The organism is Methylobacterium variabile (assembly GCF_001043975.1).
GTDB lineage: Bacteria > Pseudomonadota > Alphaproteobacteria > Rhizobiales > Beijerinckiaceae > Methylobacterium > Methylobacterium variabile.
The window spans coordinates 1-57671 of the sequence record NZ_LABY01000184.1 but is presented as its reverse complement, the minus strand read 5'-3'; the positions used below and the strand labels follow the sequence as shown (position 1 = coordinate 57671).

The following is a 57671-nucleotide window of genomic DNA, read 5'->3' as shown; positions in this document are numbered from 1 at the left end:
TCACGCAGAGCCCGCAGGTCGAGGCTCATGGCCCCAGCAAAGAGCAGGAAGGCCAGCATGCCGTTCATTACCACATCGGTGAAGTCGACCTGCCGGAGCACCCGCGTGAGGTCCTCGTAGAGGTGCTGGTCCGGGAAGGCGAGGTCGAGGGCGATGAGGGCGAGCGAGGCCGCCAGGCCCATCACGAGCAGACCGATGGTGTGGGGCAACCGCAAAAAGCGATGGTTCAACCAGCCGAACAACGCCGAGAGGGTGAGGAGCAGCGCAGCGAGATCGAAGATCGAGATCACGGGTCACCCTTGTGCTTACGCTGCGAGCGTCGCGACAGTGCCGTCAAGCCCGTCCCGGCCGACGCGACGGCGTCTCCGGCTGCGGAACGCCCATCACACCGGGCGTCCGGTCCGACGAAGCCTTGAGCACGCTGATCGAGCCGTCCGTTTCGAGCACGACAGCCGCGGCCTGTGAGAGGTCGTCCAACCCCTCGGACCGCAAGGCAGAGAGGATGTCGTCCCGGGTGACGCGCTGCCGGCGCATCGCTCCCGTGAGCAGTTCTCCGTCGCGGGCAAGCAAAGTCGGTTCGGCCTTGACCAGCCCTTCGATCAAGGATGATCGCACGCTCGACCACGTGATCAGGTATTGCAGCGCGATCAGCGTCGCGAGGGCGAGCACGCCCTCGAGCAGCGCCACCGACTTCATCAGAACGATGGAGGACAGGGTCGAGCCGAGCGCCACCGTGACGACCAAATCGAAAGCGTTGAGCTTCGTCAGGGTCCGCTTGCCAGAGATCCGGAGGAACAGGACGAGGGCGACATACGCCAGCGGGCCGACGATCACCACCCGCGCCAGGCCGGACCAGGTGTCGAAGAACATGATGAGGCACTCACGAAAACGCTCACCCTGACATGGCCGTCGGCGGACCACGCCTGTCGTGGATGTCCGACCCGGCCGCAGGAACGGTCTCGCCTGCGGTCCATGCCGGTGATGGAGCCGTCGCTCTCGTAAGCTGCCGACATCGACAGGCAAGCCTTTGCCGATCGATGTGGTTCCCGGCCGTGCCGCCGAACCGACGGTCGATCGGCGTCGCGACAGTGCGACATGCGGATCAATCCGGCCTTCATCCCGGCTGTCTCAGCACGCCGGGAACAGTCTATCCGCAGCGGCCGAATTCGAGAGATCCTGAATTTTTGCTGAACATTCCCGCCACGCGCACGTTTGTGACCGAGTCCGGTGTCCGTGGGAAAGACTGCAGACGCGTACCAGACTCGCAAACCAAGCTGGATCAAGGGAGGCCGTCAATGTCTAAAATCACCGTGCTGGCTGCGCTCGCGCTCGGCTGCATTGCGGCCCCGGTCCTTGCCCAGACTCCCACACCATCGGCGACCGCGCCAGCGTCTTCCCCGGACACGGGAATGAAGATGGCTGACACGGCGACGGTCAAGCTGAAATACGTGACCGTCAAGCCGGCCGACGTGATGTCGTCGAAGCTCGTCGGCACCACCGTGTACAACAACAAGAACGAGAATGTCGGCGAGGTCGAGGATCTCGTCATCGAGAACGGCAAGACGATCACCGGCGTCGTCGTCAGCGTCGGCGGCTTCCTCGGCCTCGGCGAGAGCTACGTCGTGCTCGATCCCTCGACCCTGGCCATCGGCAACAAGGACGGCAAGTGGGCGGTCCATGCCAATACCGACAAGGATACGCTGAAGAACGCACCGAAATTCGAATACTCGAAGAAGAAGAGCTGAGACAATCCGAAAACAGGAGACACCATCATGAAGCGTACGATCGTCGCCACCGCATTGCTCGCCGGCCTCGGCTTCTGCTCCCTGGCTGTCCCGTCGCAGGCCATGCCCGCAGCGCCGGCCGGCATGACAAGCGGTGTTGATACCAACCTCGTCCAGGTCCGCATGTCGCATCGCCATATGCGTCGCCACCGGATGCGGCAGGGATCCGCGAGTCGCGGCAATGCCGGAATGCCGTCGCGCGGAGCGAGGGGCCAGCAATACGGTCAGACGACCGGCGGGCCCCGTCGCTGACCGTCAGAGACCATCATTGAGACCCACGTTCGCCGTGGTGGACTAAGGCGCCGCCGGATGCCAGCCACGCGTCCGGCGGCTTCCTCATGATCAAGAGCAGCCATGATATTCTCGGAAGCTCTCGCACGTCTGGAACAGCTCGGCCGTGCGAGCGTCGCCCTTCTGCCGGGGCTCGCCGTCGCTCTTGTCCTGTTCGGCCTCGGCCTGCTGGTGGCCCGGGGCGTCCGGGCCGGCGTGCGCCGGGCTGCCGCACTGCGCGACGCCTCGCCCGGATCCGCCGCGGTGCTCGGGCGCATCGCCGGCGGCGTGACCATCTTGGTGTCGTTCCTGATCGCCGCCTCGGTGGCGTTCCCATCGGTCTCGGCCGCCGACTTGTTCAACCTGCTCGGCATCGGCGGCGTCGCCATCGGCTTCGCCTTCCGCGACGTGCTCCAGAATCTGCTCGCCGGCATCCTGATCCTCCTGACGCGCCCCTTCGTCATCGGCGACCAGATCCGGGCCGGCTCGCACGAGGGCACGGTCGAGGATGTCTGGGTGCGGGCGACAGTGCTGCGCACCTACGACAATCAGCGCGTGCTGATCCCGAACGCCACTCTGTTCGTCGACAAGATCACCGTCATCACCGCGCACGAGAAGCGCCGGCTCGCCTTCCCGCTCACCATCGGCAATGGCGACGACATCCGCCAAGCGCGCCGGGTCATCGTCGAGGCCCTGCGCGCGACGGAAGGCGTGCTCGCCGACCCGCCGCCGGAGGCGCTGGTCACCGGCCTCGGGGCGGCCGGCGTCGATATGACGGCTCGGTTGTGGATCGATCCGCCCCGGCGCCGGGACGCCGTCGACGCTCTCGACCACGCCATCGCCAACGTGAAGGAGGCGTTGACGGAAGCCGGCATCGACCTTCCCTATCCGACGAGCCAGGTGCTCCTGCACGATCAGACCGAGGAGACGGACGGCGACCGCTCCCGCCAGCGCGAGGGCTGGCCCGAGGGGACGAGCCCGCCCCGGCCCCGGTGGCGGGTGCAGCGGGAGGACGAGGCCCGGCGCGAGGAGGAGCGGGTTTGAGGTCGCGGCTCCGCGCCTGGATCGAGGCCCTAGGCGATCAGTTCTGGCTGCGCCCGGCCCTCATCGTCCTCGGCAGCCTGGCGCTGGCGCAACTCGCGGTCTGGCTCGAGACGGCCCACATCGCCGGCTACGACGCTTCCTCGCCCGACGCGAACTGGGGCTATTCGGGGGGCGCCGAGGGCGCGCGGGCGCTCCTCAGTGCCGTCGCCTCCTCGACCATCGGGGTGGCGGGAACGACCTTCTCGATCACCATCGCGGCCCTGACGCTCGCCTCCAACCAGATGGGACCGCGGCTCCTGCGCAACTTCGTGCGCGACGCCCGCAACCAAGTCGTGCTCGGCATCTTCCTCGGTACTTTCGCCTACGCACTGATGGTCCTGCGCACGGTCCGCACGGTGCAGGAGAGTCCCTTCGTTCCGCACCTCGCGATCAGCGGTGCCATCGCGCTCGCGCTCCTCTCGCTCGCCACCCTGGTCTGGTTCGTCCACCACATCGCCACCAGCATCAACGTCGAGACGGTGGTTGACGCCGTCCACCACGACCTCTGCGAGGCCGTGGAGGCACGGACTCGCGAAGCGCCGGACGTGACGGCTCCGTCCGAGACCCCGGGCGGTGCTCCCGTGGCGGCGGCGCAGGGCGGCTACCTTCAGGCCGTCGATGCCGACAGTCTGGCGGATTGGGCACGAGACCGCGGGATCGTCGTCGCCTTGCGGGTGCGACCGGGGGACTACGTGCCGACGGGCTTCCCGGTCGCGTTTCTCTCGGCTCCCGTCGACGAGGCGCCGGAAGCCGTGGCGCGTGCGCTCGTCTTCGGACGACGCCCTGCCGCCCTGCAGGATCTGGAATACTCGGTGCGGCAACTCGTCGAGATCGCCGTGCGGGCGCTCTCGCCGGGAATCAACGACCCGATGACGGCGGGGAGTGTCCTCGATCACCTGGGCGATGCGCTCTGCCGCATCGCGCCGCGCTACCTGCCCACCGGGGCGGTCGACCGGGACGGCCGCATCGTGCTCCTTCACCCGGTGACAGACTACGGCGGGCTGTGCGACGCCATGTTCCACATGATCCGCCAGAACGCCGCCGGCTCGGTGCACGTGCTCGGGCGCCTGCTCGACGTTCTGTGCCGCGTCGCGGAGGTCGAGCGTTCGACCGACCGCGTCGCCGAGCTTCGCAGGCACGCGGATCTGGCCGTGGCCGCGGCACGGCGCAGCATCGACGACCCCCAGGACCTCTCGGACATCGAGAAACGCCATGCCCGCTTCCTGCGTGCGCAGGAAGGCCAGCCCGCGGGGAAGGACAGGCACTTCGGCGTTGAATGCCAAGCCCCGTCCACTCGTCCTGGTCAGAGCCGCGGGAGACCGACCACGTCATCAGCATCTGCGATCGAGTTTGCCGTCGCGCAGGCCCCGCTGCCGGACGAGGCCGGATAAGGGCCCGCCCCAATCTCGATGGTTCAAGCATAAAGGTGGACGGGAAGCCGTCCTGCGGCAGGGCCCCGGGTCCGTCACAGTCCCGTCGCCTCAGCGGCCGGCAGCTCGCGTCCGAGAAGGCTCGCCGCCTGCGCCCGGCGCATCAGCGCCTTGACCCGCTGGTCCCGACCCATGCGTCGAAGCCTGCGTCCCCCTGCTCGATTTCCCAGGTCGGTCAGAACGGACGCTGCCGTGCCAAGGGCATCCGCGACGGCATCGAGCGTCGCGGCTTCACGAACGAGCAGAGCAACGGATTCCTTCATGCGTCTCTCCCGTGTGTTCGGCGCGGCCCGGACGGCAATCGGCCGCTCTCGTCGGCGCGCAGCCGCTATCGCAGCGTGAGCGCGTCGAGCCAGCCGCGGGCCGCGGCATAGCGGATGATCTCGGCGCGCGTCTTCAGTCCGAGCTTCTCGGCGGCGCGCGCCTTGTAGGTCTCGATCGACTTCACGCTGACGTCGATGCGCCGGGCGATCTCCTTGTTGCTCAAGCCTCGTGCGATCAACCGCAGGGTCTCGGCCTCCCGCGGGCTCAGCGCCTCGCCGGTCCTGGCGGCGTCGGGATCACCGGCGGCGCCGGGGCTGTCCGCCAGGGCCTGGCCCGCGACGGACGGGTCGAGATAGATGCCGCCCATGGCGACCGCGCGGACTGCGCGGAGCAGGTCGTCCGCCGCCGAGCGTTTCAGCAGGTAGCCCCGGGCGCCGCACTTGAGCAGCGGCTGGACGTAGGCCGCGTCCTCGTGGACCGTGAGCACGAGCACCCGGGTCGCCGGGCAATCGCGGGCGACGCGCTCCGTCAGTTCGAGGCCGTTGAGCCCGGGCATCGAGACGTCGACGACCGCGACATCGGGCATGGCCTCCTCGATCATCCGCAGGGCGTCACGACCGCATGTCGCCTCGCCGACGAGCTCGATTTCCGGGTCGGCGTTCAGGAGTGCGCGGACGCCCGCCAGAACGACGGGGTGGTCGTCGGCCAGGGCGACGCGGATGCGATTCATGCGGTATCTCCTCGAAGCTCAAGCCGGCCGCGGCACCGGAATGGTAACGAACAGCGTGGTGCCGATATCCGGCGAAGTCTCCAGCGTCAGCGTGCCGGCCAAGAGCGACAGGCGCTCACGGATGCCCGACAGGCCGAGACGCGGCTTGCCGCGCCCGCCCTCCGCCAGTCGCTCGGGCATGGCCTCGGCGTTGAAGCCGACCCCGTCGTCCTCGATGATCACCCGCATCGCCTCGGCGCCGTGCTCGACCGAGACGCTGACGGTCGAGGCCCGGGCGTGCTTGAGGACGTTGGTCAGCGCCTCCTGCACGATCCGGTAGACGGCGGTCTCGATCGCCGCCGGCAGCCGTACCGCCTCACCAAGAAATTCCAAGTCGGCGCGGATGCCGTGACGCTGGCTCCACTCGCGCAGCAGGGCGGCCAGCGCCTCCCGGAGCCCAAGGTCGTCGAGAGCCGTCGGCCGGAGATCGACGGCGGCCCGGTGGATGTCGCGTCCGATCTCGCCGGCCAGCGCCTGCAACCACTGCACGTGGCGTCCCACCTCGTCCGTCGTCGCGTCGCCGATCAGCCGTTCCAGGCTCTTCAGGCCGAGCGACAGGCCGGTCACCGTCTGGCCGACCTGGTCGTGCAGCTCGCGGGCGATCCGGCGCTGCTCGTTCTCCTGCGCCTCGCCGAGGCGACGCAGCATCTCCTTGCGCTCCGCCTCGGCGCGCTTGCGCGGTTCGATGTCCGACACGACGCCGTAGAACAGGCCGGTCGGCGTCTCGTCGTGCAGCCGGGGCGCGCGACCGGTCAAGCGGACCCATCGCGGACCACCGTCTCCGACCACCCGGAACTCGACGTCGAGCGGTCGGCCGTCCGCCAGGCTTCGACGCAGGGCGCCCGTCAGCCGCTCGCGATCGTCGGAATGGACCGCCGACAGGGCCGCGTCGACCTCCGCCTCGATGTCCTGTTCCTCCGGAGCCTTCGTCTTCCATTCGAGCAGGTGTGCGGCCCGCGCCGAGCCGCTCACCCGTTCCTGCACGGTGTCCCAGCGCAAGGTGCCGAGATCCGCGGCTTCCGCGGCCACGGCGCCCTGCTCCTGGCTCGACCGGAGGACGAGGGTGAAGCGCGCCCGCTCTCCCGCACGCCGCTGAGCCATGTCGCGGCCCACCAGTCCGACCAGCGCCAGGGCGAGACCGATGCTGAGCACGCTTCCGCCCGCCAGCACGAGGTAGGAGCGCGAGACCGGGGCGTTGAGGGCGGCCACCGGCATCCCGAAATGCACCGACCAGCCGCCCGTATCTTTGAGCGTGCGGTAGACGACCTCGACGTTCGAGCCCTCCAGGGTCGAGCCTGTGTAGAACCCTTGCGGCGCGCGCCGGATCGCGGCCTGCAGGGCGGCGTTCCCCGGCTGGCCGAGCTCCTCCGCCTCGGCGCGGGTACGGGCGATCGTATTCCCGTCTGCGTCGACGATGGTGCCGACCCAGCCTTCCGGCGCCCCGGCGTCGCGCAGGATCGAGCTGACCGCATTGGTGGCGAGCCGGACCGAGAGGACGTAGCGCAGCTCCCCGTCCCGGAGGACGGGCACGCGCAACGCGACGAGGCGCTTGCCCGAGACCGACCCAACCGGACCGATTCCGCCGATCACGGCACGATGGGTGCGCACGACGGCGTCGAAGCTCTTGCGGTCGGACGTCGGGCCGAGTTCCTCATCGAGGGAGCGGAGCAGGTTGACGACCTGGGTGCCGTCGGGCCCGGCGAGCTCGACGGTCGCCCACAACGGATGGGCCTGTCGCAGCCGCTCGGCCTCGGCGTAGAACGCGGCCAGGTCCGGCCGGTCGAGCGTCGCCGACGCGGCTTCGGTCTCGAGGATGGAGATCTGCGCGGCGATGTCGGAGGCGACGCGCTCGGCGACGCGGGTCGCGCTGGCCTCCGCGGCGCTGCGGCCGAGGTCGCGCTGTTGCTGGGCCAGCAGGGTGGCCACCCAGCCGCTGAGCAGCAGGACCGGGATGGCGGCCGCAAAGGTCAGGGCGACGAAGGTCCGGCCGTTTCCGCGGCTCAGCTGCTGTTCGAGTGCCTGATGGGCATCGCCCGCACGTCGTCCACTCATGCAAGGTGCTCGGTGAAGCTCTCCGGCTAAGCGCCGCCCGCAACCTCGACCCATCGCGGGTCGGCGGTCGGCACGAGCCCGCCGCGGGGCGATGGGCGAACTCTCCCATTTTACGGCCGGAGCGCCGCAGCGGCTAGCTCCGCGCCGGCGCGCAGCGAGGCTTGGGCGCATAGAGGAGCTCGGGCACCGGTTCGGGTGCGGGTTCGGCCAGCGCGCCCGCGTCGCCGAGAAGGCGACGCCCCGAGGTGATGACCTGAATGATCTGCCGGTCGCCCCGCGCCTCCCGCACGGTTCGCTCCAGGCGTCGCAGCCGCTCGATGAGGTCCGGCGGCGCCGCCGAAGAATCGGTCAGGTAGGCTTCGACCAGAACGGTCACGACCTGCTCCAGGCGTCCGTAGGAGTGATCCTTGAGAGATTGCAGAGAGGTCCGTCGCACGGTGTCGTCTCCCTCCATGCGGCTCCGTCCCGGATGGAACGGATGCTCACCCGCGGGTGGCATGCCCCTGGAAGTCGGGTTCATGCCAGGGCGGGGATTGACCCGAGCCGCCATTCGCGGCTGTCCGGACCGGACCTCGTCGCTGCCGACCCACGGTCCGACGCTCACCGGCAGGAACGCCGGAGCATGGCTGCAACTCGCGAACCGGCGTCCGCCCTCAGCCCCGCGTGGAAAGCGGCGGGATCGACGGCGTCGCAATGAGTCCCGCGACGTCGACCGGTGTCGCGGCCTGTCGGGTGAGGGCCGGGTGGGGCGCCCGTTGCACCATGTGCCAGGCGCCTCCATCGTACCCCTCGAACCAGGCCCGGCGCTCGCGCGAGTCCAGGGGATAGGGACACGCATCTCTCCGCCGGCCGCCCGTCCTGGCACGCGCACCTTGCCTGATCACGTCCATGAGCATCTGTGCTTGTCTCTCATTTGTTCCGGATAGATTTCCAGAGACATGAGATTGGCACGCAATCCACATCGAATCACAAGCGAATTCTTCGATCTATGCCGTTCTCTCTGACGCTTGTCAGGACAATCCCGACACGGGACGACTACGGAGAAGCTTGACATGACCGGAACCGGTCCCGCGAAGCGGCACGCATGTGAGCCAATCGGTGGTGGCGAGGGATCGGCCGCACCGATCCCTCGCACTCATGTTTGCCACGAACGTCCTTACCACCGTCGCCGCTAGCCGCAGCCGACAGGGCAGCAGGCAACGCGCGAGGTGCGGTTCGGTTAGGTGCGGGTCATCTTGTTATACTTGAATTCCGGCGCATTCTTGAGCGCGTCCTTGTCGGCGTCGACCATCGCCTTGAGCCCCCCGTCGGTGCGATGCAGGAAGATCGTCGAGGGGTCGATCAGCACGTAGCGTTCGCCCAGGCCGAGGAAGCCGCCGACGCTGACAACGACGCCGGTGATCGTCTTGCCGTTCTCGACGACCAGGTCCTCGATCTCGCCGACCGTCTCGTTCTGCTTGTTGTAGAGATTCTTGCCGACGAGCTTCGAGGTGGTGACCTCGGCCGGCTTCGCAGTGACGAACTTGATCTTGGCCGTCGCCGTGTCGGCCATGGTCATGCCGCCCGCATGGTTCTGGCTCGCCTGTCCCGGCGCTGCCGGCATCGCGGTGGCGGAGGGCTGCGCCGTCATCGGCTTCGGTTGAGCCCCAGGGGCCGGGGTGGAGGACTTGTCCTGCGCGAGCGCGGGCGATGCGAGGACGGCGCTGCCGATCAAGGCGGTGACGATGATGCTCTTCATGTGCAAGACCTAACCTATAGTAAGAGAGTGCGGCACAGGGACTGTCCATGTCCCAATGCCCCGCGGGATTGTCTATTCTTGAGCGACGTCTCGAACCGGCTTAGTGCGGCCGCGACGCGCGTCGAGGCTCGTCTTCAGTAGCCGCAGGTGCAGACGGGTCGGCCCGCACCGTAGCCGTAGCCGTAGCCGACCGGGGCGTATGGGGACCCGTAGCCGTAGTATCCGCCGTAATAGGCGGGCCGGGCGGCGGTCGCGGCCAGTCCGAGGCCGAAGCCGGCCGCGAGCCCGAGCCCGCGATAGCCGCGCCGATAACCATATCGGCCGTAATGACGGCCATATCCGAAGCGCGCCGCACGCAGGCCGGTGCCGCGGTAGCCGCCAAAGCCCCGGTAGTGGCGCCGGGCACCGACAGATCGATACCCTCTGAAGCCGTGGCGCATCCCGTGGAAGCCGCCGTGATGGCCGGCGAAGCCGTGCCCCCTGCCGAAGGGACGCGCTTCGCTCGGTGCCGAGAATAGGACGAGGCTCGATGCCGCCGCGAGGGCGAGAGCAAGATGTTTCATGACGATCGGCTCCATGATGGCCGGGACGGGTCGTGCGAGGCACCAAGGTCCGCTCGCGGTGGCCTGGATGTCGGCCTGCGAGACGGCTTGGCCGGCTCGACGTGACGGCGTCCCATTCGGGGCGATGACGCTCTGGTTGTCCTCGGCGCCGTCTGAAACGGGGAAGGTTGCCTCAAGCCCGGAGGCTCGCCTTCCCGCTCGACCTCTCATCTGTGGCGCGGGGCGTGGCCCGGCAGTCGGAGGAAACCGTAGTCTTGTCGGGATAACCCTGACAGATCCGAGACGCGCCCTGCAGGTGGTCACCTCGCCGGGATTGTCGATTGACGATTGCTTAAGCACGATCCTTCGAGCTTGCGGCCCACCGGCACGACCGTCGTCGAGGTCGTGCGGCACCGGATCGCGACGATGCAGGAGAACGGCATGAGGGTGGCATTCCGACGTGTGGCCGGGCTCGCGCGCGCCTGGCACGGGCCGCGCACAGGGCATTCGATGCCACAGGAGGCGGCTGTGCCCGGACACCAGGTTCGCTCCTCGACCGGAGGACGCTGCGTGGAGCATTGGGCGCGGTTCGGTGGCGGACTTGACGCTTCGGACGCGACCGACCACGACAGCCCGATCGACCTTGCTCCGGGTGGGGCAGTCGCGCGATATTCGGACCATGTCGTGCCGCCGTCAGCCTGACGTCGACCCCGCTGCCTCCTTCGCAGAGGCACCGTCGAGCTGCCGCAAGTGGCGGCGATGCCCGCGCGAACGTCCCGGCTCGGCGAACGACAACGGCGGATGCACATCGGCTTGGGTGCTCGGTCTCGGTGCAACCCTCGGCACGCTCATCGTGTCGGGCCTCTTGCTCACCATCGCGTCCTGATCCGGTGCCTGATCGCCGCTTTGCCCTGGTTGCCATTGGCCGGTCTCACGAACGGGTCGCCTTGCTCGTCGTGGATGCCCGGGGTGCGCGACGACGCTGCCGTCATTCGCGCCGTCGCGGCTCCGAGAGGAGCCGTGCGATCCACTGCGTCGACTGGAAGCCGTCGCAGGTGATAACGATCGCGGCGGTCAGCGGAACGGCGAGCACGGCTCCGGCGATGCCCCACACCCAGCTCCAGAACGATAATGCCACGATGATGGCCAGCGGCGAGAGCGCCAGGCTGCGTCCCTGGAGCATCGGGTAGACGACGTTGCTGATTGCGAGCTGGATCGCAGCCAATCCGAGGAACACGATAGCGGGGGCTGTCTTGGTCTGGAACTGCACGAACGCGAACAGGGTCGGCGGCACGATGCCGACGAGGTTGCCGACCACCGGGATGTAGTTCAGGAGAAAATTGAGAACGCCCCAGACGAGCGCCAGATCGAGGCCGACGGCGAGCGTGTAGAGGCCCGTCGCCACTCCCGTGAGCAGGCTCGTGAAGGTGCTGATGCCGAGATACTGGCGGATCTTCTCGGCGATCGCCTCGATCGAGGCGAGCACCTCCTGCTGCTCGTCGCGCGCGAAGGTCTCACGGAGCTTGAGCCGCAAGGCCGGAACCTCCGGCAGCCCGAAAACGACCAGGAGGGCGGTGAAGCCGAGATAGCCGAGGATCGTGTAGATGTTCTGCAGGAGCCCCCGCGCGACACCGACCAACCTCCGGTATCCCTCCTCTCCGTCGAGGGACCAGCCCCAGGATGCGGTCCAGTCCGACACATGCCGGTACAGAACATCGAGGCGGTCCCAGCTGCGTTCGAAGGCGGAGACCACCTGCGCGGCGGAGAAGTAAACGGCACCGGTGAAGCCCGTGACGACGACCGCGAGCACCAGCATGGTCGCGACGTAGCTGAGGCCCGGAGGCAGAAACCGGTCGAGCCATGGCTTGATCGGCCATATGGCGGCGATCACAACGAAGGCCGCCGCCAACGGCATCGTCACGGGATAGCTGGCTCGCAAAGCACCTATCGCGAGGATCACCGTGATGATGCCGAGCAAGCGGTTGCGGATGGTCTCGTTCCGGGTCAAGGGGCCGATCTCCCGTCAGCCGTTCGCGCGGTGTACCTTGTCGAGGCTGGTCCTGCACCGGGTGCGGCGTGTGCCCGCGAAGACATGCGCATCAGGTTCTATCCGTGCTCGACAAGGCCTGCTCTGCCTCCGGACAGGGGCATGTCCGGGAGCGACCATCATCTCGGCTTGACGATCCGAGATTTTCACGCACGTCCCTGTCATGCGTGAAGGCTTGAAACGTCATCAGGCTCATGCTGTCCTCCCCCTTCGCATGTCGGAGAACTTGAGAATCGCTGAATACTGGAGATCTCCATGTCGATCTCAAATATCATGGTCCCGCTTGATCTGGCGCCTGCGTCGTGGGACCGGCTGACCATCGCGCGGTCGATTGCCGAGCGCCTCTCGGCGCAGCTCGTCGGCGTATCGGCGTGCGAGGCGCTGCCGACCCATCTCTATGGCAAGGGCGCTCTCATCAACGCACGGATCATCGATCACGGATCGGCCCGCGCCTCTGCCGAGCTGGCCCAGGTCGAAGCGGTCTTCCTGGCGCGCACGCAGGGCCTGTCGTCCGTGGAATGGCGCGCCAGACCGGGCGACCTGCGGGTGGTATTGGCGGAGCAGGCGCGCATGGCGGATCTCGTCGTGCTTGGCAGCGTGGATCCCGACGATGGCCAAGGCTGGTGTGCCGCACTCGCGCCCGGCGAACTGATCCTGCAGCTCGGCTGCCCGGTCCTTCTCGTGCCGTCGGGCGTCACATCGCTCGCCGGAACCCGCGTCGTCGTCGGCTGGAAGGATTCCCGGGAAGCCCGGCGCGCTGTGCGGGACAGCCTGCCTCTCCTGCTCCGGGCGGATAGCGTCTGCATCGCGACCGTTGGCGCGGAGACGATGCCGGATGGCGCCGAGGACGTCGCTGCCTACCTGACTCGCTGTGGCGTCGCAGAAACGACGATCGTGCGATCCGCGGCCTCTCGCAGCGTTGCGGCATGCCTTCTCTCTGTCGCCCGTCTGACCGAGGCGGACCTGATCGTGACCGGCGCTTACGGGCACTCGCGCTTTCACGAACGGGTTTTCGGGAGCGTAACCCGCGAGCTTCTCGCCGCGTCGCCCATCTGCTGTCTCATGAGCCATTGACGAGAGCGAGTATGGCGAGGGCTCCTCGTCATGGCTGTTGCCCAGCCGAACCGTTCGAGACGGATGGCGCCCGATGATCGCACCAGACACTGCCGAGCCGGCTCCGGATGAGCCGCCGCCGGCCGGACAATCCGATTGACGACGCGCGCCCTTCGAGCTTGGTGAAGCCTCACTCGCCCGCCGCGGTTGAGCCCTAAGTCCAGCACGCTTGCGGCCGCGAGGAGCTCCTCCATCCGGTGGTCCCGCAGCCGCTTAAGAGGATAACTCGGCGAGTTCGAGTGCGAGCTACGCGGGACTGCAGTCTGTTGACCGCTGATCGCCGCAGCAGCCAAAGCTGGACCTATACAGCCGATACGATGGGCGCGCGGCCCTCTGCCCCGGCACGGTATCGGTTGCGCACTGATTCGGTACGGCTGATGTGGCGTGCGACTTGGTGGCGGGGAACAGCGGGCGCAGGCTGCGGTTGCCCCGCCACAGGAGATCGCGATGGGCACACATATTTCCGGTGACCTCACCAGAGCCAAGCTCGGCGAGGAGACCATCCTGAGAGGCGCGGGTGGCGAGACCCATCAGGTCGCAGAGGGCGAAGTCCCCGTGCTGACCACACAGCAAGGCGTTCCCGTCGCAGACGACCAGAACTCCCTTAAGGTCGGGGCGCGCGGGCCGACCTTGCTAGAGGACTTCCACTTCCGCGAGAAGCTCTTCCACTTCGACCACGAACGCATCCCGGAGCGGGTCGTGCACGCCCGCGGCTTCGGCGCGCACGGCTTCTTCGAGACCTACAAGCCGCTCAGCGACCTGACCGCGGCCGACCTGTTCCAGCGCAAGGGCGAGCGGACGCCGGTCTTCGTGCGATTCTCGACTGTGGCGGGAAACAAGGGCTCGCCCGACGTCGCCCGCGGCTTCGCAGTTAAGTTCTATACCCGCAACGGCAACTGGGACCTTGTCGGAAACAACATTCCGATCTTCTTCATCCAGGACGCCATCAAATTCCCAGACCTGGTCCACGCCGCCAAGCAGGAGCCTGACCGCGGTTTCCCGCAGGCGCAGACGGCCCACGACAATTTCTGGGACTTCATCTCGCTCTCCCCGGAGGCCACGCACATGGCCCTCTGGATCATGTCGGATCGTACCATCCCGCGCTCGTTCCGGTTCATGGAGGGGTTCGGCATCCACACCTTCCGGCTAGTCAACGCCGAAGGCCGCTCGACCTACGTCAAGTTTCACTGGAAGCCGAAGCTCGGCCTTCAGTCGGTGGTGTGGAACGAGGCGGTCAAGATCAACGGCGCCGATCCGGACTACCACCGGCGGGACCTCTGGAACGCGATCGAGGCGGGCGACTTCCCCGAATGGGAGCTCGGCATGCAGCTCTTCGACGACGCCTTTGCCGACCAGTTCCCGTTTGATGTGCTTGACGCGACCAAGATCATTCCTGAGGAGGTGCTGCCGGTGCGGCGTGTTGGCCGCCTCGTCCTCGACCGCAACGTCGATAATTTCTTCGCCGAAACCGAGCAGGTCGCCTTCTGCACTCAGAACATTGTGCCGGGAATCGACTTCACCAACGACCCGCTGCTGCAGGGGCGCAACTTCTCCTACCTGGACACGCAGCTCAAGCGGCTCGGCAGCCCGAACTTCACGCACATTCCGGTCAACGCGGCCAAGGTGGAGGTCAACAACTTCCAGCAGGATGGCCACATGGCGATGCGCAATCCGCGGGGCCGGGCGAACTACGAGCCGAACTCCTGGGGGGCGGCAGGCGGCCCGCGCGAGTCGCGCGAACGCGGCTTCCGCTCCTTCGCTGCCGAGGAGGCTGGGCCGAAGCGGCGGATGCGTGCCGAACTGTTTGCCGATCATTACAGCCAAGCCCGGCAGTTCTACATCAGTCAGACCGAAACGGAGCAGACGCACATCAAGAACGCCTTCGTGTTCGAGCTGAGCAAAGTCGAAACCCCGGCGATCCGGGCGCGGATGGTCTCGCACCTTCGGCATGTGGACGAGGATCTGGCCAATCGCGTGGCCGACGGACTTGGCCTCGCCGACCTGCCGCCTGCCGCCGAGCCGGCCCGACCCGTCGTGAAAGACTTGGCCCCCTCGCCGGCGCTCTCGATCCTGCGCAACCCGCCGAAGGCATTCACCGGGCGCAAGGTCGGCGCCCTGGTGACGGATGGGGTGGATGCCGGGTTGCTCGCCGCGCTGCAGTCCGCCGTCGCGCAGGCTGGCGCGATGCTAGAACTCGTCGCGCCCAAGATCGGCGGCGTCATCGCGAGCGACGGCCGTCATCATCCGGCGCATCAGAAGGTGAACGGCGGTCCGTCCGTGCTCTATGATGCAGTGGCTGTCCTGCCCTCCGCCGATGGCGCCCAGCTCCTGGCAAACGAGGCGACCGCGAAGGACTTCGTCAGCGACGCCTACGCGCACGCCAAGTTCATCGCCTATGCCGACTCGGCCAAACCACTGTTCGAGAAGGCGGGGCTTACGGAGCTGGACGAGGGCTTCGTCGCCCTGCATGGTCCAGAGGACACGGCCACATTCCTGAAGGCGTGTGTCACGTTGCGCCACTGGCCTCGAGAGGCGGCTGTCCAGGCCGTGTGACGGACCTATAGAAGGCTGCCCTGTTATCCGCTGCAGGGTATCAGGCTGCTCCCCCACTTGCGGCTTCACCGGATGCTGCCAAGGCTCGTGCATTGTTGACGCAGGTTCGAACACATCCAATCAGGGTCGGTTGGCGGAGCGACGTCGTCCGGCCCGTCCATGAGTGCTGTCGCGGGTCGGGCGAACCATCGTAACGATCATAGCGACGAGCGGGGTGTGCTAAACTTGGCAATCGGAGCCCTTGCCGCCTGTTCAGGCCTCCACGTGGACGCGGGATACGGAGCTAGACAGCTGACTTGGTTGGTACGCTGCAACGGAGGCGCAGGCCCACCTCCGTTCTTCGATCCCGACGCCGACCAAGCCTCGGATGCCGAACTCGGTCTCGCCCCCGGCGTTGTCCCACACAAGGCTCGCATCGCGCGGGCCACTCTGCCGGAGGCGCGCCGCCATGGGCCTGTTCACCGCCGACATCAAGACCCTGGACGACCTGTTCGTCCACACGCTGCAGGACATCTACTACGCCGAGACCCAGATTACCAAAGCTTTGCCTAAGATGATCGCTAAGGCGACAGATCCACAACTGAAACAAGGCTTCGAGACCCACCTGCGCGAAACGGAAGGCCAGATCAAGCGCTTAGAGCAGGTGTTCCAGATGCACGGGCACTCACCGAAGGCGGTGGACTGCCCCGCCATCGACGGCATTATCAAGGAAGCAAACGAGACGGCTGGCGACATCGGCGACAAGAAGGTCCTCGACGCGGCCCTGCTCGCGTCAGCGCAGGCGGTGGAGCACTACGAGATCACCCGCTACGGCACGCTCATCGCCTGGGCCAAGCAGCTCGGCCGGGCGGACTGCGCCAGTGTGCTCCAGCAGAACCTCGAGGAGGAGAAGGCGACTGACGCCAAGCTGACAGCCATGGCCGACAGCAAGGTCAACCAGAAGGCGGCCTGACGCGGGCAGAACGGGGCCGCCCGGTCGAGAGCTGCCCCGCTCCGCTCCAGTCCTGACATGCTCACGTGAGCGGCCAGGTCGCTGACGGTGGGCTGCAAGCTCGATCCATATTGCCCGCGCTGCGCGATCCTGTCCGCCGAGCTTGCTATCCAACGTACCCGCAAGCGCGAAAGACCCCGACACGAGTTTGTGCTGGGACTCTTCTGTAGCCTCGGGATTTCTAAAGCACACGGGACGGACACCGCTTGACCGCCCTGATGAATGTACCGTGACGCGCCGACTTAATCGGGCGCAATATCTTTCTCGCTCTCCCCCTTTCATGCCCTCCCACGGCCTGCGTGGATGACGACGGGCGACATGACGGCTCGGAGAGTCTGGAGCGTCGTGCGGTCGCCACGAGACGGCGTCGTACCCCGAATTTGACTGCTGAAACTCGCACACCACGGGCGATCTTCCAGGCAGTGTCGTGCGTTCAGATCAAGCCGGCTGTGCTCCGGCGTCGCTGGGCATTTCGCGGAGAGGCGCGTGCATGGCCTACGAGATCGGCGTCGGTCCGGCTCAGATCACCATCAACGTCGGCGAGAGCGTGCTCATCACCGAGATCGATGGCCAGATCCATCAGCCGAGCGAACGCGGCCTGTTCTTCCGCGACACCCGCCTCGTCAGTGCCTGGATGGCGACGGTCGACGACCGGCCCTGGCAAGTGCTGAATTCCGCTGCCACCGACCCCTTCGCCGCTCAGGTCGTGCTGGTGAACCCGGTCCTGCCCAAAGACGACGGCGAGGTGCCCGCCGGCAGCATCAGCCTCACCCTGTCGCGCCTGCTCGAGCAGGGCGGCATGCGCGAGACGCTCACGGTGCGCAACCACAACCGCATCCCCGTGCGCCTCTCCCTCGCCGTGCGCTTCTCCTGCGACTTCGCCGACCTCTTCGACGTGAAGGCTCGCCGGATCGTCACGCGCGGCCAAACCTGCAGCCGCTGGTCCTGCGAGAAGGGCTGCATCACGACGGTCCACACCAACGGCAGCTTCCGTCGCGGGCTTTCGGTCGGTCCGGCGGACGGCGCACATCGGCCAGTCCTGCGCGACGGCGCGCTGTGCTTCCTGCTCGAACTCGATCCCCGGCGGTCTTGGAGCACTGACCTCGACTACTGCTGGATCGATGGTGACCGAACGCTCGACGGACCGGGCCTCAGGTTCGCTGAGCGCGAACGGTCCGGGCCGAGCGTCGGCCTTCAGGCTTGGCGCGATGGGGCCACGCGCCTGCGCACGCCGCACATCGGCCTGCAGCAGCTCTACGACCAGTCCTTCGACGACCTCGCCGCTCTGCGGCTGCCCTTCGAGGGCACGGACTTCAACAACTTCGTGCCGGCTGCCGGCATCCCGTGGTTCGCCGCCCTGTTCGGGCGCGACAGCCTGATCACCGCGATCCAGACCGTGCCGATCTACCCGGACTTCGCTCGCGGTGCGCTTGAGCTGCTGGCCCGTTACCAAGCCACCGAGGCGGACGATTCGCGAGACATGCAGCCGGGCAAGATCCCGCACGAACTGCGCCGCGGCGAGATAGCCAGCCTGCACCTGAACCCGTACTGGCCGTACTACGGCACCGCCGACGCCACGCCGCTCTACCTCATCCTGCTGCATCGCGCGTGGCAGTACACGGGCGACCGCGGCCTGATCGAGCGCCACCTTGTCACTGCCGAGCGCTGCCTTGCCTGAATCGACGCAGACGGGGACTTGGATGGAGACGGGTTCCAGGAGTACCGGCGCCGCGCAACCGACGGAGCCGAGAACCAGGGCTGGAAGGACGCGGACAATGCCGTCCTCGACGAGAACGGCAACGACGTGCCCGCGCCGAAGGCGCTGTGCGAGTTACAGGGCTACGTCTACGACGCGTGGCGCCGGATGGCCGCGATGTACGACGCACTCGGCCGGGCGGATCAGGCCCGCGCGTTGAGGGAGAAGGCGCACGATCTGCATCGCCGTTTCAACGCCACCTTCTGGGACGAGGACGCGCAGTTCTACGCCTTGTGCCTCGACCCCGAGAAGCGGCGGGTGATGAGCGTCAGTTCGAACCCCGGTCACCTGCTGTGGTCGGGGATCGTGCCCCCCGAGCGGGCTGCGGCCGTGGCGCGTCGGTTGATGGCCGAGGACATGTTCAGCGGTTGGGGCGTGCGCACGCTGTCGGCGGATCATCCGGCCTACAATCCACACGACTATCAGATCGGAGCAGTCTGGCCGCACGACAACGGCCTGATCGCGATCGGACTGGCTCAGTACAGCTTTCGCACCGAGGCGGCCCGCATCGCGGCTGGCCTGATCGCAGCGGGCGAGCGCTTCATGCTAAACCGTCTCCCAGAGGTGTTCGCCGGGACGAGCCGGGCCGAGTCACCGTTCCCGGTGCAGTATCGCGGTGCGAACGTCCCGCAGGCGTGGGCGGCGGGCTCGGTGTTCAGCCTGCTGCATGCCCTGATGGGCACCTGGGTGGATGCCAAATCCCACACGATCCTGACCGACCCGTACCTGCCGGACTGGCTGCCGGAACTCACCCTGGCGGATTTCAGCGTCAGGAAACAGAAGGTCGATCTGCGCGTGTTCCGCCACGACCGGGAGACCTGCATCGAGATCCTGGGCGGCGAGGGGGTGAAGCTGGTTCGACAGCCCTTCGCCACCGCGGTCGATTACTGCTGATCGATGTGGGGCTTCATTGCCGCGATCGGCCGTCCGGGTGGCGCGGCTACATCCGCTCCTTGATGCCCGACCGCACCAGCCACCAGTTCACCGGATAGCTCGTGAAAAAGCCGGCGATCATGGCGCCCTGCATGGCGAACCAGAACTCGGCCGTGTTCACCGCGGCGCGGTGCCCGAGCAGGTGCCCGAAGAGGTAGAATTGCGCGAAGACCATGAAGCCGTACATGCCGACCTGCCAGGCGACCAGCGAGGCGGTGTCGGCCTTCAGGGCCGCGACGATCCCCTCGCCCGGCGGGAGACTGCGCATCGGCACGATCGCGAAGTACTGGAACACGATGCCGAGCCCGAAGGCGAACAGGAAGTCGAGGATCCAGACCGCATACATCTTCTCGGAGAAGAGCGACTTCCAGCCGAACCAGACCGCCACCGCCGGCACCAGGAAGGCCAGCCACTCGGCGGCGACGTCGCCCAGCATGCAGCCGCTGCCGCAATGGAGCGCGCCCTTGCCGACCATCACCGGGAAGGGTGCCTCGGTTCTGTGGGTCGACGCCGCGTGATGCGCCGCCCTGCTCGCCATCCGGCCATAGCGGAAGTACGCCCAGACGACCGCCCCAGTGCCGAACAGGGCCGTGACGGGCCAAACCACGTTCATGACCGTCATGTGCTGCGGGCGCCGGATTACGTCGATGGAGACGATCAACGCACAGACTGCGCCGACCAGCAGGGCGGCGAGGGAGAGGGCGTCGAGCCAGGCAGGAAACACGAGGGGCCCCTTCGCTGGAAAGGGGCGCAACGGAAGTGCGCTGGCCTTGTTCCGAGAGGGCGGACAAGCCTATCCGACGCCGCTCGTCACGTCAGGGCGCGCCACTCCCCGTCACACCGGATGCGTCGTGTGCCCCGGCGGCTCGCGCCTGTCCGTGACATCCCCCCGCTCGCCCGATGCCCGGATCCGCACCGGCACCGACTTGGCGGCCGGCGTCTTCGACGGCCCGTCGTGGTGCGAGAGCGGCATCAGCGGGTTCATCTCGGGGTAGTAGGCACCGAGACAGCCATCAGGCAGGGCGAACGGCACCACCTTGAGGCCACACACGGCGCGCTCGACCCCGTCTTCGGCATCGCCGACGAGCGAAACGACCTGACCCTCCTGCAGGTTCGCCCGCCGCATCTCGTCGGGGTTGATGAGGAGCACGTCGCGCGTGCCCTCGATCCCCCGCATGCGGTCGCTGTAACCGTAGATGGTGGTGTTGAACTGGTCATTCGAGCGCATCGTGATCAGCCGGTAGCGGCCGGGCGCGTCCGGCCAGCCGGTCGCCGACAGCGTCTCGGGCGTCGTGAAGTCGGCCTTGCCGCTCTGCGTCTTCCAGATCCGCTCGCGGGCCGAGTTGCCCCGGTAGAACCCGCCGGGCGTCCACATCCGCTCGTTGAAGCCGTGGAACTGCTCGGGGTAGGTCTCGGCGATCAGGTCGCGGATCAGCCCGTAATCGCCGACCCACTCGTCCCATTTTACCTTCGGGTTAGGTGCGAGCGTCGCCTTGGCGAAGCCCGCCACGATGTCGACCTCGGACTTGAGGTGCTCGCTGGCGGGCGTGCGGCGTCCGAGCGAGCCGTAGATGCAGCTGAAGGTGTCCTCCATGCTGACGGCCTGCGGCCCGCTCGCCTGCACGTCCTCCTCGGTGCGGCCGCGGCAGGGCAGCAGGTAGGCGATCTCGCCGTTCACCAGGTGGGAGCGGTTGAGCTTGGTGGCGACCTGCACGGTAAGGCGCATCGTCGTCCAGGCCTTTTCCATGCGGTCGCGATCGGGAATGGCGCGCACGAAATTGCCGCCGAGGCCGAAGAAACTCCGGACCTTGCCGGACAGGATGCCCTCGCAGGCCTCGACCGTATTCATGCCCTTGTCGCGCGGCGGGTCGAAGCCAAACTGAGCCGCGTAGCGGTCGAGCGGCACCAGCTCGGGTTTTTCCGTGATGCCGACCGTGCGCTGTCCCTGGACGTTGGAATGGCCGCGCACCGGCGAGATGCCGGTGCCGTCGCGACCGATATTGCCCTTCAGCAGCAGCATGTTCACGAACAGTGCAACGTTCTCGAAGCCGTGCATGTGCTGCGTCAGGCCCATGCCGTAGATGCCGATGACGCGATCCGCCTCGACGTAGACTTGGGCGGCGGCCTCGATATCCTGCCGGCTCAGCCCCGATTCGCGCTCGATCTGGTCCCAGCCGGTCGCCCGGACCTTCGCCTCGAAGGCCTCGAGACCGCTGGTGTGCTGCGCGATGAAATCGACGTCGAGCACGCGCCTGCCCTGCTTGCGCGCCTCGTCATCGGCCGCGAAGACGTGCTTGCAGATCCCCATGAGCACGGCGATGTCGCCGCCGGGCCGGACCTGGTGGTACTGGATGCTGATGCGGGTCTCCTTGCCCGTCAGCATCTCGACCGGGCTCTGCGGGTTGGTGAAGAACTCCAGGCCTCGCTCGCGCACGGGATTGAAGGTGACGATCTTCACGCCTCGCTTGGCCGCCTCCTGCAGCGGGTGCAGGAAGCGCGGGCTGTTCGACCCCGTGTTCTGGCCGAAGAAGAACATCGCGTCGCAGTTCTGGAGATCGTCGAACACCACCGTGCCGACGCCCGCGCCGATCACCTTCTTGAGCGCCACCGAGGTGGTCTCGTGGCACATGTTGGAGGAGTCGGGCAGGTTGTTGCAGCCGTAGAGCCGGGCGAACAGCGCGTAGAGGTAGGACGTCTCCAGGCTCGCGCGCCCCGACGAGTAGAACACGACCGATTTCGGGTCGAGGAGCCTCAGCTCCGACCCGATCTCCCGGAAGGCCTCGTCCCAGCCGCAGGGCACGTACTTGTCGCTGGCGCGATCGTACCGCATCGGATGGGTCAGGCGGCCCTGCTGTTCGAGGTCGTAGTCCGTCCACTCCCGCAGTTCCGTGACCGTGTGCTTGGCGAAGAACTCGGGCGTGCAGCGCCGCGTGGTCAACTCCCACAGGGTCGCTTTGGCGCCGTTCTCGCAGAACTCGAAGGGATGGTAGTTCGCGGGCTTCGCCCAGGAGCAGGACACGCACATGAAGCCCTTGGGCTTGTTCTGCCGGAACAGGGTCTCGGTGGCGAGCGGCGTCGCCCACTCCTTGCCGAAGATCCGGGAGATGCCCCGCACGGAACCCCAGCCGCCGGAGGGGCCGTCGTAATGGGCGATGTCTTCCTCGCCGTGCATTCGCGTTCCTCCGCCTGTGGCCGACCTGCCGACGATACGCTCGCTCTCGGCGACCGGCCCGGTGCCGGCATCCGCCAGCGTATTCGCGATGTCGGGGACCGTCGGCTCGGGTTGCGCGAGGAGACGTCCCGCGTCATGGCTTGACTGGCCGTCATGGCGCGGCCTTCCTGCCTGTTGCAGCCAACAGCTTATTGAACATCTCGTTCCGCCCCCCCGGCCCGGAAATATCGTGCTCTTAAACCATGTTAATTGCTGAATACTGTCAGCTCATGCGATGCAGGATGCGTGCGGGTCGAATTTTTCAGGCGAGCGGAGATTAGCCAGGACGTCCAAGCGGTCGAGGCCATCCGGGGCGGCGAGGACGGCGGGCTCGCCCCCTTCGCACCCGCCGCGGCGGTTCCCCGGCTCCCGTCGACGGAACCTAAATACATATATTGAGTATAAAGATATGGCACGGCGCGCGAACGCCGTCCGGGATCGGGGAGCGAAAGCGCAGGCGGAATGGCGCAGATCTTTCGTCCCGGTGCCGACACCCTGGCGCGCGTCGTCCTCGCGGGCATCGCCGTCGTTCCGGTCCTCGCGGTCGGGATGGCCACCACCCTGTGGCGCTCGCCCTACGCCACCGCCCAGGACGTGACCCGCGAGCAGCCGGTGCCGTTCAGCCACGAGCATCACGTCGGCGGGCTCGGGATCGATTGCCGCTACTGCCACACCTCGGTCGAGAAGGCCGCCTTCGCGGGCATCCCGCCGACGGAGACCTGCATGAGCTGCCACTCGCAGATCTGGACCAACGCGCCGATGCTGGCCCCCGTTCGCACCAGCCTCGCCGAGGGGCGGCCGCTGGTCTGGCGGCGGGTCCACGCCCTGCCGGACTACGTCTACTTCAATCACTCGGTCCACGTCGCCAAGGGCGTCGGCTGCGCGACCTGCCACGGCGCGGTCCAGACCATGAAGCTGGTGCGCCAGGTGGCGCCCCTGACCATGGGCTGGTGCCTCGACTGCCATCGCAACCCGGCTCCGAACCTGCGTCCGCGCGAGGCGGTGTTCGACATGATCTGGACGCCGCCCGATGACCAGGCGGAGCAGGGCGCGCGGCTTGCCGCCGCCTACCACGTGAAATCGCCGGTGCGCTTGAGCGAGTGCTCGATATGCCACCGCTGACCGGCCTCCATCGCCGCGAGGCCCTGCGGCTGCTGGGCGCCGGCATCGCGCTGGCCGCCGGGGGCTGCTCCCGGCCGGACGAGGAGATCCTTCCCTACGTGCGCCAGCCCGAGCAGCTCCTGCCCGGGGTGCCGGCGCGTTACGCCACGGCGCTGCCCCTCGCCGGCTTCGCCCGGGGCGCCCACGCCGTCGCGGTCGACGGCCGTCCGATCAAGATCGAGGGCAACCCGCTCCATCCCGCGAGCCGCGGCGCCACCGACGTCTTCCTCGAAGCCGCAATCCTCGATCTTTACGACCCCGACCGCTCCCGCGCGCCGAGCGAGCGCGTCGCCGGCATCGCCTCGTGGGAGGCCTTCGGCAAGGCCTATGCCCGGCCGCTCTCCGAGGCGCGGGCGCGCCGCGGGGCGGGCTTCCGCTTACTGACCGGGCGGGTCACCTCGCCGACGCTGCTGCGCCAGATCGCGGCCCTGCGGGAGGCGATGCCGGAGGCCGTCTGGCACGTCCACGAGCCGCTCGACGAGGCGAATGCCCGGGCAGGCGCCGCCCTGGCCTTCGGGCGCCCGTTGCGCGCCCTGCCCCGGCTCGATTGGGCCGAGATCGTGGTCTGCCTGGAGGCCGATCCCCTCGGGCCGGGGCCGGATCAGATCCGGCTGTCCTCCGCCCTGATCGAGCGCCGCCGCGATCCCTCCCGGTTCGGCCGGCTCTTCGTCGCGGAAGGCCTGCCGACGCCGACCGGCATCAAGGCCGACGAGCGCCGCGCCCTGGCACCGCCGGCGGTCGCTGCCCTCCTCGTCCACCTCGCCAACGGCTTCGGCGCCGGCCTGCCCGAACCCGCCCTGGCCGAGGCCGAGCGCAAATTCGCGGACAACATCCTGGCGGATCTGCGCGCGCATCACGGCCGCGCGGTGGTGCTCGTCGGCGAGGCGCTGGAGCCCGGCTTCCACACCCTCGCCCACTGGCTCAACGCCCGGCTCGCGGCGCCGGTGGACTGGATCGCGCCGCCCGACACCCTGCCGGACCATCCGCCGGGCGACCTCGCGGGGCTCTGCGGGGACATCGCGGCGGGTCGCGTCTCCTGCCTCGCCATCCTCGGCACGAACCCGGTCCAGACCGCACCGGCCGGCCTCGGTTTCCCGGAGCTGCTGCGCCGGGTGCCGTTCAGCGTCCAGGTCGGCACCCATGCCGACGAGACCGCGGACGGGACCCACTGGCACCTGCCGCTCGCCCACGACCTCGAATCCTGGTCCGACCTGCGGGCGACTGACGGCACGGCGAGCCTCGTCCAGCCGCTGCTGCGGCCGCTCTACGGCGGCCGCTCGGTGCACGAGATCCTGAACCTCCTCACCGGCGCCGAGGCGCGGCGCGGCTACGACATCGTCCGGGAGACCTGGCAGGGCACCTGGGAGCAGCACCGGCGCCCGGACGACCGGGATTTCGACGGGTGGTGGCGCCGCTGCCTGCACGACGGGACGATCCCGGCCAGCGCTGCCGCCCCGGTCGCTGCCCCCGATCCCGTCCTGCCGGCCCTGCCGCCGGCGCCCCCGCCGTGCGACCTCGCCCTTCTCCTCACCCCCGACCCGGCCCTGTGGGACGGGCGCTTCGCCAATAATGCCTGGCTGCAGGAATGCCCGCACCCGGTGACGAAGCAGGTCTGGGGCAACGCGCTCCTCCTCTCGCACGGCGAGGCGGCGCGGCGCGGCCTCGCGGACGGCCAGGGCTGAGCGTCACCGTGAAAGGCGTCTCGGTGGTCGCCCCGGTGGCGGTGGTGTCGGGTGTCGCCGACGGGGTGGCGGGGCTGAGCCTCGGCCATGGCCGGTCCCGCGCCGGGCCGATCGGCACCGGAATCGGGGTCGACGGCTACCGGTTCATGCGGGAGGGACCGGGGCGGCTGATCCGCCGGTTGAGCCTCACAGCCCTCGACGAACGGCACGCGATCCTGCGCACGCAGAATTACACCCAGATCGAGGGCGAGACCGAGAAGCTCTTCCCGCGCATCGACCTCGCGGCGCTCGCCGCACGTGAGCCGAAGGGCACCGGGTCGGACCAGCCGACGCTGCTCGCCCCCTGGACCGGCGACGCCGACGGCCATGCCTGGGGCATGGTGATCGACACCATGGCGTGCATCGGCTGCAACGCCTGCGTGATCGCCTGCCAGTCCGAGAACAACGTGCCGGTGGTCGGTCCCGAGGAGATCGCCCGCGGCCGGATGATGCACTGGCTGCGCGTCGACATCTACGACGCAGGGACACCGGAGCGGATCGAGGCCGGGTTCCAGCCGGTGCCGTGCATGCATTGCGAGCACGCGCCCTGCGAGCCGGTCTGCCCGGTGGCGGCCTCGGTCCATGACGGCGAGGGGCTGAACCTCCAAGTCTACAACCGCTGCGTCGGCACCCGCTTCTGCGAGGCGAACTGCCCCTACAAGGTCCGCCGCTTCAACTTCTTCGGCTACGCCGACGGGCAAGAATACGCCAATCTCGGCGCCGAGCCGGTGCGGGCGCAGCGCAACCCCAACGTCACGGTGCGGAGCCGGGGCGTGATGGAGAAGTGCACCTACTGCATCCAGCGCATCGCCAATGAGCGCCAGGCGGCCGAGCGCGACGGGCGCCCGATGGGTGAGGTCTCGACCGCCTGCCAGTCCGCCTGCCCGACCCGCGCCATCCGCTTCGGCGACCTGAACGCGACGGACAGCCCGGTGGCGGCGCAGCGGGCGGATCCGCGCCACTACGCCCTGATGGAGGAGCTGAACACCCGGCCGCGCACCACCTACCTCGCCGACCTGCGCAATCCCACCCGGGAGGACCGGACGTGAGCGGGCAGCCCCATCCGCTGATCGACGCCGAGCGCCTCGGCTACGGGGCGATCTCAGCCGCCGTCGCCGACCCGATCCAGCACGAGGGTTTTGGCCGCGCCTGGGCGATCGCGCTCCTCTGCACCCTGCCCTTCGTCGTCCTGACGCTCGGCGCCATCGGGGCGGTGCTCACGGTCGGGATCGGGCTGTCGGGGGTGAACACCACCGTGGTCTGGGGCTTCTCGATCGCCAATTACGTCTGGTGGATCGGCATCGGCAACGCCGGCACGCTGATCTCCTCGATGCTGCTGCTGACGCGCCAGCGCTGGCGCGCCTCGATCAACCGCTTCGCCGAGGCGATGACCCTGTTCGCCGCGGCCATCGCCGGGCTGTTCCCGATCATCCATCTCGGCCGGCCGCTCTACGCCTACTGGCTCGCACCCTACCCGAATACCATGGATCTCTGGCCGCAATGGCGCTCGGCCCTGGTCTGGGACTTCTGGGCGATCCTGAGCTACCTCTTGTTCTCCGCCCTGTTCTGGTTCACCGGCCTGCTGCCGGACCTCGCCACCATGCGCGACCGCGCCAGCACGCGGGCCGGCCGGGTGATCTACGGCGCCCTGGCGCTCGGCTGGCGCAACTCCGCCCGGCACTGGCGCGCCTACGAGACCTATCACCTGACCATGGCGGCGCTCGCCGTGCCGCTGGTCTGCTCGGTCCACTCGATCGTCGGGCTCGACTTCGCCGCGAGCCTGATGCCTGGCTGGCAGGAGAGCATCTTCCCGCCCTACTTCGTCGTGGGCGCGATGTTCTCGGGCTTTGCCATGGTGGTGGTGCTGGCGATCCTGATCCGCTGGGGCCTGAGCTTGCAGGCGATGATCACCCCGGCGCATTTCGACGCCATGGCGAAGGTGATGCTGTTCGCCTCGATCGTGATGGCATTCTCCTACGCCACCGAGTGGTTCACCGCTTGGTATGGCGGCGAGCATGCCGACCGCACGGTGATCGGCTACTTCTTCACCGGCGACTACGCCCCGCTCTACGGCCTGCTGCTGTTCTGCAATTGTCTGGCGCCGCAGGCGCTGTGGTGGCGGCGGGTGCGGCGGAACCTGTGGTGGCTCGCCGGGATCTCGGTGCTGATCAATGTCGGCATGTGGCTCGAGCGGATCCTGATCGTCTGGAACACGCTTTCGCACGGCCACGCCGTCACGCTCTGGCGGACCTACCACACCAGCCTCTACGACCTCGCCATCCTCATCGGCCCGCTCGGGCTGTTCGCCTTCCTGTTCCTGGTGCTGGCGCGCCTGCTGCCGATCGTCTCGATGCACGAGGTGCGGCAGCTGGCGCGGGACGAGGGGGCGGCGTGATGGATCAGCGCCGACATCAACCCTCCCCCCTCTGCGGGGGAGAGTGGCGAGCGAAGCGAGCCGGGAGAGGGGCAGCGCGACGCTTCAAGACGCGGCACCCTTCAGAACGGTTCAGCCTTATCCGGAAGCGGCGTCCCCTCTCCCGCCCCACTCCGTGGGGCACCCTCCCCCGCAGAGGGGGGAGGGTTGGCGGCGGCCGGCGCGACATCCTCCGGGAGGTGCGCCCGTGACCACGCCCCTCCTCGCCGAGTTCGACAGCCCCGACGCCCTCGTCGCCGCCTGGCGCCGCGCCCGCAGCGAAGGCCACCGCGCCATCGACGCCTTCACGCCGTTCCCCCTCGAAGAACTCGCCGAGGCCTTCGATCCCGCCCCCCGCCGGATCCGGCCCGTCATGGCGCTCGCCGGGTTCGGCGCCGCGGCCGCGCTCTACGCCCTGCAATGGTGGAGCGCCGTCCACGATTACCCGCTGAATTCCGGCGGCCGGCCGCTGCATAGCTGGCAGGTCTTCGTGCTGGTGCCGTTCGAGGTCGGGGTGCTGGCCGCAGCCGTCGCGGGATTCGTGGCCCTTCTCGTCACGTGCGGGCTGCCGCGGCTGCATCATCCGCTGTTCGTGATGCCGCAATTCGAGCGGGCGAGCCAGGATCGCTTCCTGCTCCTCGTGGAGCCGAAGGGCGACCCAAAATCCCTGCGCCGGCTCCTTGAGGAGGCCGGGGCCGGACTGGTGGCGGAGACGCATCCGTGACCGGCCGGAGCCTGCTCCCCGTCCTGCTTTTGTCGCTCCTGCTGCTCGGCGCCTGCGACGACCTCTCGATGACGCAGCAGAAGCGCTACGACGTCTATCGCCGCGCCGAACTCTGGGCCGACGGGGCCGAAGCCCGTACCCCTCCGGACGGGACGGTGCAGCAGGGGGCGCTCGCCGACGAGGCCGCTCTGGCCGATCCGCGCCCCATCGATGCCGCCCTGCTCCAGCGCGGGCGCGAGCGCTACGAGGCGATCTGCACCCCCTGCCACGGGCTCACCGGGCACGGCGACGGCATGATCGTCGCCCGCGGCTTCCCCAAGCCGCCCTCCTACCACGACGACCGCCTGCGGGCGGCGCCCGCCCGCTACTTCGTCGACGTCATCACGAACGGGTACGGCACGATGTATCGGTACGCGAACCGGGTCGAGCCGCGGGACCGCTGGGCGATCGCCGCCTATATCCGCGCGCTCCAGCTCTCCCAGGGTGCCCGCGTCGCCGAGGTGCCGGGGCTGGCGGGGAAGATTCCGGAGGCGCGCCCGTGACCGAGGCCCTCGCCCGCGGCTGGCTCCTCGCCTGGATCGCCTTCGGCACCGCCCCCGCCGGCAGCCTGGTGCTGCTGCTCGTCCACCGCATCACCGGCGGGCGTTGGGGCGAGGCGCTGGGGCCATGCTTACGCCCCGTCGCCGCGCTCCTGCCGCTCGTCGCCCTCGGCTTCCTCGGCGTGGCGGTGGCGCTGCCGGCGCTCTATCCGTGGGCGGCAGATCCGGGCGCGGTGAAGCCGGAGGTCGCCGCCCTCTACCTCAGCCCGGCCCTGTTCACGGCCCGCGGCGCGGTCGCGCTCCTCGGCTGGGCGGTGCTGGCCGGGCTGATGCTGTCGGGGCGCGCCTCGCGCCTCGTCGCCGGCCTCGGCCTCGCCGTCTACGGCCTGACCATCAGCCTCGTGCCGGTGGACTGGATCCTGTCGCTGGAGCCGCGTTTCACCTCGTCGGCTTTCGGCGCCGGGTTTGCCCTGCACCAACTCCTTGCCGCACTGGCGCTCGCGACGATCGCGAGCCCGAAGTGACTCGACGAGCAGACCGCGCCCGACCTCGCCAACCTGCTCCTCGCGACGCTGCTCGGCGTCCTCTACATCGGCCTGATGTCCTACGTGGTCGCCTGGTACGGCGACCTGCCGCCGAAGGCCGCCTACTACCTGCGGCGCGAGGCCGGCCCCTACCCGGCCGTGATCGGGATGGCGGTCGCGGCCGGCGGGGTCGTCCCGTTTCTGCTCCTGCTCCTCGGGGCGGTGCGCCGCAGTCCGGGGGCCCTGCGGCTCGTCGGCGTCCTCGTCCTCGTCGGGCTGGCCCTTCGCCTCTGCTGGCTGGTCCTGCCGGCCTGGGGGGCGCAGGCCGGCGGAGCGGTAGTCGCCGCCGGCCTGTGGCTCGCCGGCCTCGTCGCCGTGGCGCTCCTCGGCCTTCGCCTTGCCGGCCGGATCGAGCGGAGGCTCCGGCATGCCTGAAGCCTCCGCTCCTGTGCGCGACGACGCGGCCGGCCATGCCGAGGGGCCGCCGGAGGCGCCGGACATCCGGCTGAAGCCGGTGCTGCTCACCGGTCTGTTCATCGTGGTCTTCGTCGCCGTGACGCTCGCGGGCGTGCGCGTCTACCGCGACACGGTCATCACCAGCCCCAACACCGAGCCGGCCCGCACCTTCGACGGCCCCGCCCTGCAACGCGACCCGCAGGCCGACCTCGCCCGCCTCCTCGCCGACCAGCGCCGGCGCCTGGAGACTTACGCCTGGGTCGACCGGGCCCACGGCATCGCCCGCATGCCGGTGACGGAGGCAATGCGGCTCCTCGCCGGGCGCGGGGCACAGGCCTACGCCGCCCCGCTCCAGCCCGAGCGCGTGCCGCCCCTCGGCAGCCGCGGCGGCGCCGCAAGCCCGCTGCCGCCGCCCGGCACCGTCGCCGCGTCGCCCCAAGAGGCGGCCTCGCAGAAGGAGGGGCGCTGATGTTCGGCCGCCTGATGCCCGAATCGGCCTCCCTCCAGGCGGTGCTGACCGACCGGATCCTCATCGGGCTCACCATCGCCTCGGCCCTGATCCTCGCCCTGGTGGTCGGGCTGCTCCTGTTCTTCTCGATCCGCTTCCGCCGCGGCTCCAAGGCGAACCGTCATCCCCTCCCTGAGAACGTCTCGCGCGAGTTCGAGATCGGCTGGACCGCCGCGACGATCTTTTTGTTCGTGTTCGTCTTCTGGTGGGCCGCCTCGGCGGAGATCGGCGCCTACTCGGTGCCGCCGAACGCCATCGAGATCCACGTCGTCGCCAAGCAGTGGATGTGGAAGACGCAGGCCTCGAACGGGGCCCGCGAGATCAACGAGCTGCACGTGCCGGTGGACCGGCCGGTCAAGCTCATCATGACCTCGCAGGACGTGATCCACTCGTTCTTCGTCCCGGCCTTCCGGCTCAAGCGCGACGTGCTGCCCGACCAGCAGACCGAGGCCTGGTTCCAGGCGACCAAGACCGGCACCTTCCACCTGCTCTGCACCGAGTATTGCGGCACCGACCACGCCCGGATGCTCGGCCGGGTGATCGTGATGGAGCCCGAGGCCTACGCTCGATGGCTGTCGGTCCAGCCCGAGGGCGACGACCTCGCCCACCAGGGCGAGCGGCTGTTCTCGGAGCGCGGCTGCGCCGGCTGCCACGCGCCGGGCTCGGCCGTGCACGCGCCGAGCCTCGCAGGCATCTGGGAGCGCCCGGTGCCGCTCGAAGGCGGCCGCTTCGCCACCGCCGACGCCGCCTATATCCGCGACTCGATCCTCCAGCCCGGCCGCGACGTGGTGGCGGGCTACGCACCCGTCATGCCGAGCTATGCCGGCCTCCTCGACGACGGCGAGATCCAGGCGATCACCGCCTATATCCGCGCGCTCGGCTCCGAGCCCGGCGTGGTGCGAAGCCTCGGCACGCCGGAGGTGCGCTCGAACGTGCCCGGCGGGGTGCGCGAGCGCAGCACCGCGATGGTGCCGGGGGCGCCGGTTCTCGATCAGCCCGCCCCGGCGGGACCGGCGGTGCGGCCGTGAGCGCCACGGCCCTCTCCCCTTCCCCTCAGCGGGGGGAGGGACAAGAAGGAAGCTCCTCATGAGCACCACAGCCAGCCCCACCGGCCTCGCCGACCCGGACGAGCTCGACCTGCGGCTGCCGGTCAGCTACCTCGCCGACGGGCACAGCGTCCGCTCCTGGCTCCTCACCACCGACCACAAGCGGATCGCGATCCTCTACGCGGTCACCATCACGCTGTTCTTCTTCATCGGCGGCGCAGCGGCCACGCTGGTGCGGCTCGAACTCGCGACCCCCGAGGCGGATGTGCTGCGGGCCGACACCTACAACAAGCTGTTCACGCTGCACGGCGTGGTGATGGTGTGGTTCTTCCTGATCCCGAGCATCCCCAACACGCTGGGCAACTTCCTCGTCCCGCTGATGATCGGGGCCCGGGACGTCGCCTACCCGAAGCTGAACCTGATCAGCTGGTACCTCAACGTCGGCGGGGGATCGCTCGCCGTCGCGGCGCTGCTGCTCGGCGGGGTCGATACCGGCTGGACCTTCTACGTCCCCTATTCCACGGTGTTCTCCAACACCTGGGTCTCGCTCACCGTACTCGGCGTGTTCACCACCGGCTTCTCGTCGATCGCGACGGGCGTGAACTTCATCGCCACCATCCACCTGCTGCGGGCGCCGGGAATGACCTGGTTCCGGCTGCCGCTCTTCGTCTGGGCGATGTACACGACGAGCCTGATGTTCGTGCTGGCCACCCCCGTGCTCGCCGTGACCCTGCTCTTGGTCGTCGCCGAGCGCACCTTCGGGCTGCCGATCTTCGATCCGGCCCGCGGCGGCGACCCGGTGCTGTTCCAGCACCTGTTCTGGTTCTACTCGCACCCGGCAGTCTACATCATGGTCCTGCCGGCGATGGGGGTCGTCTCGGAGCTGATCACCTGCTTCTCGCGCCGGAAGGTCTTCGGCTACACCTTCATGGTCTACGCCCTGGTGGCGATCGCAGTGATCGGCTTCTTCACCTGGGGCCACCACATGTTCACCTCGGGGATGTCGCCCTACGCCGCCCTGGTGTTCTCGTTCCTGTCTTTCGTCGTGGCGGTGCCGTCGGCGATCAAGGTGTTCAACTGGACCGGCACGCTCTATCGCGGCCAGGTTGGTTTCGAATCGCCGATACTCTACGCGCTCGGGTTCGTCGGGCTGTTCACTCTCGGCGGCCTCACCGGCCTGTTCCTCGCCTCGATCCCGATCGACGTCCACGTCCAGGACACCTACTTCGTCGTCGCGCATTTCCACTACATAATGGTCGGCGCCTCGGTCTCGGCCTATTTCGGCGGCCTGCACTTCTGGTGGCCGAAGATCACCGGCCGGACCTATCCCGAGACCTGGGCGCGCTTCGCCGCGATCCTGATGTTCTTCGGCTTCAACCTAACCTTCTTCCCGCAATTCATCGCCGGCTACCTCGGGATGCCGCGGCGCTACCACGTCTACCCGCCGGAATTCCAGATCTGGAACGTGCTGTCCTCGGCCGGCGCCGCGGTGCTGGCGGTGGCCTACCTGATGCCGCTCGGCTACCTGACCTGGTCGCTGCTGTTCGGGGAGCGCGCGACCAACAACCCCTGGGACGCGACCGGCCTTGAGTGGCGCACATCCTCGCCGCCGCCGCGGCAAAACTTTTTCGGCTCGCCGCGGGTCCAGGGCGGGCCCTACAACTACCACCCGGAAGGCGTCGCCCCGATCCACGACCAGCCGCGGCTTCCCTCGCAGGGGTCGCTGACATGAGCAGCGCGGACGTCGAGGCCCGCCCCCGGGAAGGGCACCCCGACATTGAGGCTCGCTTGCGCGAGCCCTGGAGCGACCTGGAGACCGATCACGCGACCGCCTTCGCGCGCCAGCGCGCCGGCGCCACCTTCGGGATCTGGATCTTCCTGGCGAGCGAGGTGCTGTTCTTCGGCGCCCTATTCCTGACCTACACGGCGGCCCGGCTCGCGAACCAGGAGGCCTTCGCGGCAGCGGGCCGCGAGACCAACATCGTCTACGGCACGCTCAACACCGCGATCCTACTCACCAGCAGCCTCACCATGGCGGTCGCGTCGCAAGCCGCCGAGAAGGGGCTGTTCCGCCGCCTCACCCTGGGATGCCTCGCCGCCACAGCGGCCCTCGGCCTCGCCTTCCTGGTGGTGAAGGGCTTCGAGTACCGCGAGGACATCGAGAAGCACCTGGTGCCGGGCGCGCATTTCGCGCTCGCCCAGGCGCCGGCCCAGATCTTCTTCGCCTTCTACTGGCTCGTCACGGTGGTGCACGCGATCCACCTCAGCATCGGCATAGGCCTGGTGACGCGGCTGATCGCGAAGGGCCGGCGCGACCCGGACTTCCTGAAGGAGAATCCGCAGGTCGAGGTCACGGCGCTGTACTGGCACCTCGTCGATCTGGTCTGGGTCTTCCTCTACCCGATGCTCTACCTGCCGGGACGGTCCGGATGAGTACTGGTCACGAGACTCCCAGCGACCTGTGGCGCCGCAACCTGCCGGTCTGGGTCGCCCTGATGGCGCTCCTGGCGCTCAGCGCCTGGGCCGCCTACTGGCCGTTCGGGCGCATCGACACGGCGGTGGGCTTTGCCGTCGCCGGGGTCAAGGCGGCGCTCGTCGCCCTGGTGTTCATGCAGCTCAGGCACGCCAGCGGCCTCGTCCGCGTCGTCGCCGCCTGCGGCCTGTTCTGGGCCGCGATCCTGTTCACCCTGACGCTCGCCGACGTGCTGAGCCGGATGGTGAACCGGTGAGAGGCACCGGGAGCGCATCGCCGGAGGCGAACAAGCCTGGTCGGCTCCGGTTGTCGCGTAAGGGGGCCGGGCACGGTGCGCTTCGCCGAGAGAGACCTGATCGCCGAGAGACCTGATCGCGAGGGCGCAATGACCGCCGAACCCGCCTCGACCCTGCTGCGCCGACCCGGTCCGCCGGATCCCGTTCCGGATGTCGATCCGCCGAAGGCCTTCGACCCGCGTTTCGCCGGAGCGGTCCTACCCGATGCCCGCCTCGTCTCGCTTTACGATCAAGCGGTCTTCGGCGAGGGGCCGGTATGGTGGCCGGCACGGGGCATCCTGGTATGGTCGGACATCGAGGGCCGGCGCGTGCTCGGCTGGCGTCCGGACGGCTGCGTGCGGGTCGTGATCGACGCGAGCCCCTTCATCAACGGCAACACGGTCGATCGCAACGGCGACCTGATCCACTGCGAGCACGGCAACCGCCGCCTGTCGCGCACGACGCCGGACGGACGCTACTCCGCGATAGTCGAGACCTACGAAGGCCGTCGCTTCAACGCTCCCAACGACGTGGTCTGCGCCGCCGACGGCGCCCTGTGGTTCACCGACCCGGCCTACGGCCTGCGCCAGCCCCGGCAGGGCGCGCTGGCCACCTCGGATCTCGGCCATCACAGCGTCTACCGGGTCGATCCGGACACGGCCCGAGCGCACCGCATGGCCGATCTCGGCCAGCCGAACGGCCTCGCCTTCGCGCCGGACGGGCGCACGCTCTACGTCAGCGACACCTCCCGCACCGAGGGCGGCGACGGGCACACCATCCACGCCTTCGCGGTCTACGACGATGCCAGCCTCGGCCCGCCGCGCGTCTTCGCCGAGATTGAGCCGGGCGTGCCCGACGGCTTCCGCGTCGACCGCCGCGGCTGGATCTGGACCAGTTCGGGATCGGGGGTGCAGGTCTTCTCCGCGGACGGCGAGCGTCTCGGGCTGATTCCGACGCCGCAGACCTGCTCGAATTGCTGCTTTAGCCCAGGGGAGCGGCGGCTGTTCATCACCGCGCAAGCACACCTCTACGCCCTCGACCTCGCGGATGGATGAGTCGGGCCCGGCAAGCCCCACCGAGCATGCGGTGCCGGGCCGTCCATGTCGGACGGAAACCATCCGGTACGATCCGGAAACATCTGGATCAGGAACATCCCCAGAGTATGCCGGTTAGCCCCGCAACAGAGGCAGTGCCCCTGGGGCACGTGGAAGAGCCGGTCGCCGCATCCGCCGCCATGCCCCAGCGGGACTGCGGCGCTGCCCGGCCCCGAGGAGCAGCCATGGCCGACGCCGTCGCGGATTTCTTCTGGAAGCGTCTCGCCGAGTGGGGGGTGAAGACGATCTTCGGCTACCCGGGCGACGGCATCAATGGGCTGCTCGGCGCGCTCCAGCGCAACGACCTGCCGTTCGAGTTCATTCAGGTCCGCCACGAGGAGATGGCGGCCTTCATGGCGACCGCCTACGCCAAGTTCACCGGCGAGGTCGGCGTCTGCCTCGCGACCTCTGGCCCTGGGGCGACGCACCTGCTCACCGGCATGTACGACGCCTATTCCGACCACGTGCCGCTGCTCGCCATCGCCGGCCAGCAGGCGCGCAACGTCAACGGCGCCCACTACCAGCAGGAACTCGACCTCACCAGTGTCTACAAGGATGTAGCCGCCTACGTGCAGCAGGCCGCCTCCCCGGCCTCGGTGCGCCACATCGTCGACCGGGCGATGCGCATCGCCAAGGCCGAGCGCAAGGTCGCGGCGATCATCCTGCCGAACGACCTCCAGGACGTCCCCTACGAGGCGCCGGTGCGCAAGCACGGCAATACCTTCTCCGGCGTCGGCTGGACCGCCCCGAAGGTCGTGCCGTTCGAGGCAGATCTTCGTCGGGCGGCCGACGTGCTGAACGCCGGCGAGAAGGTCGCGATCCTGGTCGGCGCCGGTGCGCTCCATGCCACCGACGAGGTGATCGCGGTGGCCAACCGCCTCCAGGCCGGTGTCGCCAAGGCGCTGCTCGGCAAGGCGGCGCTTCCCGACGACCTGCCCTTCGTGACCGGCACGATCGGGCTTCTCGGCTCCAAGCCCTCCTCCGACATGATGGCGGAGTGCGACACGCTGCTGATGATAGGCTCCGGCTTTCCCTGGGCCGAGTTCCTGCCGCAGGAGGGCCAGGCCCGCGGCGTGCAGATCGACCTCGCGCCCGAGATGCTGTCGCTACGCTACCCGATGGAGGTGCCGCTCCAGGGCGAGTCGGCCGAAACCCTGCGCGCGCTGCTGCCGCTCCTCGAACAGAAGAAGGAGGGCGGCTCCTGGCGCGAGGGCATCGAGAACGGCGTCGTCTCCTGGTGGAAGGAGGCCGAGGACCGCGCGATGGCCAAGGCCAACCCGGTCAACCCGCAGCGGGTGACCTGGGAACTCTCGCCGCGGATGCCCGACCGGGTGATCGTCACCTCGGATTCCGGCTCCTGCGCCAACTGGTACGCCCGGGACCTGAAGATGCGCCGCGGCCAGATGTGCTCGCTGTCGGGCGGGCTCGCCTCGATGGGGGCGGCGGTGCCCTACGCCATCGCCGCCAAGGTAGCGCATCCGGACCGGCCGGTGATCGCGCTCGTCGGCGACGGCGCTATGCAGATGAACAACATGGCCGAGCTGATCACGGTGGCGAAGTACATGCACCGCTGGCCCAACAAGACCTGGATCTGCTGTGTCTTCAACAACGAGGACCTGAACCAGGTGACCTGGGAGCAGCGGGTGATGGAGGGCAACCCAAAATTCGAGGCGAGCCAGACGATCCCGAACGTGCCCTACCACAAGTTCGCTGAGCTGATCGGGCTGCGCGGCATCTACGTCGACGATCCCGCCAGGATGGGCGCGGCATGGGACGAGGCGCTGGCGAGCTCGGTGCCGGTGGTGCTGGAGGTCAAGACCGACCCGGAGGTGCCGCCGCTGCCGCCGTTCTTCACCTTCGAGCAGGTGAAAAATTACATGTCGATGCTGGGCAAAGGCGACCCGAAGGAGCGCCACCTCTTGGTCGACACCGCCCGGCAGGTGCTGAGTTCGGTCCTGCCCGGCAGCAAGAGCTGAGACCCGGCGCGACGACGATGCGGGGCCCCCCCACGATCCGGGCAGTGCGAGCACGGGCTTACACCGTTCCCACTGACGCGCCGGAGGCCGACGGGACCTATGCCTGGGACAGGACGACGCTCGTCGTCGTCCATGTCGAGGCTGGGCCTGAGACCGGCCTCGGCTACAGCTACACCGAGGCGAGCGTCGCCCGGCTGATCGAGACGATGCTGGCTCCGCGGCTCACCGGCCTCTCCGCCCTCGATATCCCGCAAGCCGGCGAGGTTCTGTGGGGGGCGGTGCGCAATGTCGGCCGCTCCGGGCTCGCGGCGAGCGCGATCTCGGCCCTCGACACCGCCCTATGGGACCTGAAGGCGCGCCTCCTCGGCCTGCCTCTCGCGACCCTTTTCGGCCGGGCGCGGGAGCGCGCCGTGATCTACGGCAGCGGCGGCTTCACGGCTTACGACGACCGGCAGCTCTGCGCGCAACTCGGGGCCTTCGTCGCGCGCGACGGCTGCCGAGCTGTGAAGATGAAGATCGGCAGCGAGCCCGAGCGCGATCCCGCCCGGATGGCGGCGGCGAAGGGGGCGATCGGCGACGCGACGCTGTTCATCGACGCCAACGGCGCCTTCACTCCGAAGCGGGCCCTCGCGATGGCGCGGGAGGCCGAGCCGTTCGGCGTCGCCTGGTTCGAGGAGCCGGTGACGAGCGACGATCCCGACGGGATGGCGTTCGTCCGCGCGGCGGCACCCGCCGGCATGGAGATCGCCGCGGGCGAGTACGCCTACACCCTCGACGACCTGCACTGCCTGATCCGCGCCGGCGCGGTCGACGTGGCGCAGGCGGATGTGACCCGCTGTGGCGGCTATAGTGGCTTCCTCAAGATGGCGGCGCTCTGCGAGGCGGCGCATCTCGACCTGTCGGGTCACTGCGCCCCCGCCCTGCACCTGCCCGTCGCGGTGGCGGTCGCTCGCTTCCGGCACCTTGAATGGTTCCACGACCACGTCCGCATCGAGCGGATGCTGTTCGAGGGGGCACCGGTGCCTCACGAGGGCGCCATTACCCCCGACCTGTCCCGGCCGGGCCACGGCCTCACCCTGAAGAACCGGGACGCCGATGCCTACGCCGTCTGATCGCGGTCCCGGCTCCGGCTCGGTCCTCAAGCGCCGCGTCGCCCCGGTGCGGGTCGAGGCGGCGATCCATCCGGTGGTCGTGCTCGCGGCGGTCGCGGCCGCGGCCGGCCTGCTGACCTGGTTCGCCGCCGGGCGCTCGAAGCGTCTCGGTCCAGCTCCGTCGGAGGGGCGCCGCTACGCCCCGCGCGGGAGCGCCGTGACCGCGAGCGCGGCGCAACGCCTCAACCACGCTTCCTCGATGCTCGCCGCCTCGGTGCTGTTCGATTCCGGCCTCGAGCATTACCGCGGCCAGTTCTTCAATAGGGTGATGTACACGCCGATCATCGTGTCGAGCATCACCTTCGCCTCGTCCCTGCACGGAGCCGGAGACACCGATCCCGGCTCGTCACGGGTTCGGCACGCGGCGCAGGCGCTCGCCGGCCTCACCGGGCTGATCGGTTTCGGTTACCACGCCTACAATGTCGGCAAGCGCGAGGGCGGGTACTCGTTCCAGAACCTGTTCTACTCAGCCCCGATCGGCGCCCCGATGGCGCTGACGCTCGCCGGCCTCCTCGGCGTCGTCGCCGAGCGGGTGCGCGACGCCAATCCCCAGGCCCCCCGCCTCGGCGGCCTGCCGGCCGGGCGGGTGCTGGCGCTCGCCACCGCCGGGATGCTCGCCGGCACGACCCTGGAGGCCGGGCTTCTGCATTTCCGCGGCGCCTTCCAGAACCCGGCGATGTTCGTGCCCGTCACCCTGCCGCCGCTGGCGGCCGCCCTTCTCGTCCGCGCTGCCGGCAAGCCCGAGGGCGCGAGCCAGGTCGGCGCAACCTGGGGGATGTGGGCGGTCTCGGCGATGGGCATCGGCGGCGTCGCCTTCCACGCTTACGGCGTCGCCCGGATGATGGGCGGCTTCGACAACTGGCGCCAGAATTTGATCGACGGGCCGCCGCTGCCGGCCCCGCCCTCCTTCTCCGGTGTGGCGCTCGGCGGCCTCGCCGCCCTCGAACTCCTCGAGCATCGCCCGTTCTAGCCCTCGACGAGGCCCGCATGCTGCCGCGAAAAGACCTGTATCCGGGCTACGACGTGCTGGCGAAGCGCGATGGTCCGTCCTGGAACGCCAAGACCCGCGCCGTCCTCGATGAGCGGTTGGGTCTCGGCCCGCAGACGCGCCGCTTCTTCGACGAGGCCGAGTGGTCGACCCTGACGGCGCTCGCGGAGCGCATCGTGCCGCAGCCGGCCGACCGGTCGGACCCGGTGCCGGTCGCCGCGCTCGTCGACGACAAGCTCGCGAGCGGCCGGCAGGACGGCTACCGCGATGCCGGGATGCCCGACGAGCGTGAGGCGTGGCGGCGGGGCCTGCGGGCGCTCGACGCGGAGGCGCGGGCGCGGTTCGGCGCGTGCTTCCACGACCTCAATGCCTGGGCTCAGGACGAGCTCCTGAAACTTGCCGAGGCCGGCGCGCTGACCGACCCGGCCTGGGACGGCATGCCTTCGACGCTGTTCTTCAAGCACCGCGTCCTCGGCGACGTGACGAAGGCCTACTACGCCCATCCGACCGCCTGGAACGAGATCGGCTGGGGCGGCCCGGCGAGCCCGCGCGGCTACGTGCGGATGGGTTTCGATCGCCGCGACCCATGGGAGGCCGCCGAGGCGAAGCCCGACCGCGAGGCCGAGGCCTTCGCAGAGAACCTCCGGGTCGGTGATTGAGGATGGATTGACGGACATGCGCATCCCCGGCCTCGGCAACGCCGCCGACAACCCGCAGCACGGCACGCCCGGCGACGATCCCGAGCACCATCCCCGCGCCCGCGACGGCCGCGCGCCCAACGTGATGCGGATCGGCGAGTGGGTGCCGATGCGCCAGCACCGCGACGAGGACGAGGTCGATTTCGCCATCGTCGGCACCGGCGCGGGCGGTGGCACACTGGCCTGCCGGCTCGCCGAATACGGCTTCTCGGTCGTCGCCTTCGATGCCGGCCCGTATTTCCGGCCGCTGGAGGATTTCGCCTCCGACGAGAGCCACCAGTCGAAACTGTACTGGACCGACGAGCGTATCGTCGATGGCGAGAACCCGCTGCAGATGGGCTCGAACAATTCTGGCAAGGCGGTCGGCGGCTCAACCGTGCATTACGCCATGGTGGCCCTGCGCTTCCGGCCGGAATGGTTCAAGGCGCGCACGCTGATGGGCTACGGCGCCGACTGGCCGATCGACTGGCGCGAGATGTGGCACTACTACGACCAGGTTGAGGACGACCTGAAGATCTCAGGCCCCGTCTCCTATCCGTGGGGGCCGCATCGCCGCCGCTACCACCGCCGCGCACACGAGGTCAACGCGGCCGCCAAGGTGCTCGCCCGCGGCGCCGAAGCGATGGGCATCGACTGGACGCCGACGCCGCTCGCCACGATCTCGGCCCCCCGCGGGGACGCGCCACCTTGCGTCTATCGCGGCTTCTGCACGCTGGGCTGCTCGACCAACGCCAAGCAGAGCGTGCTCGTCACCTACCTGCCCCGAGCCCTGAAAGCTGGTGCCGAGATTCGCGACCTCGCGATGGTCGGGCGGATCGAGACCCGGAACGGGCGCGCCACCGGCGTGCACTATCACCGCGAGGGCCGCTGGCGGTTCCAGCGGGCGAAGAACGTCGTGGTGGCGGGCTACGCCATCGAGACGCCGCGGCTGCTCCTGATGTCGGCCAATCAGGAGTTCCCGGACGGGCTCGCCAATTCCTCCGGTCTCGTCGGCAAGAACCTGATGGTTCAGGGCAACCAGGCGGTCTGGGGCGTCTTCGACGAGGAGATCCGCAGCTACAAGGGCCCGCCCTCGCTCGCGATCTCCGAGCACTGGAACTACGACGACGAAGGCCGCGGTGCCTTCGCAAAAGACTTCTTCGGCGGCTATTCCTACATGAGCCAGGGTCCACTGCCGCAGCTCTGGGCCAACACCCAGGCTTCCGCGCGCGGCCTGTGGGGCGAGGCATTGGTCGCCGAGATGCAGCGATACAATCACGTCGCCGGCCTGAAAGTCGTTTCCGAGTACATGCCGCAGGAGCGCAACCGGGTTACGCTCTCGGATGTCGAGGACCAATACGGCCTGCCGGTAGCTCGGATCACCTATTCGTGGTGCGACAACGACAAGGCCCTGAACCGGCACGCGCTCAAGTTCCTGCGCCAGGCCCTGGAAGCTGCCGGCGGCCGCGAGGTCTGGGATCAGAGCGACGACACCTGCCACCTCAACGGCACCGCCCGGATGGGCCACGACCCACGCACTTCGGTCGTCGACGCCGATTGCCGCTCCTGGGACATCCCCAACTTGTGGATTTGCGATGGCTCGGTCTTCCCAACAGTAGGCGGAGTCAATCCATCGCTCACTGTCCAAGCGGTCGCTTTGCGTACGGCAGACCGAATCTTTGCGACCCGGGCAACATGACGGCGGCATTCGTACCAGACAAGGTTTTGCGTGGACGCGTTCGACGGCCTGGAAGCGCGGCCAGCATCGCGTATTTAGGGGACACAATCTCCCGTGCACGCTCTTCTCAGACCATTGAGAGAGGCCGCCGAGGAGCGCGCCCACCTCGAAGAGTAGTTGCAGCAGGCCTAGAAGATGGAGACCGTCGGCCAGCTGACCGGAGGCCTGGCGCACGATTTCGACAACCTGCTCGCCGGCATCTCGGGCTCGCTGGAGCTGATGCAGACCCGGATAACTCAGGGAAGGCTGACCGACATCGACCGCTACATGACCGCGGCGCAAGGTGCCTCGAAGCGTGCCGCGGTGCTCACCCACCGCCTTCTCGCGCCGCCAGACGTTCGACCCATGGGATTTGGTAGGGTTGTTAGCCTCCGGGGCTTCCTTCTGGTCACGGCGGAGGGACCGGTTCTCGATCCTCGTCCGCGGTTGTCCCGGAACCTACGGTACTGCCGGGGACTTGCCAGGGCCCGGGACGGCATCCTCCTCTCGACGCGTCGCGAGCCAACCCGGTGCAAGCCGGCGCCAAAGGACAGCCTCATGACCGATGCCGTGGACCAGCGCCTGACGATGCAGGACCCCCGTACCCAGTACCCGCAGCCGCCGTTCAAGCGACAGCCGCAGGAGGCGCCGGGCCTCGCTCAGGCCATGCACCCGAAGCCCGACCACGGCGAGACCAGCTATAGGGGCCACGGGCGTCTGACCGGCCGCAAGGCACTGGTGACGGGTGCCGATTCCGGGATCGGGCGCGCAGCCGCCATCGCCTTCGCGCGCGAGGGCGCCGACGTGGCGCTCAGCTTCGTCGAGGAGGAGATGCCGGACGCGCAGGAGGTCGCCAAGCTGATCGAGGCCGAAGGCCGCAAGGCGGTGCTCCTGCCCGGCGACATCACCGACAAGGCGTTCTGCGAGACGCTCGTCCGGAAGGCAGTGGCCGATCTCGGCGGCCTCGATATCTTGGTCAACAACGCCGGCAAGCAGACCAACCAGAAGGACATCGGCGATATCACCGACGAGCAGTTCGACCGGACGCTGAAGACCAACCTCTACGCCATGTTCTGGATCACCAAGGCGGCGCTCCCGCACATGCCGGCGGGCGCGTCCATTATCAACACCGCCTCGGTCGTGGCCTACCATCCGCCCCAGATCCTGGTCGACTACGCAACCACGAAGGCCGGCATCGTGGCGTTCTCGAAGGCGCTGGCCAAGCAACAAGTCGCCAAGGGCATCCGTGTGAACGCCGTGGCGCCGGGCCCGTTCTGGACGGCCCTGCAACCCTCGGGCGGCCAGCCGCAGGAGAACGTCGAGAAGTTCGGCTCCGAGGTGCCGCTCGGGCGGCCTGGCCAACCGGTGGAGCTTGCTCCGGTCTACGTGTTCCTGGCAAGCCAGGAGGCGAGCTATGTCACCGGCGAGGTCTACGGCGCCACCGGCGGCAACGGAACGGCGTAGCGCGCTCCCGCTGACGTGGCAGGGCGCCGGCGCGCCTTTACGCCCGTCCGATCCATCCGCGCCACGTGAAGGCGGCGAAGAAGAGTTCGACATCTCGGAAGCCGCCCGCCCGTAGCACGGCGGCATCTGTTTCGGGCGCGAGGGTGTGCAGGTGGGCCTGCACGGCGCTCCGAGCTTTCGCTGCCTGCTCGCCGTCGACGCCGGACGCGACCGCATAGGCCTCGTACCGCGCGATCCAGCGCGAGCGGCTGTCGTCCTGCGGGAAGCTACCGTGCGCCGCCACGAACGGCGCGCCCGGCTTCAGGCGCCGGTGTATGGCCCGGACGGTGTCCTCGCGCGCTTCCGGGGCGAGGAAGTGGAGGGTGAGCAAGCAGGTCGCCGCGTCGAAGGGACCGTCGGGCGCGTCGTCGATGTAGCCCTCGACGAGGGTCACCCGGTCCATCAGCGGCCCAAGCGTGCGTTCGGCCTGGCGGAGCATTTCCCCCGCCGGGTCGACGCCGACGAACGTCCAGCCGGGATGCGCCTCGGCCAATGCCCGCAGTTCCATTCCCCCTCCGGCTCCGAGCACCAGCACCCGCGCATCGGCCGGCGCGTGCTCGGCCAGCAGGATGCCGGTCATCCTGTGCAGGGCCTCGAAGCCGGGTACGAAGCGGGGTGGCCCGTCGGCATACCGTGCGGCGGCCTCCGGGTCCGAGAAGGCAGCCACGAAGTTCATCGGTTCAGGCTGCGCGCTATGCGTCATCAGATGGGGCCTCCCGCCCGCACGGTCCGCGCTTGGCCAAGCGCGCATGGAAATCGGCGCTGAGACGCGCCAGCGTGACGTCACCCAGACGCGAGAGCAGCAGGGCCTCGGCATCCCGGAAAGCGCCCGCCAGGGCGGCGTTGACCGCCTGCTCGACAAGGCAGATCGGCTCCTCGCTCCGGTGCCCCATCGCGAACACCTCCGGCGAGCCCAAGGCGACGTAGACGTCGTGCAGGGTCACCCGGTCGAGATCGCAGGCGATGGCCCAGCCGCCGCCGTGCCCCTTCCCGGACGTGACGAGCCCCAGGTCGCGCAGGCCTGCCATCGTCCGGCGAACCACGACCGGGTTGGTCCCCATCATCAGCGCCAGCCGCTCGGACGTCACCGGTCCGTCGGCCTCCGCCATGTGGAGGAGGACGTGCAGCACGCCCGACAATCTGCCATCTCGCCTCATGAAACTTATGATGTTTCATGAGATGGGACTCTGTCAACTGGAGCCGGACCGGGATGCTCGGTCCGGCGCCGCCCGCCCTAGTTCAGGCCTCAGGGAGCAACCCAATCCACCCTGACCGAGGCACCCGCCATGATCACGCTCTACACCTGGTCGACCCCGAACGGCCGCAAGATCCCGATCATGCTGGAGGAGTGCGGTCTGCCGTACTCGGTCGTGCCGGTGAACATCGGCAAGGACGAACAGTTCGCCCCCGAGTTCCTGAGAGTCTCGCCGAACAACAAGATCCCGGCCATCGTCGACGACGGCGCGGAGGGCGGTCCGCTCTCGGTGTTCGAGAGCGGCGCGATCCTCACCTACCTCGCAGAGAAGACCGGACGCTTTCTCGCGCCGTCGGGTCCAGCCCGGTACAAGGCCCTGGAGTGGCTTCACTGGCAGGTCGGCGGACTCGGTCCGATGCTGGGCCAGCTCGGATTCTTCGCGGTACGCTCGGACGAGAAGGCGCCGCTGGCCATCAAGCGGTTCACTGATGAGGCCGACCGCCTGCTGCGCGTGATGGACAAGCGCCTCGGTGAAGGACCCTACTTGGCGGGCGCGGACTACTCCATAGCCGACATCGCCTGCTACGCCTGGACGCTGGCGACCACGACGTTCCTTCAGGAGCCGCTCGAGGACACGTTGGGCGCGGTGCCGAAAGTGCATGCTTGGCTGGAGCTGGTCGGCGAGCGTCCGGCGGTCAAGCGTGGCATGCAAGTACCCAGAACCTAACGGTGGCCCTGGACCGGGGCGACTTCTTGTGCCTGCTGCCGCGCTGGTACGCCGATGCCGGTGTGATCTCCCTCTGCTTCGCCTCGCGCGTCTATCTGGTGGTGAAGGTGCGAGCCTTCGGTGACTGGGTGAGCGAGGCGTCCAAGGCGGGACGTGTAGCAGAGCGGTTCGCCGGCAGCCTGAGATAGGTCGAATCGCTCGTATGGCTCCCCGGCATAACGGGCCACGACATGCTGATGTCGTGGCCACCGTTTTCAGGTCCGCTTCCCTCTACTGAGCGGACTTCTGGGCTGGGACGGTTGAGAGTCTGCAAAGGGCCGATTGTGTTGAAAAACTCCAGCGCCGGCAGAAGCAGCACCCTACACAAAGCGCACGTAGAAGAAATTTCTATGTGAGGCAGCTTTGCTGTGTGCAAGCGGACACTCTCAGCGCCAACAGAAGATGGATTTCCTCCTAGTTGGAGCATGAGACGAGGCCGCAGGCGCCGTATCCGAGTTTTTCAACAAAATCGGCCACTGCCGGACCCTCCCCTGCCCCGGCAGATATCCTGCCGTAGCACGCAGGGCCGTGACGATGTCGCGGTGAAGCAGGAGCATCCATCCCACACAAACCTTCGAAGGCGCCGACCGAACCGCCCGCATAGTGTCGAAGTCGCACCTCGGTTCGTTCGGCTTTGCGCATTGCCGGACGCCCTTGTCGTCATCGGCCCCCCCTCCCCTGCCCCCGCAGGAAACCTGCCGCCGCACGCAGGGCCGACGCAAAGCAGCGGAAGCCGAACATAGTGACGCTTTGGAGACGCAAGGCGTGAGCCTTAGATGGCGTTGATTAGGCGGTTGGGAGCGGATCGGTGCCTTCGCTAAGGATGGCGAGGTAGCGGCGATAACCGAAGACTCGGCCGCGCCGGCGGCCGGTCACCTCTTCGACGATGCCGAGCCGCTGGAGGTCAGCGAGCGCCGCGTTGACCGTCGGCGAGGACAGCCCCGTCTTTTCGACGAGCTGATTGCTCGTCACATACGGGTTCTGCTGCATGAGGTCGTGAATCCGAAGCGCCGAGCCAGCTCGCTCGCTCTGGGCTGTGATGAGCTCGCGGTCCTGCTTGAACAGATCAACGATGCGCCTCGCTGCGTCGAAGGCTTGATTGGCCGTCTCGGCGACACCGTCGAGGAAGAACTCGAGCCAAGCCTCCCAGGAGCCGTGCTCGCGTACCTCCTGCAACAGGCGATAGTAGTCGGTGCGCCGAGTCTTGAGATAAAGGCTCAGGTAGAGAAGTGGCTTCTGCAGCACGCCGTGTACGCAGAGGTAAAGCGTTACGAGGAGGCGGCCGATACGGCCGTTGCCATCAAGGAACGGGTGTATCGTCTCGAACTGAACGTGGAGGAGTCCAGCTTTTATCAAGGCGGGAAGCCTCGACTGTTTCTCGTGCATGAAGGCTTCCAGTGCGCCGAGCGTCGCGTCGAGTTCCGTGACGGGTGGCGGAACGAAGAGGGCATTGCCCGGTCGACTGCCGCCGATCCAGTTCTGCGAGCGCCGAAACTCGCCTGGGCTCTTGGTGCCGCCGCGCCCGCTTTGGAGGAGGCGGGCGTGCATCTCACGGATGAGCCGGAGCGAAAGTGGCAGTTCCTCAAGACGCTCAAGCCCAAACATCATCGCGTCGACGTAGTTAGAGACTTCGCGGATGTCATCGATCGGCTCGCCGGCCTGCGCTTCAGTTTCGAACCGGAGCAGGTCCGAGAGCGTCGACTGCGTACCCTCGATCTGCGACGAAAGAACCGCCTCCTTCCGGACGTACATGTAAAGGAACAGTTCTTGGCGGGGCAGGAGCATGGTGATCCCGTCGAGCCGTCCCAGTGCTCGTTCGGCGACGCTCAGGCGCTCGAGGAGGGAGAGTACGTCGATTGGCGGCTCGGGCGGTAGTGGCGGCGGCACGAAAGCACGGACAACCTCGCCGGCGACAGACGTGTCAAGGAACCGGCCGAACCGACGGTTGGTGGGAGAGATGTCAATCATGCCGCCAACCATGGCCGATAAGCGTTATTAAAGCAACCAGGCCTTTTTTTAAATAAGACCGGCGCTAAGGTAGGCAGCCTTAAATAAGGGACACGCAGCTTTTCCGTTATCACCCAGCGAGGCAGAGGTCGCACTCTGTGGCGGTCGATTGCCGGCATGCTCCCTGCTGCTCCCGCGGAGTGGCTCGTCACCGGGAACAGGTCGAATAACGAAGTGCCGCTTGGAGCCTGCGAGTTCTATGGGTGGCAGGGGGGATTGGCGCAGCTTCTTAGATCAGTCAGACGGCCTTAGCGGAGCACGGAGGCCTGGGCCGCAAGTGACGCCAACCGAGCGGCCAACGGACGGCAATCTGGTATCTGCTAGAGCATTTGCCGTTCAGGTAGAAACGGCTTCGCTTGGCTGAGAACAGCGACGCTTCTACGTATGTGTCATCTGTTGGTGATCAAGCCTGTGGCGTTGGAGGAGCCGTGCCGGCCGCCCTGTCCGTTGATCTTCGTCGTCGCGTTGTCGCTGCGCTGGAGGAGGGCCTGTCCTGCTCGCAAGTCGCCGAGCGGTTCGGCGTCAGCCCGGCGAGCGCCAGCCGCTGGCGGGCCCGGCTGAGCCGCCAGGGCTCGCTGGCGGCCGACCCGATGGGAGGAGACCGTCGCTCGGCCGATCTCGAGGAGCACGCTTCGGTTCTCCTCGATCAAGTCACGCGGACGCCCGACCTGACCCTAGCCGAGATGAAGGGGCGTCTGTCGCGGCGTGGGATCAATACCTCTCTCAGTGCGATCACCCGCCTGCTGACGCGTCACGGCCTGACATATAAAAAAAGACGGCGCATGCTGCGGAGCAGCAGCTTCCGGATGTGAAGGAAGTCCGCGAGGCGTGGTTTGAGGACCAACTTGATCTGGACCCGGAGCGGTTGGTGTTCGTGGATGAAACCGGGGTCACGACCAAGATGGCGCGCCTGCGCGGGCGGGCTCCCCACGATCAACGCTGCCGGATGGCGGTGCCGCACGGGTCCCGGGTGAGCACCACCCTGGTGCTGGGCTTGCGCAGTGACGGGCTGGTGGCGCCGCTCATCCGTCGCGGTGCCATGACGGGAGCCGCCTTCCTAGCCTACGTGCAGCAGGACTTGGCGCCGACCTTGCGCCCGGGCGACACGCTGATCCTCGACAACCTGCAGGCCCACAAGGTGGCGGGTGCACGCGAGGCGGTCGCGGCGGTGGGAGCGCGGATCCTGTACGTTCCCGCCTACTCGCCGGACTTCAATCCGATCGAGCAGGTCTTTGCCAAGATCAAGGCGCTGCTGCGCAAGGCGGCAGCCCGCAGCGAGGAGGCGCTGCATCGGGCGGTCCAGCGCATCCTGCGCTGCTTCAAGCCGCGCGAGTGCCGCCGCATCATCGCCGCAGCCGGCTATGATGCCGACTGAGCCATAAGCGAGACTATTTCTATCTGAACGGAAAATGCTCTAGGCGTAAGAACGTCTGCGCCTGTGGCCCATGCTGAGAAGGAATTGTAGTCTGCGCGAGCAGCCAGCAATCGACAGGCAAGCCTTTGCCAGCCGATGTAGTTCCCATCTGCACCATCGAACCGGCGGGCGACAGGTGCCGCGACGGCAGCAGTCCACCAGCGGTGGTCCAGATCGAGAAATCCTGAATTTTTGCTGAACAATCTCGCCAGGCGCACGATTGTGACCGAGTTCCGTGTCCGCGAGGTAGGTAGCGGACAGTTGCCGGGCTTGCCGACCAAGCTGGATTAAGGGAGGTCGTCCATGTCCAAATCCCCATCCTGAGTGCGTTCGTGCTCAGTTACATCGCGGCTCCCGTCCGTGCCTAGAACCCGACATCACCGGTGACCACGATGGCTTCATCTTCGGACATGAGAATGAAGATGATCAACACGGCGATGGTCAAACTAAAATACGCAACCCTCTAAACTGCCAATTTGGTGGCGTTGAAGCTCGCCGGAGTCACGGTTTATAATAACAAGAACGAAATTGTCGACGAGATAAAGGATTTTGTCAGCGACAGACATAAACGATCAGCGTTGATGTCGGTGTGGATAGTTTAATTAGCTTGTGCAAGAGCTGCGTTGTGCTTGATACATTAACTCTAGCCATCAGCAACAAGGACGACAAATGAGCTGTTCACGCTGACACAGACAAAGACACACTCAAGAACGCACCGAAGTTTGAGTGCTCGAAGAAGAAAAGCTGAGACATCCCGAAGACAGGAGACGCCTTTATGAAACGCACGATTGTCGCCACCGCATTGCTCGCCGGCCTCGGCTTCTGCTCGCTGGCCGTGCCATCGCAGGCCATGCCCGCCGCGCCTGCCAGCATGACGAGCGGGGCCAATGTCAACCTCGTCCAGGTCCGCTCGTCCCGTCGTCACATGCGTCGCCACCGGATGCAGCAGGGATCTGCAAGCCGCGGCAATGCCGGGATGCCGTCGCGCGGAGCGAGGGCCCAGCAATACGGTCAGACCACCGGCGGTCCTCGCCGCTGACTGTCAGGAACAGTCGTTGAGAACGATGTTCGCCGTATTGGATTAAAGCGCCGCCGGATGCCAGCCATGCGTCCGGCGGTTCTCTCATGATCATGAGTAGCCATGATATTCTCGGAAGCTCTCGAGCGGCTGGAGCAGCTCGGTCGTGCAAGCGTCGCCCTTTTGCCGGGTCTCGCCGTCGCCCTCGTCCTGTTCGGCTTCGGCTTGCTCGTTGCCCGTGGAGTCAGGGCTGGCGTGCGCCGAGCCGCCGCTTTGCGCGACGCCTCGCCCGGATCCGCCGCGGTGCTCGGGCGCATCGCCGGCGGGGTGACCATCCTGGTGTCGTTCCTCGTCGCCGCCTCAGTAGCATTCCCATCGGTCTCGGCCGCCGACCTGTTCAACCTGCTCGGCATCGGCGGCGTGGCGATCGGCTTTGCCTTCCGCGACGTGCTCCAGAACCTGCTCGCCGGCATCCTGATCCTGCTGACGCGTCCCTTCGTCATCGGCGACCAGATCCGGGCCGGCTCGCACGAGGGGACGGTCGAAGATGTCTGGGTCCGCGCCACGGTGCTGCGCACCTACGACAATCAGCGCGTGCTGATCCCGAACGCCACCCTGTTCGTCGACAAGATCACGGTCATCACCGCGCACGAGAAGCGCCGGCTCGCCTTCCCGTTGACGATCGGCAACGGCGACGACATCCGCGAAGCGCGCCGTGTCATCGTTGAGGCTTTGCGCGCCACCGACGGGGTGCTCGCCAACCCTCCACCGGAGGCGCTGGTCACGGGCCTCGGAGCAGCCGGCGTCGACATGACGGCCCGGCTGTGGATTGATCCGCCCCGGCGCCGGGACGCCGTCGATGCGCTCGACCACGCCATCGCCAACGTGAAGGAGGCGCTGACGGCCGCCGGCATCGACCTGCCCTACCCGACGAGCCAGGTGCTCCTGCACGACCAGACGGAGGAGACGGACGGCGACCGCGCCCGCCAGCGCGAGGGCTGGCCCGCGGGGACGAGCCCGCCGCGCCCCCGGTGGCGGGTGCAGCGGGAGGACGAGGCCGCCCGACCTGAGGAGGAGCGGGTTTGAGGTCGCGCCTGCGGGCGTGGGTTGAGGCCCTGGGTGACCAGTTCTGGCTGCGCCCGGCCTTCGTCGTCCTCGGCTGCCTGGGGCTGGCGCAGCTCGCGGTCTGGCTCGAGACAGCCCGCATCTCCGGCTACGACGCTTCCTCGCCGGACGCGAATTGGGGCTATTCGGGCGGCGCCGAGGGCGCGCGGGCGCTCCTCAGCGCGGTTGCCTCCTCCACCATTGGCGTGGCGGGCACGACCTTCTCCATCACCATCGCGGCGCTGACGCTCGCCTCCAACCAGATGGGACCGCGGCTGCTGCGCAACTTCGTGCGCGACGCCCGCAACCAGCTCGTGCTCGGCATCTTCCTCGGTACATTCGCCTATTCGCTGATGGTCCTGCGCACAGTCCGCACAGTGCAGGAGAGTCCCTTCGTTCCGCACCTCGCGATCAGTGGGGCCATCGCGCTCGCGCTGGTCTCGCTCGCCACCCTGGTCTGGTTTGTCCACCACATCGCCACCAGCATCAACGTCGAGACGGTGGTCGACGCCGTCCACCACGACCTCTGCGAGGCCGTGGAGGCACGGACCCTTGAAGCGCCGGATATGACGGCTCCGCGCGAGACCCCGGGTGGTGCTCCCGTGGCGGCGGCGCAGGGCGGCTACCTTCAGGCGGTCGATGCCGACAGTCTGGCCGATTGGGCGCGGGACCGCGGGACCGTCGTCGCCTTACGGGTGCGACCGGGGGACTACGTGCCGACGGGCTTCCCGGTCGCGTTCCTGTCCGCTCCCGTCGACGAGGCGGCGGAGGCAGTCGGGCGTGCGCTCATCTTCGGGCGACGTCCGGCCGCCTTGCAAGACCTGGAATACTCGGTGCGGCAGCTGGTTGAGATCGCCGTGCGGGCGCTCTCGCCGGGGATCAACGACCCGATGACGGCGGGAAGCGTCCTCGACCACCTGGGCGATGCGCTCTGCCGTATCGCTCCGCGCTACCTGCCCACCGGAGCGGTCGACCGGGACGGCCGCATCGTGCTCCTCCACCCGGTGACGAACTACGACGGCCTGTGCGATGCCATGTTCCACATGATCCGCCAGAACGCCGCCGGCTCGGTGCACGTGCTCGGTCGCCTGCTCGACGTTCTCTCCCGTGTCGCGGAGGTCGAGCGTTCGACCGATCGCGTCGCGGAGCTACGCCGACACGCGGACTTGGCCGTGGCCGCGGCACGGCGCACCGTCGACGACCCCCAGGACCTCGCGGATCTCGAGGAACGCCATGCCCGCTTCCTGCGTGCTCAGGAAGGCCGGCCCGCGCGAACGGACCGGCGCCTCGGCCGTTGAATGCCCGGCCCGTCCATCCGTCCTGGGCAGGGCCGCGGGGGGCCGACGATGTCATTAGGATCCGCGACCGAGTTTTCAGCCGCACAGGATCCGCTGCCGGACGAGACCGGGCATGGATCCGGAACCGGCTTCTGGGCACTGACCCTCGGCTCGGTCGGGGTGGTCTACGGCGATATCGGCACGAGTCCGCTCTACGCGCTCAAGGAGTCGCTGCACGCCGCGGCCGGCGGCAGCCACGCGCCCACCCGCGAGATGGTGTTCGGCGTCGTGTCCCTCATCCTCTGGGCTCTCATCCTCATCGTCACGATCAAATACGTGCTGATCGTCATGCGGGCCGACAACGATGGCGAGGGCGGCACGCCCTCGCTCGTGGCCCTGGCGCAGCGGGCGCTCGGCCGGTCTGGCGGCGCTGTGGTCGGACTTGGCATGGTCGGTATTGCCTTGTTCTACGGGGATGCGATCATCACCCCGGCGATCTCCGTGCTCTCGGCCGTCGAGGGGCTGAAGCTCGCCACGCCCGCCTTCGAGCCCTACGTCCTGCCCCTCAGCCTCGCCATCCTGATCGGCCTGTTCGCGGTCCAGAGCCACGGCACGGCGCGCGTGGCGATCGTCTTCGGGCCGCTCACCGCGTTCTGGTTCCTGGTGATGGCCCTCGGCGGGCTGAGCCACATCGCCGACGAGCCCGGCATCGTCGCGGCCTTCAACCCTGCCCACGGGATCGATTTCCTGCTCGGTCACGGCACCGCCGGCCTCCTGGCGCTCGGCGCCGTGTTCCTCGCGGTGACCGGTGCAGAGGCGCTCTACGCCGATATGGGCCATTTCGGGCGCACGCCCATTCGCACGGCCTGGTTCGGCCTTGTGCTGCCCGCCCTCGTCCTCAACTATCTCGGGCAAGGCGCGATGCTGCTCGCCCACCCTGAGCGGATCGAGAACCCGTTCTTCCTGCTCTATCCGTCCTGGGCGCTGCTCCCGATGGTTCTCCTGGCGACGGTCGCGACCATCATCGCCAGCCAGGCGGTGATCACCGGCACCTTCTCGATCACCCAGCAGGCCATGCAGCTCGGCCTCCTGCCGCGCATGCGGGTGCAGCGCACCTCGGAGACCGAGAAGGGACAGATCTACATCCCGCGGGTGAACTGGTGGCTGCTGATCGCCGTCGTGCTCTTGGCGATCCTGTTCAAGTCCTCGAGCGCGCTCGCGGCCGCCTACGGCATCGCGGTGACCGGCGACATGGTCATCACGGCAAGCCTCGTCTTCGTGGTCGCGTGGCGGTACTGGCGCTGGCCCGCCGCCGTCGTGGGCCTCGTGATCGCGCCCTTCCTGCTCATCGAGCTGGTCTTCCTCTCGGCCAATGCCCTCAAGCTGCTCCATGGGGGCTGGGTCCCGCTGACCATCGGCGCCGGGCTGGTGGTGGCAATGTGGACCTGGCGGCGCGGCTCCGCCCTGATCGTCGCGGAGATCCACCGGCGGCGCGTGCCGCTCTCCAACTTCACGCGCATGGCGGAGAGCGGCTCGGTCCTGCGGGCGCCGGGAACGGCCGTGTTCCTGACCGGCACGCCCGGCGACACGCCCGGCGCCTTAATGCACAACGTCAAGCACAACCACGTGCTGCACGCCCGCAACTTCATCCTGCACGTGGTCACCGACGACCTGCCGCGGGTGCAGAGTGCCGGGCGCGTCACGGTCAAGCCGCTCTCGAACGTCTTCTCGTGCGTGACCGTGCGCTTCGGCTTTATGGAGCTGCCCGACCTGCCGCGAGCCCTCGCCGGGGCGGGCTTTGACCCCGACACCCTGTCCTACTTCCTGACTCGGCGGGTGCTCGTTGCCTCGCCGGAGACCGGCATGTCGGTGTGGCAGGACCGCCTCTACATCGCCATGGCGCGGGCGGCGACGGACGCCTCGCGCTACTTTTGCATCCCGGCGGACCGTGCCGTCGAGATTGGGGCGCGGTTCGACATCTGATCCCGTATGCGTTCCCTCGCCTACCCGCCCTAGTGCACTGACACGGACAAACGCGCCATGCGCTCCTCAGCCAACTGCTTGCGATCATAGAGGAATTCGACGCGTGCTGTGTACCTTTTGAAGGCGTCAGTGCACTAGCGGCATACGGTATGAGGCGAGTGACTCCAGTCCGATTGAGCCCATAGAGAACGCCGACGCATGCCTCGCTCCTCGTCTGGAGCGAGCACTACATCAGCTCTGCCGCGCCGCGTGAACCCCAACCATCCGACTCAGCCCAAACCGAAAATGCTCTAGCGCGGCGCTGGCGATCAACACCACGGAGCATGTCACGAAAAGCAGAAAGAGGCGGGCAGCGTGGTATCGGATCGTGGAGGTGCATACTCCTACTTCGTCAGTATGCTGGATAAAACATGATAAATCATTTGTTGTTTCAGGCTCGACTGAATCATTTCACGGCTAGAAACGGAAACCGCGTCATGATGCATAGGCCGAGGGCGGCGCAACGGCAAGATCGTCGGATACGCCAGCCAATCGGCTCAGCAGCGTTAGGCAGAGCAGGCCAAGCAGGGCAACCACCATCACGCCGAGCACTAGGTCAGACGTGCGGACGTCCGATGGCGCCCGTCGGCTCATGTTTGGCCGGCGCAACTTCCGGACTTGCGTGGAACGACGCATAGGCACGGGTCTCCGCCCCTGGCGGCCCGACCATGGGGGGAACCTGCAAGCCCCGCCAAGGGGCCGCACACCTTGACTCTCCTATCTCATCATCGAGCGTGGGGCGCAACGGGCGCTGATGACGCTCGAGCGAAAGTGAGACGGAACACAGTTTCATCCGGGCCTGCTTGCAATGTGGCAAAGGCTGACGTTGAGCGTAGGGCGACTCGTGGCCTTGCCGTGCGAGATGTACAGAGTGGCAGCATGAAAACCGGGATCGATCGCTTCGCAGGCAAGGGGCGCGAGACAAGCATCCGCGTGCGTCAGGAGCGGGCCAAACGACGCGCTGCCGAACTCACTCCTGTCATCGCCGCGTTGCAGGCAGGTGGCGCAGCGACGTTGCAGGCCATTGCCGATGCATTGAACGAGCGCGGAATTCCTACGCCACGAGGATGCCGATGGACCCCCACGCAGGTCAGCCGCCTCCGTGCGCAGGCAGATCAATGGTAGCGGGCCGGGCACAGCCTCCAGACGGAACCCCAGCCCGCCTGTGACGACAGCCGAGCGGCCGAGAGGCGGCAGGCTGGCGTGACCCACCGCGATTTAGGGCTGGAGAGCGCACAATCGAGAGAAGCAGATCCCGCGCTTGAGAAGTGAGTCGTTCGACGAGTGCGGCCATGGTATCAGAGGGGTGGATGAACCGCGGCTCGCTTGTCAGCGACTGTCGGAACGCGTTACTTCCAGCCAGTGACGCGTTCGCGCGCTGGTGCAGACGCTTTTGTCGCTGATTCATCATTGCAACGCCTGGCTCCTATCGCGGCCCGAAACCAGCACCAGAGATCGGCGACGTTCCAGCTGCAGTGCTACGGGTTCTCAAAGTTGGCAATTTTTGACGGTCGGGCCAGGGCGTGGCAGGGTTCGAGCATGTCCAGTACGCCAACCCGTAACGTCGCTCTCACCCCTGTCCTCGAGAACTACATCCAGGCGCAGGTCGCCTCCGGGCACTACTCGAACGCCAGCGAGGTTGTTCGCGCCGGACTGCGCCTGCTGATGGAGCGCGACCACGCTGCGCCGCGCACCCGCCCCACCTCCGCAAAACCGTCATCCGCTCGATGAGCCCTTTGGAAAACGGACCATCCGCCCCGCACGACTTCGAGGCGGATATCCTCGCCATCGAGAGCATCGCGGCCGTACCAACGATCCTGGATGTTGTCTGCCGCACCTCTGGCATGGGCTTTGCCGCCGTTGCGCGCGTCACCGAGGATCGCTGGGTGGCCTGCCAGGTGAAGGACAATATCGCCTTCGGCCTCCAACCCGGTGGCGAGCTGAACGTCGCGACTACCATCTGCAATGAGATCCGCCAAAGCGGCAAGGCTGTGATCATCAGTCACGTCGCCGAGGACCAAGCCTACTGCGGTCATCCGACGCCAGCGATGTACGGCTTCCAAAGTTACATCTCGATGCCGATCGTGCTGCCGGATGGCACCTTCTTCGGGACGCTCTGTGCCATTGATCCGAAGCCGGCACTGCTCGACCGGCCCGAGATCGTCGGTACATTCAAAATGTTTGCCGACCTAATCGCCTTTCATCTCGATGCCCACATCCGGCTGGCGGCCAGCGAGGCGCGCGCGCGTAGCCGTGATGCCAGCACCACCGCGTTGGAGGCCCTGAACAGTGCCCTGACCGAACGGGCCGAGGCACGCACGCAGGAGCGGGACCGGATCTGGCAGGTCAGCCATGACATGCTCGGTGTCGCCGACACCAACGGGGTCTGGCTCAGCATCAACCCGGCCTGGACCACGATCCTCGGCTGGCATGAGGAGGAGGTCGTCGGACGTACCTCCGCATGGCTGGAGCATCCCGACGATCACGAGAAGACCCGCGCCGAGGTGGCCCGGCTGGCTGCCGGATACAACACCCTCGCATTCGAGAACCGCTTCCGCACGCGTGACGGCAGTTACCGGACCCTGTCATGGCGGGCGGTGCCAGCGGAAGGCCGTCTTTACTGCGTGGCCCGCGATGTGACCGAGCAGCGCGAGCGGGCCGTGCTGCTGGAAAAGGCCGAAGAGGCGCTGCGCCAGTCACAAAAACTGGAGGCAGTCGGTCAGCTCACCGGCGGCGTGGCGCACGACTTCAACAACCTCCTGACGATTATCCGCTCGTCCGTCGACTTCCTGCGCCGTCCAAACCTGTCGGAGGAGCGCCGCGCCCGCTACATGGAGGCGGTCTCGGACACGGTCGATCGTGCCGCGAGGCTGACAAGCCAGCTCCTGGCGTTTGCTCGTCGGCAGACGCTCAAACCCGAGGTGTTCGAGGTCCGGCTCGTGCTGCGCGAAATGGCCGACATGCTCGACACAGTCACTGGCTCCCGCATCCGCATCGTCACAGCGCTGCCGGACGAGCCCTGCTTCGTCCGAGCGGACCTCAGCCAGTTCGAGACCGCACTGGTGAACATGGCGGTCAACGCCCGCGACGCCATGAACGGTGAGGGCACGCTCACCCTGCAGCTAATCTGTTCCAGTGTCCTGCCGCCGATCCGCGGCCATGCGGGGGCATCCAGTCCCTTCGCGGCGGTTTCGCTCACCGACACCGGCTCGGGTATCCCGCCCGAGCTTATCGCCCGTGTATTCGAGCCGTTCTTCACCACCAAGGAGGTCGGCAGGGGCACGGGGCTCGGGCTGAGCCAGGTGTTTGGCTTCGCCAAGCAGTCAGGCGGTGACGTCGATGTCGAGAGCAGGCTCGGGCAGGGCACTGAACCGCTCCGGGATTTT

At 67.9% G+C, this 57671-nt stretch carries 52 protein-coding genes and 1 pseudogene (1 of these 53 running past the window's edge); 38 read left to right on the top strand and 15 right to left on the bottom strand.

All coding sequences use genetic code 11. The features are described from left to right. Both VQ02_RS24945 and VQ02_RS24940 read right to left on the bottom strand, forming a co-directional pair. Positions 1-290: the 5' portion of a cation:proton antiporter gene (locus VQ02_RS24945; RefSeq protein ID WP_048446930.1), read on the bottom strand. It extends 988 nt beyond the left edge of the window; only the first 290 of its 1278 coding nucleotides appear in the window; its start codon is at positions 288-290; its stop codon lies beyond the left edge, outside the window. Positions 291-333: 43 nt separating this feature from the next. Next, positions 334-870 (bottom strand): DUF421 domain-containing protein, encoded by a 537-nt coding sequence (locus VQ02_RS24940; protein ID WP_048446929.1) that lies wholly within the window; start codon positions 868-870, stop codon positions 334-336. 539 nt (positions 871-1409) lie between these two features. Here VQ02_RS24940 and VQ02_RS24935 point away from each other — a divergent pair. The 4 genes from VQ02_RS24935 (at position 1410) to VQ02_RS24920 (ending at position 4528) form a co-directional block, all read left to right on the top strand. Beyond that, entirely contained in the window at positions 1410-1745 is a 336-nt protein-coding gene (locus VQ02_RS24935) for a PRC-barrel domain-containing protein (RefSeq protein ID WP_245239839.1), read from the top strand. A gap of 27 nt (positions 1746-1772) precedes the next feature. Then, entirely contained in the window at positions 1773-2036 is a 264-nt protein-coding gene (locus VQ02_RS24930) for a hypothetical protein (RefSeq protein ID WP_048446927.1), read from the top strand. Positions 2037-2138: 102 nt separating this feature from the next. After that, positions 2139-3098, top strand: coding sequence for a mechanosensitive ion channel family protein (locus VQ02_RS24925; protein WP_048446926.1), 960 nt, complete (start codon positions 2139-2141; stop codon positions 3096-3098). Further along, a complete protein-coding gene (locus VQ02_RS24920; protein ID WP_083469429.1) occupies positions 3095-4528 on the top strand; it encodes a DUF2254 domain-containing protein in 1434 nt (477 codons plus the stop codon). The genes VQ02_RS24925 and VQ02_RS24920 overlap by 4 nt, the downstream gene beginning before the upstream one ends. 74 nt (positions 4529-4602) lie before the next feature. Here VQ02_RS24920 and VQ02_RS37540 read toward each other — a convergent pair whose 3' ends face one another. From VQ02_RS37540 to VQ02_RS24885, 8 genes are all read right to left on the bottom strand, one after another. Continuing rightward, complete coding sequence (locus VQ02_RS37540; protein WP_157080798.1) at positions 4603-4830, bottom strand: hypothetical protein; 228 nt, start codon at positions 4828-4830, stop codon at positions 4603-4605. A 65-nt stretch (positions 4831-4895) separates the two neighbouring features. Beyond that, positions 4896-5561 carry a response regulator transcription factor gene (locus VQ02_RS24915; protein ID WP_048446925.1) on the bottom strand — a complete coding sequence of 222 codons (666 nt, stop codon included), beginning with the start codon at positions 5559-5561 and terminating at the stop codon, positions 4896-4898. Positions 5562-5579: 18 nt separating this feature from the next. Further along, entirely contained in the window at positions 5580-7652 is a 2073-nt protein-coding gene (locus tag VQ02_RS24910) for a sensor histidine kinase (RefSeq protein ID WP_048446924.1), read from the bottom strand. Positions 7653-7785: 133 nt separating this feature from the next. After that, on the bottom strand, positions 7786-8106 hold the full coding sequence (locus VQ02_RS24905; RefSeq protein WP_053080534.1) for a hypothetical protein: 321 nt from the start codon (positions 8104-8106) through the stop codon (positions 7786-7788). A 199-nt stretch (positions 8107-8305) separates the two neighbouring features. Further along, positions 8306-8542, bottom strand: a complete 237-nt coding sequence (locus VQ02_RS39935) for a ribosome modulation factor (protein WP_342447850.1) — start codon at positions 8540-8542, stop codon at positions 8306-8308. Between the two features lie 329 nt (positions 8543-8871). Continuing rightward, on the bottom strand, positions 8872-9390 hold the full coding sequence (locus VQ02_RS24895; RefSeq protein WP_048446922.1) for a PRC-barrel domain-containing protein: 519 nt from the start codon (positions 9388-9390) through the stop codon (positions 8872-8874). Between the two features lie 134 nt (positions 9391-9524). Then, positions 9525-9953: a hypothetical protein gene (locus VQ02_RS24890; RefSeq protein ID WP_048446946.1), complete on the bottom strand. Its 429-nt coding sequence runs from the start codon at positions 9951-9953 to the stop codon at positions 9525-9527. Between the two features lie 967 nt (positions 9954-10920). Beyond that, positions 10921-11910: an AI-2E family transporter gene (locus tag VQ02_RS24885; RefSeq protein ID WP_167350789.1), complete on the bottom strand. Its 990-nt coding sequence runs from the start codon at positions 11908-11910 to the stop codon at positions 10921-10923. A 324-nt stretch (positions 11911-12234) separates the two neighbouring features. On the opposite strand from VQ02_RS24885, the gene VQ02_RS24880 reads away from it, so the two are divergent. From VQ02_RS24880 to VQ02_RS38785, 5 genes are all read left to right on the top strand, one after another. Beyond that, the gene (locus VQ02_RS24880) at positions 12235-13053 is read left to right on the top strand and encodes a universal stress protein (protein ID WP_048446920.1); all 819 of its coding nucleotides are present in this window, start codon (positions 12235-12237) and stop codon (positions 13051-13053) included. Between the two features lie 486 nt (positions 13054-13539). Continuing rightward, positions 13540-15645, top strand: a complete 2106-nt coding sequence (locus VQ02_RS24875; protein WP_048446919.1) for a catalase — start codon at positions 13540-13542, stop codon at positions 15643-15645. 448 nt (positions 15646-16093) lie between these two features. Further along, a complete protein-coding gene (locus VQ02_RS24865) occupies positions 16094-16597 on the top strand; it encodes a YciE/YciF ferroxidase family protein (protein WP_048446917.1) in 504 nt (167 codons plus the stop codon). A gap of 529 nt (positions 16598-17126) precedes the next feature. Beyond that, the gene (locus VQ02_RS38790) at positions 17127-18314 is read left to right on the top strand and encodes an amylo-alpha-1,6-glucosidase (RefSeq protein ID WP_209437062.1); all 1188 of its coding nucleotides are present in this window, start codon (positions 17127-17129) and stop codon (positions 18312-18314) included. Positions 18315-18332: 18 nt separating this feature from the next. Beyond that, a complete protein-coding gene (locus tag VQ02_RS38785) occupies positions 18333-19286 on the top strand; it encodes an amylo-alpha-1,6-glucosidase (RefSeq protein ID WP_209437061.1) in 954 nt (317 codons plus the stop codon). 46 nt (positions 19287-19332) lie between these two features. On the opposite strand, the gene VQ02_RS24855 is transcribed toward VQ02_RS38785, so the two are convergent. Together VQ02_RS24855 and VQ02_RS24850 are read right to left on the bottom strand one after the other, a co-directional pair. Further along, positions 19333-20049 carry a DUF4396 domain-containing protein gene (locus tag VQ02_RS24855; RefSeq protein ID WP_048446916.1) on the bottom strand — a complete coding sequence of 239 codons (717 nt, stop codon included), beginning with the start codon at positions 20047-20049 and terminating at the stop codon, positions 19333-19335. Between the two features lie 111 nt (positions 20050-20160). Continuing rightward, a complete protein-coding gene (locus tag VQ02_RS24850) occupies positions 20161-22497 on the bottom strand; it encodes an FdhF/YdeP family oxidoreductase (RefSeq protein ID WP_048446915.1) in 2337 nt (778 codons plus the stop codon). Between the two features lie 501 nt (positions 22498-22998). Here VQ02_RS24850 and VQ02_RS24845 point away from each other — a divergent pair. From VQ02_RS24845 to VQ02_RS24760, 19 genes and pseudogenes are all read left to right on the top strand, one after another. Then, positions 22999-23658, top strand: coding sequence for a cytochrome c3 family protein (locus VQ02_RS24845; protein WP_048446914.1), 660 nt, complete (start codon positions 22999-23001; stop codon positions 23656-23658). Then, a pseudogene (locus VQ02_RS24840) lies at positions 23646-26467 on the top strand (4Fe-4S dicluster domain-containing protein). The gene VQ02_RS24845 and the pseudogene VQ02_RS24840 overlap by 13 nt, the downstream one beginning before the upstream one ends. Next, the gene (nrfD, locus tag VQ02_RS24835; protein ID WP_048446913.1) at positions 26464-27813 is read left to right on the top strand and encodes an NrfD/PsrC family molybdoenzyme membrane anchor subunit; all 1350 of its coding nucleotides are present in this window, start codon (positions 26464-26466) and stop codon (positions 27811-27813) included. Before VQ02_RS24840 ends, nrfD begins: the two are co-directional and overlap by 4 nt. Positions 27814-28039: 226 nt before the next feature. After that, positions 28040-28555: a DUF3341 domain-containing protein gene (locus VQ02_RS24830; protein ID WP_048446912.1), complete on the top strand. Its 516-nt coding sequence runs from the start codon at positions 28040-28042 to the stop codon at positions 28553-28555. Beyond that, positions 28552-29097, top strand: a complete 546-nt coding sequence (locus VQ02_RS24825; protein WP_048446911.1) for a c-type cytochrome — start codon at positions 28552-28554, stop codon at positions 29095-29097. The genes VQ02_RS24830 and VQ02_RS24825 overlap by 4 nt, the downstream gene beginning before the upstream one ends. Beyond that, complete coding sequence (locus VQ02_RS39930; RefSeq protein WP_342447849.1) at positions 29094-29618, top strand: hypothetical protein; 525 nt, start codon at positions 29094-29096, stop codon at positions 29616-29618. Before VQ02_RS24825 ends, VQ02_RS39930 begins: the two co-directional genes overlap by 4 nt. Before the next feature lie 75 nt (positions 29619-29693). Further along, positions 29694-30053 carry a hypothetical protein gene (locus VQ02_RS39925; RefSeq protein WP_342447848.1) on the top strand — a complete coding sequence of 120 codons (360 nt, stop codon included), beginning with the start codon at positions 29694-29696 and terminating at the stop codon, positions 30051-30053. Next, positions 30046-30543, top strand: coding sequence for a hypothetical protein (locus tag VQ02_RS24815; protein WP_048446910.1), 498 nt, complete (start codon positions 30046-30048; stop codon positions 30541-30543). Before VQ02_RS39925 ends, VQ02_RS24815 begins: the two co-directional genes overlap by 8 nt. Further along, positions 30543-31610: a cytochrome c oxidase subunit II gene (gene coxB, locus VQ02_RS24810; RefSeq protein ID WP_048446909.1), complete on the top strand. Its 1068-nt coding sequence runs from the start codon at positions 30543-30545 to the stop codon at positions 31608-31610. The genes VQ02_RS24815 and coxB overlap by 1 nt, the downstream gene beginning before the upstream one ends. A gap of 58 nt (positions 31611-31668) precedes the next feature. Next, a complete protein-coding gene (ctaD, locus tag VQ02_RS24805) occupies positions 31669-33360 on the top strand; it encodes a cytochrome c oxidase subunit I (protein ID WP_048446908.1) in 1692 nt (563 codons plus the stop codon). Further along, positions 33357-34061, top strand: a complete 705-nt coding sequence (locus tag VQ02_RS24800) for a cytochrome c oxidase subunit 3 (protein WP_048446907.1) — start codon at positions 33357-33359, stop codon at positions 34059-34061. The genes ctaD and VQ02_RS24800 overlap by 4 nt, the downstream gene beginning before the upstream one ends. Further along, entirely contained in the window at positions 34058-34357 is a 300-nt protein-coding gene (locus VQ02_RS24795) for a cytochrome C oxidase subunit IV family protein (protein WP_048446906.1), read from the top strand. Before VQ02_RS24800 ends, VQ02_RS24795 begins: the two co-directional genes overlap by 4 nt. Before the next feature lie 129 nt (positions 34358-34486). Next, a complete protein-coding gene (locus VQ02_RS24790) occupies positions 34487-35431 on the top strand; it encodes an SMP-30/gluconolactonase/LRE family protein (RefSeq protein ID WP_048446905.1) in 945 nt (314 codons plus the stop codon). Positions 35432-35655: 224 nt separating this feature from the next. Next, a complete protein-coding gene (locus VQ02_RS24785; protein WP_048446904.1) occupies positions 35656-37446 on the top strand; it encodes a thiamine pyrophosphate-requiring protein in 1791 nt (596 codons plus the stop codon). Positions 37447-37463: 17 nt separating this feature from the next. Continuing rightward, on the top strand, positions 37464-38558 hold the full coding sequence (locus VQ02_RS24780) for an enolase C-terminal domain-like protein (protein ID WP_209437060.1): 1095 nt from the start codon (positions 37464-37466) through the stop codon (positions 38556-38558). Beyond that, positions 38542-39567, top strand: coding sequence for a hypothetical protein (locus VQ02_RS24775; protein WP_083469426.1), 1026 nt, complete (start codon positions 38542-38544; stop codon positions 39565-39567). Before VQ02_RS24780 ends, VQ02_RS24775 begins: the two co-directional genes overlap by 17 nt. 17 nt (positions 39568-39584) lie before the next feature. After that, positions 39585-40244 carry a gluconate 2-dehydrogenase subunit 3 family protein gene (locus VQ02_RS24770; protein WP_048446903.1) on the top strand — a complete coding sequence of 220 codons (660 nt, stop codon included), beginning with the start codon at positions 39585-39587 and terminating at the stop codon, positions 40242-40244. A gap of 16 nt (positions 40245-40260) precedes the next feature. Then, the gene (locus VQ02_RS24765; RefSeq protein WP_048446902.1) at positions 40261-41961 is read left to right on the top strand and encodes a GMC family oxidoreductase; all 1701 of its coding nucleotides are present in this window, start codon (positions 40261-40263) and stop codon (positions 41959-41961) included. A gap of 588 nt (positions 41962-42549) precedes the next feature. After that, positions 42550-43443: an SDR family oxidoreductase gene (locus VQ02_RS24760; RefSeq protein ID WP_048446943.1), complete on the top strand. Its 894-nt coding sequence runs from the start codon at positions 42550-42552 to the stop codon at positions 43441-43443. Between the two features lie 37 nt (positions 43444-43480). Here the strand turns inward: VQ02_RS24760 and VQ02_RS24755 are convergent, their stop codons facing one another. Beyond that, on the bottom strand, positions 43481-44185 hold the full coding sequence (locus VQ02_RS24755; RefSeq protein ID WP_048446901.1) for a class I SAM-dependent methyltransferase: 705 nt from the start codon (positions 44183-44185) through the stop codon (positions 43481-43483). Beyond that, positions 44175-44639: an Rrf2 family transcriptional regulator gene (locus VQ02_RS24750; protein WP_048446900.1), complete on the bottom strand. Its 465-nt coding sequence runs from the start codon at positions 44637-44639 to the stop codon at positions 44175-44177. The genes VQ02_RS24755 and VQ02_RS24750 overlap by 11 nt, the downstream gene beginning before the upstream one ends. A gap of 129 nt (positions 44640-44768) precedes the next feature. Here VQ02_RS24750 and VQ02_RS24745 point away from each other — a divergent pair, with 129 nt between their 5' ends. Both VQ02_RS24745 and VQ02_RS24740 read left to right on the top strand, forming a co-directional pair. After that, positions 44769-45404 carry a glutathione S-transferase family protein gene (locus tag VQ02_RS24745; RefSeq protein WP_048446899.1) on the top strand — a complete coding sequence of 212 codons (636 nt, stop codon included), beginning with the start codon at positions 44769-44771 and terminating at the stop codon, positions 45402-45404. Positions 45405-45406: 2 nt separating this feature from the next. Further along, the gene (locus VQ02_RS24740; protein ID WP_048446898.1) at positions 45407-45592 is read left to right on the top strand and encodes a type 2 periplasmic-binding domain-containing protein; all 186 of its coding nucleotides are present in this window, start codon (positions 45407-45409) and stop codon (positions 45590-45592) included. 637 nt (positions 45593-46229) lie between these two features. Here the strand turns inward: VQ02_RS24740 and VQ02_RS24735 are convergent. Further along, positions 46230-47411, bottom strand: coding sequence for a Fic family protein (locus tag VQ02_RS24735; RefSeq protein WP_083469433.1), 1182 nt, complete (start codon positions 47409-47411; stop codon positions 46230-46232). Between the two features lie 467 nt (positions 47412-47878). Here VQ02_RS24735 and VQ02_RS36020 point away from each other — a divergent pair. The 8 genes from VQ02_RS36020 to VQ02_RS24700 all read left to right on the top strand — a co-directional run. After that, positions 47879-48825, top strand: a protein-coding gene (locus tag VQ02_RS36020; protein WP_425339925.1) for an IS630 family transposase whose coding sequence is annotated in 2 segments (ribosomal slippage) — positions 47879-48218 and positions 48218-48825 — 948 coding nt in all. Because the reading frame shifts where the segments join, the coding sequence is not laid out codon by codon here. Between the two features lie 814 nt (positions 48826-49639). Next, entirely contained in the window at positions 49640-49903 is a 264-nt protein-coding gene (locus VQ02_RS37535; protein ID WP_157080796.1) for a hypothetical protein, read from the top strand. A 102-nt stretch (positions 49904-50005) separates the two neighbouring features. Then, positions 50006-50968, top strand: coding sequence for a mechanosensitive ion channel family protein (locus tag VQ02_RS24715; RefSeq protein ID WP_048446894.1), 963 nt, complete (start codon positions 50006-50008; stop codon positions 50966-50968). Continuing rightward, a complete protein-coding gene (locus tag VQ02_RS24710; protein ID WP_048446893.1) occupies positions 50965-52284 on the top strand; it encodes a DUF2254 domain-containing protein in 1320 nt (439 codons plus the stop codon). The genes VQ02_RS24715 and VQ02_RS24710 overlap by 4 nt, the downstream gene beginning before the upstream one ends. Positions 52285-52332: 48 nt before the next feature. Then, positions 52333-54246, top strand: a complete 1914-nt coding sequence (locus VQ02_RS24705; RefSeq protein WP_048446892.1) for a potassium transporter Kup — start codon at positions 52333-52335, stop codon at positions 54244-54246. Positions 54247-55164: 918 nt separating this feature from the next. Further along, entirely contained in the window at positions 55165-55410 is a 246-nt protein-coding gene (locus tag VQ02_RS37530) for a recombinase family protein (protein WP_157080795.1), read from the top strand. Between the two features lie 414 nt (positions 55411-55824). Then, complete coding sequence (locus VQ02_RS36015) at positions 55825-56016, top strand: type II toxin-antitoxin system ParD family antitoxin (protein ID WP_083469432.1); 192 nt, start codon at positions 55825-55827, stop codon at positions 56014-56016. After that, the coding region (locus tag VQ02_RS24700) for a PAS domain S-box protein (RefSeq protein ID WP_048446941.1) at positions 56013-57671 on the top strand (1659 nt) is incomplete at its 3' end. The genes VQ02_RS36015 and VQ02_RS24700, both read left to right, overlap by 4 nt.

Coding starts and splice junctions, on each gene's coding strand:
- VQ02_RS24940 (WP_048446929.1), bottom strand. CDS start 870: ATGTTCTTCGACACCTGGTCCGGCCTGGCGCGGGTGGTGATCGTCGGC.
- VQ02_RS24935 (WP_245239839.1), top strand. CDS start 1,410: ATGAAGATGGCTGACACGGCGACGGTCAAGCTGAAATACGTGACCGTC.
- VQ02_RS24930 (WP_048446927.1), top strand. CDS start 1,773: ATGAAGCGTACGATCGTCGCCACCGCATTGCTCGCCGGCCTCGGCTTC.
- VQ02_RS24925 (WP_048446926.1), top strand. CDS start 2,139: ATGATATTCTCGGAAGCTCTCGCACGTCTGGAACAGCTCGGCCGTGCG.
- VQ02_RS37540 (WP_157080798.1), bottom strand. CDS start 4,830: ATGAAGGAATCCGTTGCTCTGCTCGTTCGTGAAGCCGCGACGCTCGAT.
- VQ02_RS24915 (WP_048446925.1), bottom strand. CDS start 5,561: ATGAATCGCATCCGCGTCGCCCTGGCCGACGACCACCCCGTCGTTCTG.
- VQ02_RS24910 (WP_048446924.1), bottom strand. CDS start 7,652: ATGAGTGGACGACGTGCGGGCGATGCCCATCAGGCACTCGAACAGCAG.
- VQ02_RS24905 (WP_053080534.1), bottom strand. CDS start 8,106: ATGGAGGGAGACGACACCGTGCGACGGACCTCTCTGCAATCTCTCAAG.
- VQ02_RS39935 (WP_342447850.1), bottom strand. CDS start 8,542: ATGGACGTGATCAGGCAAGGTGCGCGTGCCAGGACGGGCGGCCGGCGG.
- VQ02_RS24895 (WP_048446922.1), bottom strand. CDS start 9,390: ATGAAGAGCATCATCGTCACCGCCTTGATCGGCAGCGCCGTCCTCGCA.
- VQ02_RS24890 (WP_048446946.1), bottom strand. CDS start 9,953: ATGAAACATCTTGCTCTCGCCCTCGCGGCGGCATCGAGCCTCGTCCTA.
- VQ02_RS24880 (WP_048446920.1), top strand. CDS start 12,235: ATGTCGATCTCAAATATCATGGTCCCGCTTGATCTGGCGCCTGCGTCG.
- VQ02_RS24875 (WP_048446919.1), top strand. CDS start 13,540: ATGGGCACACATATTTCCGGTGACCTCACCAGAGCCAAGCTCGGCGAG.
- VQ02_RS24865 (WP_048446917.1), top strand. CDS start 16,094: ATGGGCCTGTTCACCGCCGACATCAAGACCCTGGACGACCTGTTCGTC.
- VQ02_RS38790 (WP_209437062.1), top strand. CDS start 17,127: ATGGCCTACGAGATCGGCGTCGGTCCGGCTCAGATCACCATCAACGTC.
- VQ02_RS24850 (WP_048446915.1), bottom strand. CDS start 22,497: ATGCACGGCGAGGAAGACATCGCCCATTACGACGGCCCCTCCGGCGGC.
- VQ02_RS24845 (WP_048446914.1), top strand. CDS start 22,999: ATGGCGCAGATCTTTCGTCCCGGTGCCGACACCCTGGCGCGCGTCGTC.
- VQ02_RS39925 (WP_342447848.1), top strand. CDS start 29,694: ATGTCCTACGTGGTCGCCTGGTACGGCGACCTGCCGCCGAAGGCCGCC.
- VQ02_RS24815 (WP_048446910.1), top strand. CDS start 30,046: ATGCCTGAAGCCTCCGCTCCTGTGCGCGACGACGCGGCCGGCCATGCC.
- coxB (WP_048446909.1), top strand. CDS start 30,543: ATGTTCGGCCGCCTGATGCCCGAATCGGCCTCCCTCCAGGCGGTGCTG.
- ctaD (WP_048446908.1), top strand. CDS start 31,669: ATGAGCACCACAGCCAGCCCCACCGGCCTCGCCGACCCGGACGAGCTC.
- VQ02_RS24800 (WP_048446907.1), top strand. CDS start 33,357: ATGAGCAGCGCGGACGTCGAGGCCCGCCCCCGGGAAGGGCACCCCGAC.
- VQ02_RS24795 (WP_048446906.1), top strand. CDS start 34,058: ATGAGTACTGGTCACGAGACTCCCAGCGACCTGTGGCGCCGCAACCTG.
- VQ02_RS24790 (WP_048446905.1), top strand. CDS start 34,487: ATGACCGCCGAACCCGCCTCGACCCTGCTGCGCCGACCCGGTCCGCCG.
- VQ02_RS24785 (WP_048446904.1), top strand. CDS start 35,656: ATGGCCGACGCCGTCGCGGATTTCTTCTGGAAGCGTCTCGCCGAGTGG.
- VQ02_RS24780 (WP_209437060.1), top strand. CDS start 37,464: ATGCGGGGCCCCCCCACGATCCGGGCAGTGCGAGCACGGGCTTACACC.
- VQ02_RS24775 (WP_083469426.1), top strand. CDS start 38,542: ATGCCTACGCCGTCTGATCGCGGTCCCGGCTCCGGCTCGGTCCTCAAG.
- VQ02_RS24770 (WP_048446903.1), top strand. CDS start 39,585: ATGCTGCCGCGAAAAGACCTGTATCCGGGCTACGACGTGCTGGCGAAG.
- VQ02_RS24765 (WP_048446902.1), top strand. CDS start 40,261: ATGCGCATCCCCGGCCTCGGCAACGCCGCCGACAACCCGCAGCACGGC.
- VQ02_RS24755 (WP_048446901.1), bottom strand. CDS start 44,185: ATGACGCATAGCGCGCAGCCTGAACCGATGAACTTCGTGGCTGCCTTC.
- VQ02_RS24750 (WP_048446900.1), bottom strand. CDS start 44,639: ATGAGGCGAGATGGCAGATTGTCGGGCGTGCTGCACGTCCTCCTCCAC.
- VQ02_RS24745 (WP_048446899.1), top strand. CDS start 44,769: ATGATCACGCTCTACACCTGGTCGACCCCGAACGGCCGCAAGATCCCG.
- VQ02_RS24735 (WP_083469433.1), bottom strand. CDS start 47,411: ATGATTGACATCTCTCCCACCAACCGTCGGTTCGGCCGGTTCCTTGAC.
- VQ02_RS37535 (WP_157080796.1), top strand. CDS start 49,640: ATGAAACGCACGATTGTCGCCACCGCATTGCTCGCCGGCCTCGGCTTC.
- VQ02_RS24715 (WP_048446894.1), top strand. CDS start 50,006: ATGATATTCTCGGAAGCTCTCGAGCGGCTGGAGCAGCTCGGTCGTGCA.
- VQ02_RS24705 (WP_048446892.1), top strand. CDS start 52,333: ATGTCATTAGGATCCGCGACCGAGTTTTCAGCCGCACAGGATCCGCTG.
- VQ02_RS37530 (WP_157080795.1), top strand. CDS start 55,165: ATGAAAACCGGGATCGATCGCTTCGCAGGCAAGGGGCGCGAGACAAGC.
- VQ02_RS36015 (WP_083469432.1), top strand. CDS start 55,825: ATGTCCAGTACGCCAACCCGTAACGTCGCTCTCACCCCTGTCCTCGAG.